Origin of the sequence: Acinetobacter portensis, from assembly GCF_009372215.1 — a bacterium.
Taxonomy (GTDB): Bacteria; Pseudomonadota; Gammaproteobacteria; order Pseudomonadales; family Moraxellaceae; genus Acinetobacter; species Acinetobacter portensis.
On record NZ_LWRV01000057.1, the window covers coordinates 1 to 57,671 of the forward strand.

Sequence of the window (57,671 nt, forward strand, 5' to 3'; positions counted from 1 at the left end):
AATTGATGACACGCCCTAGATAATGATTATTTATTCATACTTAACAACGAAAGTTGCATCAGCATTTGCTGTACCTGGAGTCGCTGTACCAGTAGATACATAACGTGCAGTAAAGTTAAGATCGTTATTACCTTCTAATAAAGTTTTAGGGTTAGAGAAATCCTTACCACTAAAACCTAAAATTTTAGATTTATCATCAGCAACTTCAATACCAACATTCTGTGCAGCTGTTGCATTAGTACCGCCAGCAGATACAGATAGTAGTTCTGGATTTACATCAGAAGTTTGACCATAAAAAGCAACAGCCGCTGTCGCCTGAACAGTAGGATCACAATCAACTAGTTGAATTTTAAACGGTACAGGTGTTGTTTTTTTACCAGCTTCTGCTAATGAAGCTGTGCGGTATTGACCTAACTCAACAGTTTGATTTGCAGATGCTGTGCTAACAGCACATGCTGCATTTACCAACTCACCCGTAAAATGCACAGTTCCACCATTAACGGTTATAGGATCAGCAGCAAATGCTGTAGCTGAACATAAAACTGTTGATAATAGAGTTAAATTTAATGCATTAATTTTCATAAGAATACCCTGTAATTATTAAAAAAATTGTTTACCAAACGGTCTACGCATAGTACTTACAAGAAGTTACTTACAGGGTAAAGTTGCGTTCAATAATCACACATAAAAAGTAAGGATTTGTTTTTTATGTAAAAATTACTTAATATATAATTTAAATAAACTACACTATATTTATAGGGTAATTATTATTTTAAGCATAAACACCACACATATCTCATAATATCTATATGTTTTTAAACAAGTTAATCAGTATAGATGGTTTTTTAAGCGAGGTTTTAACTCTAAAACCTAATATTTGATTTAGTTCTTTTTTTAAATTTCAATCGCAATATATGTCACATTTATGTAATAAACCCAGATTTACCACATAAATTCATTAAAAAGAGCTACCTATGAGTAATATTTTAGGTATAAAAGAAAATGAGGTTTGCAACTTCTTTTACAACCTATCCATTAACAATCGAGTGTTACATCAACTCAGAATACATCTAATATTTTTATGTTTTTAGTTGATTCTTACTCGAATTTAGATCACCACAACGCCCCTATTATTAGCTCTTCGCATAATGCATATTTAATTGAAAAACATTAGATTTAAAGTAATACAACAAAATCCAAGAAAACATGTATTGCATAGCTATATAGCGCTTTTTCCTAGCTCAATTATTTTCAGCATTAGGATTAAATTAGTGAATAGAGTTTTAAAATTCATACTTATAAAATAAAAACACCGCATAAATTTCTTTATGCGGTGTTTAAAGCTAAAACTAAATGAACACTTAGAAGCTATATGAAACTTGTAAATTCACCTGTTTATTTGTGCCTTTATCTCCACCAGAAGCATAAGCATCATCAAACCCTGATGCTGTACTTAACATCGCATCATTTTTACCTAGAATATATTCAGCATAGAATGTTAAGTCCTTATAACTTGCTGCTGCACCAATAATATTACGTGTAGACGTTGCATAGCCTTTTTCATCTTTATCGTAGCTGCTATACATCGCATAAGTGCTGATCGAGTCAAACTTACCTACATCTTTAAAGGTATAACTCACATCAGCTGTATAAAAAGTTCCTTTATTCGCAACCATGTAGTTATCATCAAATGATCCCATTAAAGATGATTTTGGATTAATCGGATCTTTATTATCTACATCATTTTGACCTACAGTTAAGCTAACTGCTAAATCGTTGTAAGCAAGGTTCCCAAATAGCGCCCAAGCTTTACGATCACCTGTTGCGTTGTACGTTTTATTATCAATATCTGAATACCAATAAGATGCGCCCACATTAGAACTTAAACCTTCGGGTAATCCACCAATATCTTGTTGCACACGAACAACAAACATATTCTTTTCATCTAAATGTGCATTGCCAGATGTATTAGGGTTTACATAATTTGATGAGTATCTGCTTGCATCTTTAGAAGAACCGCCATAGTTACCACCATCACCTACAAAATAAGCAAGTTCAACTTTGGTTCCTGAATCAAATTTACCCTGATATTTCAAACCTAAATTATGAACATCTTCTAGACCAATTTGGGTGATTATACCGCCATAGTTATTACTTTCCCAAAAACGACCTGGACCAAATGGTACAGCTTGTAAACCTGCTTGTACCAAGTGATTATCATTAAAGTTATAACCTGCATACGTATCTACAAGTGTAGAAAAATCACATAACTTATCAAACTGATAACAACGGTATTCAATATGTCCAAATATTTTTGGTGACTTATAGTCCACATTAATTTTAGCAGCATCAAAAGTTAATTTATGGTCGCTATCAGACCAGCTTTTATCTTGGTATTTAGCACGTAAAAAACCTGAAACTGAAAGTTCCCCCAAATCTGTTTCAGGATTACCAATTTTTAAATCTGCTGCTACAGCTGGAGTCCCCAAGCACCCTAAAACTACGAGTGCGATACATTTATTTAACGCATTTTTTTGCATAATGATGTTCTCATTTAAGAGCTGATTAAAAAACGATTAATTCGGTTGAATAAATTATTGAGGCATATACTTTTGCACTTCTTCATCGGATGGTGCTTGTAAGTTATATTTCGCGATGAGCTTGTCGTATTCACCCGATTTCTTCATTGCATCTAAGCCTGACTTCACTTTTTCAAGCATTTCAGCATTTCCTTTTGGTATCGCAATACCACCAAGCACAGGAAAGAACGGTTCTGTAGAACTAATTTGGATACGACCTTTCAGTTTATCTACCGTACTTTTCGCAACACTCGCATCGTCATAATGTGCATCTACCGCTTTTGCTAACAATGCTTGTACAGATTCAGGTGATGTATCAAATTCACGAACGGTAATTGCGCCTTTGCCTTTAGCAACACAACTTTCAGCAGACATTTCATGTAATTGTTTTGGGAACATTGAACCTTTTTGTGCTGAGATGGTTTTTCCGCATAAATCATCACGTGTTTTCGGTTGATAAGGTGAGTCTGAAAGTGCAATTAATGCTTCCGTTGTCATGTAATACGGAACCATGTCTACTTTTTCTAAACGCTCTTTTGTGATGTATAAAGCTGACATTACTAAATCAAATTTCTTCGCCTCTAAACCTGTAATTAAATTAGAAAAACGGCTGTCTACAAACTTGGCAGTTTCACCTGAATTAGCAAATATTCCATTCGCAATATCAATATCAAAACCAACAGGCTGATCATTTTCAATAGACTCAAATGGAGGGAAAGTCATATCACTACCAATTTGATAAACCTTTGCAGTCGTTTCCGTTTTATCTTCTGCTTTTGATTCAGTTTTTTCGCTACATGCAGTTAATCCCCAAACTAAACATACTGCTGCAACAAGCGGTTTCATCTTTAACATTGCATTCATTTTGAAACTCCCATGACACATTTTTAATTGGCTTAAAAATGTTATACGTGAGTTTTTTTCATAAAGTAATTTTGAATTTCCGTGCTAGTAATCTTAAAAAAGCGATGCAAACAAATAGCTAAAACAATTTAGAATTTTTATAAATTCCAATGAGATAACTTAAATGAAAAGTGAATCACAAATACGCATAGATTTAGCTGCAGCGCTTCGTTTAAGTGCAAAATTAGGTATGCATGAAGCCGTTGCAAACCACTTTAGTGCAGCAGTTTCGGAAGATGGGAAATCATTTTTATTGAACCCTAAATGGGTGCATTTTTCGAAGGTGAAAGCCAGTGACTTAATTTTGGTTCATGCCGATGATTCTGCAAGTTTTGAGAAAGGAAAAATTGATTCAACTGCTTGGGCTATTCATGGACAAATCCACAAATTACGTCCAGACATTAAAGTTATTATGCATTTACACCCTATTTATGCCACTGCACTTTCTTGTTTAAAAAATCCAACTTTACTACCTATTGAACAAAACAGCGCACGCTATTTCAATCGTGTTTCTTACGATTCAAACTATAGCGGAATGGCAGATCAGCTTGCAGAAGGTCAGCGTTTAGCAGCTTTATTAAAAGATAATACTCGCCTATTGATGGGCAATCATGGCGTACTGATTGGTTCACATGATATTGGTATTGCTTTTGATGATATGTACACTTTTGAACGTGCTAGCCAAATTTTAATAAATGCCTATTCAACAGGACAAACCTTGAATATTCTAGGTGATGATGTTGCTGAGAAAACCGCTCAAGATTGGGTAAAAATTGAAGATTTCAGCATTGCACATTTTGAAGAAATGAAAGATATTTTAGCCCAAGAAGACCCAAGTTTTATGAATTAATCTATTAATTTTTTTCATTCGATTAACATATAAAAAAGAGCTTCAATTGAAGCTCTTTTTCTTTATTTACTTTTTGTTGATCTACATTGGTTAAGCCATTTCTAAACCCGCTTGTTGCACAAAGAAAGATGCACCTTTTGGTTTTTGTGGAAGTCTTAATTGATTTTCAGACATACGCACTTGACCACTTTCCACACCATACACCAATTGTCCTTGATGTACGCTTGGTAATGGGTTATCTGACAATGCAACGGCATCTTCAGCAGCATAAACCGTAATAAATAAATAACGTGGCAGCTCTGTATTATTCGCACCCGATGCATGAAGTAAGCGTGTATGCATAAAGCAAACGGAACCCTCAGAACCTACACATGATACATATTTTTGGCACTTTTCAGCCTCTACAGTATCTTCTACTTTTCCTGTGAATCGTCCATCTTGCCAATGGTTATACAACTCACCTTTATGACTACCCGGAATCACTTGTAAAGGACCATTTTCAGCAGTCACCTCTCCCACCATGAGCAATGCAGTAATCATGTCGTCATTGGTATGTGGTGTGAATGGAAAGTCTTGATGCCATTTTACAGTTGTTGCCGTATGTGGAAGTTTTGCATTCACTTTACTATGATGAAAACGTGTTCCACTTCCACCAATAAGCTGACCTGCCATTTCCGCCATACTTGAGTGAATCGCTGTTTCAAAATAAGCATCTGAAATTTCTGTTGGAGAACTTACACGTCTTAATGATGGATGATCGGCACTATGGTCTGTTGGATCGACATCAAAGCGTGAACGACCATCAATTGTTTCGCCATATGCTTCTGTATAATCACGGCTTTCATCTACCCAAGATTCAAGTTGAGCTCTTAAGCCTAATAGTTCATCTTGGCTTAAAACATTTTCAACAACTAAAAAACCATCTTTATGAAATTGATCTATTTGTGTTTGGTTTAACATTTTAGTTTCCTTATCACTTCATCATTATTTATTCATCACAGCTTTAATGTCTTCATCTGTTGGTGCTTTTAAACCATAAGAAGCCAAGATTTTTTCGAAATCACCCGATGCTTTAATTTTGTTAATGCCATCTTCAATTAATTTATACGTCGCAGTATCACCTTTACGAATACCAATTCCCCCTACAGTTGGGAAAAATTCTTCAGTAGATGTGATTTTGACTTTTCCAGCTAAATGACTTTCTGCGGCTTTAAGCACAGCCGCATCGTCATATTGAATTTCTACAGCATGAGCAAGCAATGCTTGTGTTGTTTGTGGTGATGTTTCAAATTCACGAATGGTCATTGCAGGTTTCCCTTGAGCGACACAACGTTCTTTTGAAATTTCTTGTACTTGTGCAGAAAATGCCGTGCCTTTCATTGCACCAACTGTGCGACCACATAAATCGTTTGGTCCTTTTGGATCTAGCTTAGAATCGCTCAATACCAACAATGAAATATCCGTTTTGTAGTATGGGATCATGTCAATTTGTTCAAGACGTTCTTTGGTGATGTACATCGAGGAAAATAAAATATCGAATTTCTCACCTTTCAAACCTGGAATTAAGTTTGCCCAACGGGTGTCAATCCATTCAGGTTTATACGTGCCATCAACTTCCGCAATTTTTTCCATAATTTCAACGCTGACACCACTAGGTACACCATCTTTTAAAAACTCATACGGTGGAAATGTTAAGTCTGAACCTACAGTTACAGATTTTTTAGCAGTTGATTCGGTTGAAGCTGTTTCATCTTTTTTTGCACAAGCTGTTAAGAATAAGCTACCAACAAGAGCACCGACTAAAATTGATTTATTTTTCATTACATTTCCCCAAAGTTAAGTATTCATTTATTCTGTAATTAAAATATAGATGATTATTTTTAATAATCCGATTAGGATTTTTTAATGCAAAGCTTTATAAAAATAAAAATTATCCAAAGTACATCTTTATGAATATAAAAAAGCAGCCAAAATAGCTGCTTTTATTAAATATAGTTTTCATTACTCTTTCGAAATAAATCTTTGGAAACGTTCATTTTCTGATTTTTCCAATATTTCTGGAGCATCATTTAAAATAACATGACCACCTTCCATAAATACCACACGATCTGAAACTTTAAATGCAAAACGCATTTCATGTGTCACAATAATCATTGTTAAACCTTCACTTGCTAGCTCTTCAATAACTTTAAGTACTTCATTTACAAGCTCAGGATCGAGTGCCGAAGTTGGCTCATCAAATAAAATAATGGATGGTTGCATTGCCAAAGCACGGGCAATTGCAACACGTTGTTGTTGACCACCCGAAAGTTGATGCGGATATTTATTCGCATGTTGCTTCATGCCTACTTTTTCAAGCATCGCAAGTGCTGTAATTTTGCTGTCTAATACTGTTCCTAAGTTGTGGTACAAAGGCGCAAGCATCACGTTTTCTAAAATTGTTTTATGCGGAAATAAATTAAAGCTTTGGAAAACCATTCCCACGTGAATAATCTGCTTTTTGTATTCAGGTGAATGTTCTGTAATTTCCTGATCTTTTAAAAAGGGTTGCCCCAATAAGTTCACAGTTCCTTTATTTAAAGTTTCTAAACCATTTAAAGTACGAATAAGTGTTGTTTTTCCTGAACCTGATGGCCCAATAATTGAAATGACTTCGCCCCATTTTACTTTTAAATCTATGCCTTTAAGAACGTCTTGATTACCGTAAGATTTATGAATATCAATTGCTTCTAGCGCATACTTTCCAGCTTGATCTGTTGAAATTTCTTTACGTGCGCGTACCGATGCAATAGGAAGTTGATTCAATGGATCATTGTCTTCTAACAACCCGGGCTTACGGTTGGTAATATCAATCTTTCTTTCAAACCAACCCAGTAACCAACCAAATAAAGTCACAATTAAAACATAGTAAAACGCAACTGCAAGCATCGTTTCCATAACCAAAAAGTTTTGCGTATATAGGCGTTGTCCTACTAATAAAATTTCAGTTAAAGAAATAACAGAGACTAAAGATGTTAATTTCACAATTGAAACATATTCGTTTCCAAGTGCAGGTAATGCCACCCGAAATGCTTGTGGAATAACAATTAAACGCTGAATACCTGAGTATTTAATGCCTAATGCTTTACCTGCTTCAATTTGACCTTTATGAATTGCAGTTAAACCACCACGGTGAATTTCTGCAATATAAGCTGCCTCACTTAAAGTCATGGCAAGTAAACCCGCAATAAAAGGTGATGCTAAAACAATGCTCGATGCAGGGAAAATTTGTGGCAAATTATAGGTAAATACAAGTAAAACCAATAAAGGTAAGCTTCTAAAAAACCAAATATATAAATCACTTGCCCATGCTACAGCTTTGAATTTGGATTGTTTTGCAAATGCCAAGATAAACCCCAACACAATGCCAATCACCCAGACCAAAACACTAAGTTCAATTACTGTCCATGTTGCAAGCCAAAAACTTTTATGTGAAAACAAACTGAATGTGTATGCCCAATTAAAATCCATTCAAAACCTCACTTACATGATTCTTATCTCTTTCCTTTGTTATATCGGAATTTATATAAATAAGTAATTTTGAAAAATTGAGTCATTAATGTTGTTTTTTTTAAGCAATAAAAAAGACCAATATAATAATTGATCTTTAATTTAGTAAATAAAAATGCATTAAAATAATGCATAAATTAATTTATTTAAAAAAATATTTTTAAATATTTATACACACAAATTAATTAACATACAAATATTATTTTAAAATAATCATACTTGCAAACTAATTAATATCTTTTCTAAGAAAATATCACATTGATTCAGCTGATCTACCGCAACATACTCATTGGGTTTATGCGCTACAGCAATATCACCTGGCCCACAAACCACCACAGGACAATTCAGCGCACCTTGCAACAAACCACCTTCCGTACCAAAAGAAATATTTCCAATAGATGTACTTTCAGGCAATAGTTTCTGAATAAATTGAACAGCCTCAATGGTTGAAGATGTTTTTAATCCCGGATACTGATTAACCTCCTCCACATCAATATGAATTTGAAAATCTTGTTTAATATTTTCAATAATTTTCTGCTGAATATCTAAGCTATTATCTTGTGCTAAATGTCGAATTTCATAATCTACAACACATGAATTAGGCACAATATTTAATGCCGTTCCACCTGCAATTTTTCCTACATGTACAGTGGTGTAAGGAATGTCATAGCCTGAATCTTGTTGACCTTGTTCCCTTAAATATTGCTGAACATTTTGTAAAGATTCCACCAATTTACTTGCTACATGAATCGCATTAACGTAATTCGGTGCTAAAGCAGAATGCCCTTCTTCCCCACAACATTGTGCTCGAAATACAGTTTTTCCTTTATGTGCCAATGCAAGTTGCATCATGGTTGGTTCACCAATGACACACATAATTGGAGAAATAAGCGTTGATGCGAGTTGATCTAGAATTCTACGTACACCAATGCAACCAATCTCTTCATCATAAGAAATACATAAATGCAGTGGTCTTTTTAATTCAAGTTTAGAAGCTTTTAGCATTGTGATCACTGCACAGGCTAAAAAGCCTTTCATATCTGCTGTGCCACGTCCATAAATATTGCCATTTTTGTGAGTTGCTTCAAAAGCAGGTGTATCCCACTGTTGCCCTTCAATAGGGACAACATCTGAATGCCCCGATAAAATAATTCCCGCCTGATCTAATGGTCCAATACTTGCCAATAAATTTGCTTTGTTTTTTTCAGCATTAAAATTCAATTCGACTTGAATGCTATTTTGCTCAAATAATTCTTTAATAAATAAAATGAAATCTAAATTGCTCTTATATGATGTGGTATCGAATGCTATAAGTTTAGACAAGAGAGCAATACTATTAAAATCGTTCATAAATTTAAGCCTCCTCCACAACACGCTTCATACGAACATGCGGATCAAAGAAATGCGCATCTCCCATTCCAGGGATATATTGATTAGATAAAAATGCACGACAACGACTAATAAATGCTTGAGAAACCGTATTTAATGTTGCATTTTTAGCCGTCGCTAAACCTATTTTCATAGGACGATGCTCACCTGCAAGACGCAAACGCACAAGGCGCTTTCCATCTAAAGAATAATTGTTTTTCGGACGTACATTTAAAATGGTATATCCCAAATTATTAGCAACCATTGAACGTACAACATCAACATGACGAGATGAATGTGCCACTTTTGGGCTTAATTTATGATTTCGGAATAAAGAAATAAAATAATCATTACTAAATGGCATATCGAGTAATACCATTGGATGTTCTGCTAGCTCTTCTAAAGTCACCGCAACATTTTTCGCTAAGGGATGTGCTTCACTTACAAGAACATGCGCAGGCAAAACAGCTAAAGATTCAAAATTGATAAGATCGTGGTCAATATTTAAATCGTAAGTTAAAACAACATCTAACTCATTTCGAACCAAGCTATTGAGTAAAACTTGCTGATCATCTTCGCATAATTCTAAATTGACACTTTTATATAAATTCGTAAAACCATGAATAATTTCTGCATAAATCATCGGTGAAAATGCAGTAAAACATCCAAGCTTTAATGGACCACGAATTGATCCTGAAAAATCTGCTGCTAAAGAATATAAATTCCCAGCCTGACTTAAAATATATTTACATTCTTGCATCACTTTTTCGCCAATTGCCGTAACGCTTAACCCCTTAGCATGTTGGCGAATAAATAACTGAACCTGCAATTCAGATTCTATATGTGCAATTGCTGCTGAAATAGATGGCGAAGAAACGTGAATTTTCTCCGAAGCAATAATGATGCTACCGCTTTCTGCAGTAGCAACGAAATATTGCATTTGACGTAATGATATTCTGTTTAGCACTGTTGCATCCTTGATAAGCGCTTGATGAAGAATTATTCACTACCTGGTACACCATAGCTTGGAGAGCCTGATGGATTGAGCGCACGAACAACATAATCTTCAACTTGCGGTTCATAAACTTTCCAAAGTTGATATAAATCTTCAATTGGAGTTTCAGACCAATCAACTCGTAAATTAATGACAGGCCATTCCAGTTTATCGACAACTAAAAGACCTGCAGAATGAACTGGACCCGCTTCCCCACCTACGGCTAAACCTGCTTGTAGCGCAATCATCAAACGTTCAGCCAAACTTCCAGTTGCTTGATGAAAAGCATCTACCATTGCTTTTGGAACATCTTCATTTTCAAGAAGATTTCCTGCACCAACAGCATGCTCTCCTACGCACTGAGAATGAACACCTAATGTATACTCGCCACTAAATGCAGCAGGTTTTTCATCAGAATTAATCACAGATAGCTGACGATACTCAATAAAGTCAGTATTTTTGACCAATTCTGCAATAGATTCTTCTGGAGCCAGATCATACTTGGTCATATCTAGCAAAATGTTTGCCAAGTATGGATCTGTAATGTTCTGAGATGTAGCAACTCCCACTCCAGCTTTGGCTTGAATGCACCGTGCTGCAACAGCTGGAGAGGAAGAACTAATAGCTCCTCCAAATTGCCCCGTTTTATTGCAACGAGCAATAATTGAAAATGTCATAGGCAGTTTCCTTTTTTATTTAGTTAGTCTGGGATGACTGCTGTTGCATCAATTTCGACCAACCACTCAGGTCGAGCAAGTGCAGATACGACAATTCCTGTTGAAACTGGGAATACACCTTTAAGCCATTTACCTACAACACGGTAAACATCTTCACGGTAGCGAGGATCAATAATATAAATGGTGATTTTGCAAATATCTTCTAACTCGCCACCCGCTTCTTCGAGTAACATTTTGATGTTGTACATCGCTTGTTCGGCTTGACCTGCAACATCGCCAATGCACACGCTTTCTGAAGTATCTAGGTTTTGACCAATTTGACCACGTAAAAATACCGTACTACCACGAGCAACAACGGCTTGGCATAAATCGTTATCTAAGTTTTGTTCTGGATAAGTTACTTTTGTATTGAATGTTCTAATGCGTGTATGTTTCATTTGAGATGTTCCTCTGTTCGGTACAATCTCAGTATGAATTAAAGATGAATTAAGGCAATTTCCCTTTTCCGTGTCATTAATTCATCTTTTCCTTATTAGTTTTTTCTTGGTAATTCTATTTGTAATATTTCATTAAATCGCTTTTTACATCTGAATATTTGGATACGAAAAGTTTACTCTACTGAAGCAACCAATCTAAGAAACTGATCAATATAAATTTATTAAACTATAGTCAAATACATTTTTTATTCAAAATGCATAATTTAAAAAGCCACTTCAAAGCGTGGCTTTTTAAAAATAGTTTTCACTTATAAATATAACTAAATCAATTAATTGACAATTACTCATCCAATACTACAAATCATGCGAAATGAAGTTATAAACTATATATGCTGCTAGTTTTGCTGTTCGTTGATCTTGGTCAAAATTAGGATTGCACTCGGCAATATCTAATAACCTCACTTTTCCACTGTTTTGAATATGAGCAATAAGCAAATCAAATATTCTTAGCTCAATGCCTTTAACAGCAGGAGCACTTACACCCGGCGCAATTGAAGCAGAAAAAACATCTAAATCGACAGTAACGTAAAGTACATCAACCGGTTTCATAAAAGAATCAATCTTTAATAATAAAGATTCTAAATTTTGACGTTCAACTTCATCATCAAAAATATATTGGCAATTCAAATCATTGGCCGTATTAAATAGCTTTTTAGTATTGGAATGTCTAGCAACGCCAATGCACAAATAATGAAATTCTTGATGATGCTGTTGAGATAGTTGAGCTGCCTGTAAAAATGGCGTACCCGATGTTGCTTGGTTTTCTTCTCGCAAATCTAAATGGGCATCAAAATTAATAATCCCTATTTTTTGTGCAGCATTGGATTTTTGAACATGTTGAAATAACCCACTAAAACTACCAAATGCAACTTCATGTCCACCGCCCAAAACAATGGGTTTCATCCCTTGTTGCAAGGCTAAATCAACTTGATCTGCTAACTCTGACTGTGCTTGTTCTAAATTATTATCAATACAAGCTATTGTTCCCATATCGGTTATAGAAACAGGTGTATGAACGGGTAAATTCGCCAATTGTTTTCGTATTAAATCGGGTGCTTGTGCGGCACCCATACGCCCCTGATTACGTCGTACACCTTCATCAGAACTAAAACCAATCAGCGCGAATTTAGCATGTTGTGATTGATTCATCACATGATACATTCTTAAATGTTCATCACCATTACCATCATGGCGACCATTCCATTGATATACATTATTCACGGTCATTCCCTTTCATCTTGGTTTTCACTTATTGATTAAATATTGATTTAAAATTTTATGATTTGACCTTTTTGAATCACTTTTTTATTTAAATCTCCACCCAACCAATATGTAATTTCAGATGGATGTTCTATATCCCAGGCAACAAAATCTGCAATTTTGCCAACTTCTAAGCTTCCATGACTTTGTTGCAAACCAAGTGCATAAGCCGCATGGATTGTGACACTCGCTAAAGTTTGTTCGGGTGTTAAACCAAATAATGTACTTCCCATATTCATCATTAAGCGAAGTGAAAGTACGGGTGATGTTCCGGGGTTTAAATCACTTGATAAGGCAATTTTCACACCATGATTGAGTAAGCTTTGAATAGGTGGATATTGTTTTTCACGCAACATATAAAAAGCACCGGGTAAAAGCACAGCAACCGTTCCTGACTTTGCCATGGCTACAACATCATCTTCAGTCATATATTCCAGATGATCTGCCGATAGTGCATGGTACTTTGCCGCTAAGCTCGATCCACCTAAAGAGGAAAGCTGTTCCGCATGTAGCTTTATTGGTAAGTTTAAGGCTTGCGCCACTTTAAAAACTCGCTCAACCTGTGCCGGTGAAAATGCCAAATGCTCACAAAATGCATCTACAGCATCTACTAGTTTTTCTTCATTGAGTTTTGGAAGCATTTCCTCGCAAATATAATCAATATATTCATCTGCTCGTCCCTGAAATTCTGGAGGCAGAGCGTGTGCAGCCAAACATGTGCTTTTTACTGTGAGTGGTAAAGTTTCCGCTAATCGTTTGATGACCTTGAGCATTTTACGTTCATTTTCAAAATCTAGACCGTATCCAGATTTAATTTCAATGGTCGTAACACCTTCTCGGCTAAAATTCTGCACACGTTTTAATGCTGAATTATATAATTCTTCTTCTGTTGCTTTACGTGTCGCATTTACAGTACTTGCAATTCCACCACCATTTTTAGCAATTTCTGCATAACTTAGACCTTGTAAACGCTGTTCAAATTCAACGCTTCGGTTGCCACCAAATACACTATGTGTATGACAATCAATTAAACCGGGTGTCACCCATGCACCATTTAAATCAATAGTTTCATCACATTGAATATTCGGAAGATTTTTTTCTTCGCCAATCCAATAAATGGCTTCATCTTCAGTAATGATTGCAGCACTTTCAATGCATGAATATTGTGCATTTTCCATGGTTGCAATATGGCAGTTTATCCAAAGTTTTTTCATTCTTTCGCCTCCATTCACTCAAAACCTATGTTTTGAGCGAAGCTTAATTTAGTGATTGTCTTCGGATTTAGATTCGGCTGAATGGAGATTTTTTAACCTTTTTTCTTGAGGTTTAATCTTAATATAATAAGCAACACATAAGATTGCCAACCAAACACCACCTACGTAAATTGCGGGACGTGAGTCAGGGAAATATCCAATCATTGCCAAAATGAACAGCATAAAAACTATTGCAAATGCAGGTGCAAATGGCCAGCCTATGACAGGAAAATCAAGCTGCTTAATTTCTTCTTTCGATAATTTCCGTCGCATTCCTACTTGAGCAAGCAAAATCATGAGCCAGACCCAAACTGTAGCAAAGGTCGCAATTGATGCAATAATCAGGAATATATTTTTTGGAATGAAATAATTCAGTACAACACCAATTAAAAGCACTGCCGCCATAACAACAACCGTCATCCATGGCACACCATTTTTAGAAACTTTAGTGAATACCTTTGGTGCTTGACCTTCTTTAGCCATACCATAGAGCATACGACCTGCTCCAAAAACATCACTATTAATTGCAGAAATTGCCGCAGAAATGACCACAATATTTAAAATGGTTGCTGCCGAACTTATCCCTAAACTCTCAAAAATTTGTACAAATGGACTTCCTTGTGTACCAATTTGATTCCAAGGGAAAATTGCCATTAACACAAATATAGTCAGTACATAAAATAATAAAATACGAACTGGCACTGCATTAATTGCTTTAGGAATTGAAGTCTTTGGATCTTTAGATTCACCTGCAGTAATACCAATAATTTCAATACCACCAAAAGCAAATACAACTACAGATAAACAAGCAACTAAACCCGCAATACCATTTGGCATGAAACCATCATAAATCCATAAGTTTTGTATGCCTGAAACAATTGTGCCGTGGTCTGAATTAAATCCAAAAATCATTAAGCCAAAGCCACCTAAAATCATGGCAACAATTGCGCTCACTTTTAATATAGATAACCAAAACTCTAATTCACCAAAGACTTTTACGTGTATTAAGTTAATTGCGCCTAGAAATAAAATGAGGGATAAAATCCAAATCCATCTTGGGACATCTGGATACCAAAATCCCATGTAAATCCCGAAGGCTGTCACATCTGCCAATGCAACAATGACCATTTCAAAAACATAAGTCCATCCCGTTGTGAAACCAGCAAGAGGACTTATATATTTACTTGCATAATGACTAAATGACCCTGATACAGGGTTGTGTACTGACATTTCGCCTAATGCACGCATCACAATATATATGGCAATACCCGCGACTACATAAGCAATAAGTACAGATGGTCCTGCCATTTGTATTGCTGTCGCCGAACCATAAAATAAACCTGTGCCAATTGCAGAACCTAGAGCAAGAAAGCGAATATGACGGGTATTTAAGCCACGTTGTAATGTGGAATCCTGTGACATTTTCATCTCCAATCCATGAGGTAGATTTTTATTTACTTAGGCCACATCATGTGGCCCTGTGTTGTATCATCATTGATTCAACTTTTTGTATGTAACCTTGTATTAAATTTGCTGTGTTATTTGTTCCATACAGGTTCTAGCTCTACATAAAATTATGTTGAGCTTGTTAAACTTGGAAGCAATGGATGAATCACCAAACTATTTAAACGACCACTTGCTAATAATTCACTCGCTCGCTCAATATCAGGTGAGAAGAAACGATCTTCACTATAAAAAGTCACTTCATCTCTTAGGATTTTTCTTGCCGTTTCTAGCTTAGGCGAAGTTTTTAGACCTTTGCGGAAATCTAAACCCTGACATGCACTTAGCCATTCGATAGCAAGTACACCACGCACGTTTTCTGCCATCGCCCACAGTCGTTTCCCAGCATTTGGTGCCATAGATACATGATCTTCTTGGTTTGCTGAAGTTGGTAGACTATCCACACTTGCAGGATGAGCGAGTGCTTTGTTATCACTTGCAAGCGCTGCCGCAGTTACCTGAGCAATCATAAAGCCTGAGTTAATTCCACCATTATCAACAAGAAATGCAGGAAGCTGTGACATATGTCTGTCCATCATCATAGAAATACGACGTTCAGAGAGTGATCCAATTTCTGCAATTGCCAAGGCTAAGTTATCTGCTGCCATTGCAACGGGTTCTGCATGGAAGTTACCACCTGAGATAACATCACCTTCTTTAGCAAATACCAAAGGATTATCCGAAACTGCATTTGATTCGATTCTCAAAACTTCAGCAGCTTGGCGAATTTGTGTTAAACATGCCCCCATAACTTGAGGCTGACAACGAAGTGAGTAAGGGTCTTGAACTTTGCTACAATTTTCATGTGATAAGCTAATTTCGCTACGTTCGCCTAATAAATCACGATATGCCGCAGCAACATCAATTTGACCAATTTGACCTCGCACAGCATGTACACGTGCATCAAATGGTGAACGAGAACCCAACATCGCCTCTACGCTCAAACCACCACAAACTGTTGCACCTGCAAATAAATCTTCTGCTTCGAATAAGCCTCGTAATGCATAAGCTGTCGAAACTTGAGTACCATTTAAAAGTGCTAAACCCTCTTTCGCAGCTAAAGAGATAGGTTCTAAACCTGCAATTTTTAAAGCGTCTTTCGCAGCTAACCATTGACCTTTATAACGTGCTTTGCTTTCACCAAGTAATACAAGCGACATATGTGCTAATGGCGCTAAATCTCCCGATGCACCAACAGATCCTTTTAATGGGATATGCGGATATACTTCTGCATTAATTAAAGCAAGTATTGCTTCAATTACCTTTAAACGAATGCCTGAAAAACCACGTGCCAAGCTATTTGCTTTTAACAACATAATTAATCGAACCATGCTGTCATCTAATGCTTCACCCACTCCTGCTGCATGAGAAAGTACAAGCGAACGTTGTAATTGTTCTAAATCTTCAGGTGCAATTTTTGTTGATGCAAGTAAACCAAAACCTGTGTTAATACCATAAGCTGTGCGCCCTTCGTTCACAATTTTTTCCACACAGGCTACGCTCTCTTGAATTGCAGGAATTGCTTGCGCATCAAGTTTGACTTTAATTGGGTTAAAAAATGCATGACGAAGTTCAGTTAATTGAAGCTGACCTGGTTGTAGAAGAAGTTCCATTTATCTATTCCTATTACTTATTATTTACTGCACCATCGTGCTAGCTATTAAAAAAACATAGCTTGAGCAAGATAGAATTCCAATTTCTATTCGCCAGTAATCATTGGCAAATTTAACCCTTGCTCTTTTGCACATTCAATTGCGATGTCGTAACCTGCATCGGCATGACGCATAACACCTGTCGCAGGATCATTGGTTAACACTCTGGCAATACGAGCTGCTGCTTCATCTGTGCCATCACAAACAATGACTACACCTGAATGTTGTGAGAAGCCCATTCCAACACCACCACCATGATGCAAAGAAACCCAAGTTGCACCGCCCGCAGTATTCAATAGCGCATTAAGCAATGGCCAATCCGATACTGCATCTGAACCATCTTGCATGGCTTCTGTTTCTCTATTTGGACTAGACACTGAGCCTGAATCTAGATGATCACGTCCAATGACAACAGGTGCAGACAATTCGCCTGAACGTACCATTTCATTGAATGCCAAACCTAATTTTGCGCGATACCCTAAACCCACCCAACAAATACGTGCAGGTAAACCTTGGAAACTAATACGCTCACGAGCCATATCTAACCAACGATGTAAATGTTCATCATCAGGGATAAGTTCTTTCACTTTTGCATCAGTTTTATAAATATCTTCAGGATCACCTGACAGTGCTACCCAACGGAATGGTCCAATACCACGACAGAATAATGGACGGATATAAGCAGGAACGAAGCCTGGGAAATCAAAGGCTTTTTCAATACCTTCTTCCAATGCCATTTGACGGATATTATTTCCATAATCAAATGTAGGCACGCCCATTTTTTGGAAATCAAGCATTGCTTGAACATGTAAAGCCATCGATTTTTTTGCAGCGCTTACCACAACATCAGGCTCTTTTTCTGCACGTTCTCTATACTCTTCCCAAGTCCATCCTACGGGTAAATAACCATTGAGCGGATCGTGTGCGCTTGTCTGATCTGTGACCATATCTGGACGAATACCACGACGAACCAATTCAGCTAATATTTCAGCCGCATTTCCATGAAGTGCAATAGAAATTGCTTTACCTGCTTTTGTATAACGATCAATTCGAGCCAATGCATCATCTAAATCCGTTGCTTGCTCATCGACATAACGTGTACGTAAACGGAAATCGATACTGGTTTGTTGACATTCAATATTAAGTGAACATGCACCTGCAAGCGTTGCAGCAAGAGGTTGTGCGCCTCCCATTCCACCTAAACCAGCAGTTAAGATCCATCGACCTGTTAAATTACCGTTGTAATGTTGACGTCCTGCTTCAACAAAAGTTTCGTAAGTGCCCTGCACAATGCCTTGGCTACCAATATAAATCCAAGATCCTGCTGTCATTTGACCGTACATTGCCAAACCTTTAGCATCGAGCTCATTGAAATGTTTCCAATTTGCCCAATGTGGTACTAAATTCGAGTTTGCAATAAGTACACGTGGTGAATCTTTGTGAGTTTTAAAAACACCAACAGGCTTGCCAGATTGCACTAGAAGCGTTTCGTCATCTTCTAATTTTTTTAAGCTTTCAACAATTTTGTCATAGCATTCCCAGTTACGCGCTGCACGACCAATACCACCATAAACCACTAATTCTTTTGGATTTTCAGCGACATCAGGATCTAAATTATTCATTAACATCCGTAGTGGAGCTTCAGTTAACCAACTTTTTGCATTTAGAGATTTTCCACGTGGTGCTCGAATTTCCACATCACGAAATTTTGTTGTTATCACTGCTGGACTCCTTCCATTGAACATTCTTTTATTGTGATTGTATTTTGCCAAAGTTGCATGCACACGCATCAACTTGTATATACATGTACACATAATAAGCAGTAATTTATGCGTTTGAAAAGCACTTTATTTAAAAAAACTTAAAATTATTTTTAGTGTTATGAATTAAAAAGAAATATATTTATAAAAGCAGATGATTTAGAGTACAAAAAATGTGATTTCAAGGTAAATATGCGGGGAGATGACCTCAAATTTTTAGATTTTTACAGCAGTCAGATAGATTAATTTTTAGCAAATAATGAAGATGATTGAGCTTATTTTTAGGTGATTATGATTCATTATTTTTAATCATAAGAAACAATGTACGAATACGACTCCCCCATTTTCTACAATTTACAGGCATAAAAATGCCCTGAAGCATCACCCTCAAAGAGATAATATCTACATGAATTAGGGCTTAAACTTGCCTTCTAAATAATAACGACTTCCAGGATAAATCAACCGTGCCGTGGATATTAAATGCTTATTTGACCATGTACGACGGCGTATGGATAAACATGGTTCTCCTTTATTAATTTTCAACCACTTACATTCTTGGGCACTTGCTAATATTGCTTCTACAATATGCTCTCCCTCTGTCACTGGGGCTTTTGCCATTAAGTATGCATTGGGAGTCATCTGCGTAAAATCTTGTTCTAAATAATTTGGAATTAGAAGCGCATTAACTAATCTATCTTCAATTTGTACAGGCACATCATTTTCAAAATGTATAATAATTGAATGAAATAATGAAACCCCTTCTTGGCTTTGCATCAGAATTGCTTGTTGAGTATCTGCAGATATTTTTTCTAATTTTAAAACTTCCGCACGATGGACATGATTCCTTGCAATAATTTCATCTGCAATATTATTGATTTGAAATAATGCTGAATGACCTTGCTCATTCGCAACAAAAGATCCAACGCCTTGAACGCGTACCAATACTTTATCTGCTGTTAGTTCTCTTAATGCACGATTTACCGTCATTCGACTACAACCCGTGATTTTAACTAACTCGCTTTCTGATAAAATTTTGTCATTAACTTTCCATACACCCGTGTATATTTTATTTTTAATGTATTTTTTTACTTGTTCATACAGAGGAATTGGGCTCTCTACATTGAAAGAATTGTTTAAATTTTCAGACATGTTTAGTCTCTAATAACATAATAAAGGTTCTGTATAGGGAAAAACTAGGAATTTTCTCAATATATTTATTCATAAACTAAATTTAGTATAAACAATATTTGACCTTGTATATACAAGAAAGTTTACTGCAAGAATCTTATTTATAGCTTTATTTCAAATTAAATTATTGTTTTATATTCATGAGATAGTAAATAAATTAGGACCTGTTGACTTTTTCTGTTCAAAAAATAGCTAGAAAGTAAAATTTAATCGCCAAACCAAGTTTACTTCTCGCTATGCCTAGAATAATACTGACTGATCAACACTGGTATAAGCTAAAATCTATTCTCTTCAATTTTTTTATTTATTTTAGTCTCTTGGCGTTTGTATTCCTGTTTAGTAATGATTGGGTTATCGCCGTATAAGATATCTTAAATAATCTCTGATGCTTTTTTTCTTGCGCCCTTACCCGATAATTCAGGATAAATAGCAACACCCAACCATGACCATTTACCATCAGCCTTTTTATATCTGAATAGCCGCGCTTTTTTACCATTAGGCTTTACACGAAAATAAAGCCATTGCCGCACCGTCTAACACTCGATACTCTTTTAATTCAGGTTCTAGATTAGCAAGTACGGTATCAGATAGAGGACGACGTTTTACATCTGTTCTTTTCATGGCTTTTACACCACCGAGTTCAATAAATATTGCAATGTACACGGTGCATGTACACCATAGCGATTCATATTTTCATACAGCCAATAAAAAAGCCTTAAATCACTAAGATTTAAGGCTTTTTTGAATTTTGGTGGAGATGGCGGGAGTTGAACCCGCGTCCGCCAGCATTACGCTCGAGAATACTACATGCTTAGATATCGTCTATTGATTTAACCCTTTGCGGCCCGACGAACAGGGTACTAAGGCGATCCTCTAAATTTAGTACAAAGCCCCGAGGCGTGACTTTAATACGGACTTGTGTGCGTGCGCTTCAGTCGGACTCTCTAACCACAAGTATTCGGAGAGGCGGACAAGCTGCCCTTAGGCAGCTAGAGCGTATGATTCGTCGTTTGCGACTAAAAAATGCAAATTTGATTTACGAGAGAAAATGCGCTCTCGGCATGCATCTATGAGTTTCATCACCAGCGTCGAAGCCAGAAACATCCCCAAAGTACTGAATCATCATAGCATAAAACTCCAAATTCAATGCCTGTTTTTTAAGCACTTACACATCTACGTGCGTTTATTTACAAAATTGCGTTAATATTCAAAGCTTCAAATCTTAAAAATGCATTTCTATGAGCTATTTACTTGCACTCGATCAGGGAACGACATCTAGTCGTGCAATTATTTTTAATGAACTTGGCATAGTTCAAGCAACAGCTCAACGTGAAACACATATTAAAACGCCCCATTCAGGATGGGTTGAGCAAGATGCTCAAGAAATCTGGTCATCACAAATTGCTGTGGTACAACAAGCTTTAGCCAATGCGCGAATACTTGCAAAAGACATTAAAGCTATAGGCTTAACCAACCAGCGTGAAACAACGGTAGTGTGGGATAAACGCACAGGTAAGCCACTCGCTCCCGCAATCATCTGGCAAGACCGTAGAGCTACAGATTGGTGTAATGAGCTGACTCAACAAAACCTCAATCACCTGATTCAACAAAAAACAGGCTTACGCATTGATCCTTATTTCAGTGCAGGAAAACTGGTTTGGTTATTACAAAATGTAGATGGTTTAAAGGACTTAGCAGAACAAGGTCATGTTGCTTTTGGCACAATTGATAGTTGGTTAGTTTGGAACTTAACGCAAGGTGCAGAGCATGTTATTGAAGCCAGTAATGCTTCTCGAACTATGCTGATGAATTTGCAAAACCAAACTTGGGATGAAGAACTACTCGAATTATTTGATATTCCAAAATCAGTTTTGCCTAAAATTATTCAGTCAGATTCCTATGTTGCCAATACAGCACAGGGTTTACTTGGTGCAACCATCCCGATTACAGGTATTTTGGGCGATCAACAATCTGCCCTCTTTGGTCAATCTTGCTTTGAAGCAGGTACAGCAAAAAACACCTATGGGACAGGTTGTTTCATGCTGTTTAACACAGGACATGACGTTCAATACAGTCAAAATAAATTACTGTCTACATTGGCTTGGCAAGCTCAAGGACAAACCACTTATGCACTTGAAGGCAGTGTATTTATGGCAGGTGCAATTGTTCAATGGCTCAGAGATAGTTTAGGGATTATTCAAAAAAGCTGTGATATCGAAAAATTGGCATCTACTGTAGAACATACAGATGGTGTGGTACTTGTTCCTGCATTTACAGGCTTAGGTGCGCCACATTGGGATAGCGATGCCCGCGCCCTTTTATGTGGTATGTCACGTGGTACAACCAAAGCACATATTGCACGTGCAGCGTTAGAAGCCATTGCATTTCAAGTTTCAGATGTATTAAGTGCAATGCAATCTGACATTACTCAACCACTCAAAGAGCTTCGTGTAGATGGTGGTGCAAGCCAAAATGATATGCTCATGCAGTTCCAAGCAGATATCTTAAATGTGCCTGTTTTACGCCCAAAAATGTTGGAATCTACCGCATGGGGTGCAGCAGCGATGGCAGGTTTAAAAGCAGGTGTATTTACAGATTTATCTGATATTTCTGCATCGTGGAAACTCGATCGTTGTTTTGAGCCACACATGAATAATGATAAACGTGAAAGTCATTTAGAGCAGTGGAAAACGGCTTTAAAGCGCGCCAAATCTGATATCTAACTTTTAAATGTTTGTCAAAATTTAGATCTCTGTCTATCTTTTAATATTGAGATGACAGAGATCTATCAAAGTTTAGTTAGTGCGCATGTCCACCGCCCGATACCCCTATTTTAGGTTTCGGACAAAGCCAAATAATTAATCCGGCAAAAATAAACACCATCGCTAAAACTAAAAATACATGATTGGCAGATAAGGTATTGGCTTCTTTATCGACAAGACTTGAAATATAGCCCAAAGCACCTTGAGCGCTAAATCCTGTTTGGACTAAAGTATTTTGCACTTCATCTACATGCAAATTGCCGACCAATTCACTTCGGGCAAGTTTGGAGTGATCATCCCAAATAGTCACTGCAAGCGATGCTCCAATTGCCCCCGCCATTGTTCTTAAGAAGTTCATCAAACCTGCAGCAGATGCCATTTCTTGTGGCAAAACTGAAGCAAGTGCCATATTTGACAACGGAATAAAGAAAAATGGGACAGCAAAACCTTGAATAATTTGCGGTAAAGCCAATGCCATAAAATCTGCATCGGTTGTCCAAAAGGCTCGCATTAAGGTTACCGCACCAAGTAGCATTAAACCGAAACATGCTAAAGCACGTTGGTCATATTTGGTCGCAAGTTTGGCGGCAATGGGCGACATTAATAAACTACCAAAGCCCATGGTTGCCGTTAAATATCCTGCCCATGTTGCGGTGTAGCCTAAATTAATTTGAAGCCACTGTGGAATAAGCACAATACTGCCAAAAAAAGCGCCAAAACCAAATGCTAAAGCTAGAACAGGAATGGTAAAACTTCGATATTTAAAAATCCCAATATTCACAATAGGTTGCCGTTCTGTTAGCTCCCAAATTGTAAAAACAATTAATCCTACAAATGAAACAACGGCTAATGTTGTAATAAAGGGATGATTAAACCAGTCATATTCATGCCCTAAATCGAGCATGAGCTGTAAAGCACCAATCCATAAAACAAGCAGAAATAATCCGCCAATATCAATTTTTAATTTATTGATTGGTGTTTCTACAGATTTCAATAAACGCATTGCGGCAAATGCACAGAAAATACCGACTGGAATATTGATAAAGAAAATCCAATGCCAAGAGAAATTATCACTGATCGTACCACCTAAAATTGGTCCTAAAATAGGTCCAACGACAGTGGTCATTGCCCACATCCCCATTGCCTGAGATTGCTTTTCAGGTGGGAAAATACGCATAAGTAACATTTGGCTGAGTGGCATAATTGGACCGCCAAAAAGACCTTGTCCAATTCGGCAAAATACCAACATTTCTAAACTTGTAGATAAGCCACATAAAATAGAAAAAATGGTAAAGCCCAATAAGCCCACACTAAATGTACGAACTGCACCAAAACGTCCTGCAAGCCATCCTGTTAATGGAACAACGATGGCTTCAGCAACTGCATATGAGGTGATAATCCATGTACCTTGTGATGCAGATACAGCTAGACTACCTGTAATATGCGGTACAGATACATTGGCAATGGTCATGTCTAACACAACCATAAAATTTGCCAATGCCAAAACAAATGCAGCGAGTATTAAGCGACCACCTTTAAGCTCGCTTATTGCAGTATCGTATTTCATAAGCGATTACTTCGACTTCAAATCGACTTTAACTTCCATCGACAAGCCAACACGAAGTGGATGTTCTGCCAATTCTTTTGAATCTAACTGAATACGAACAGGTAAACGCTGAACCACTTTAATCCAGTTTCCTGTCGCATTTTGTGCAGGAATTAAAGCAAATGCTGCGCCTGTACCACCAGAAAAACCAACAACTGTGCCTGTGTATTCAACAGAGTCGCCATACAAGTCTGAAGTTAAAGTTACTTTTTGACCCGGACGTACTTTTTCTAATTGGCTTTCTTTAAAGTTCGCATCTACATATAACTGATTTTCAGGAACAATCATCATTAACGATGTTCCTTGTGAAACACGTTGTCCCACTTGAATATTTCGACGTGTCACCACACCATCTAAAGGTGCTTTAATTTGTGTACGTTCTAAATCAAGTAAAGCTTGTTTCAATTTGGCTTGTGCCACCAAAACATCAGGCGTACTTTCTTCATTTGCACCACGAATGAGTGCTTCGTTTGCATCTAAATTACTTTGCGCTGCTTTTTGGCTTGATTTTGCTTGAGCCAACCCTGCTTGAGCAACATCAAATGCCGCCTTGGCAGTATTTACAGCTGCTTGAGATGTACTTAACTCTTCTTTAGAAATTGCACCCGAAGTACTTAATTGCACACGGCGATTATAATCGTCTTGTGCTTTTACTAAATCTGCTTTGGCTTTTGCAACTTGTGCAACTGCGCTTTGAATTGCATCACCACTTACATAAATTTGTGAACTTAAAGAGCTACTATTTGCTTGCGTTTGTTTATATTGACGCTGTGCTTTAATAAGTTCAGCTTTAGCTTGAGCAACTGCAATTTCTGCATCACGCGGATCAATTTGTACTAATAAATCGCCTTTCTTAACTTGCTTAGTATCACTGGTAAAAACTTCTGAAACTTGCCCAGTCACCATAGAGGTAATAGATGCTGTTTCTGCACCTACGTAAGCATTGTCTGTACTGACAGTGTTATTCAGCAAAAATTTCCAAATTAAAAATAAAACCAAAGCAATCACTAAAAGTATCGCAACAATACCCAGTGATTTTTTACGTTTTGCTTTTAGCTGTTGCTCTGTTACTTGATTTGAAGATGGTGTTTCTGGCAGCGTATCTTGAACATCTGTCATCGATTTTTCCTAAATTCGATAAACTTGGTCATCAGGCATCCCCTTGTTAAACAAGGAATGGACTTCAATGTCCTCGCTGAGGTGTCGATGAGAAAGTCTTGCTTTTTTTAATTATCGTATTTTATATATAAAAAATCATATTTTGAGAATAAAAATATAACTCATCAGTATTATTTTAAAAATTTCGGCATAGTTTTCAAAACCATACCGATTGTATGAATATTATATTTCACCATTCTATCGTTCAATTAGTATGCATAAGATGCAATAGCTGTGGCAATGGCTCTATTTTCATCATTCATTAAAGTCATACGCATGGTGCAACCTTTACGACCTAAACGTAGTGTTTCTGCTCTTGCTGTAAAATATTGACCACGTCCCGGTGCTAAATAATCGACACGCATATCTACAGTCGCCAAGCGCGATACTTTTTTTCCTGTTTCCACAAGTTCGTCAGGCTGTGCTTTTTTATAAAGTTCGCCCATTGCTGTAATACCACCAATACTATCTAAAATAGTGGCAGCAACACCGCCATGTAAAATTTGAAAAGCAACATTACCAATTAAATCTTTTTGCATTTCGACATGTGCTTCAATCACACCATCCACCACACGCATGGTCATGCCACAAAATTTATAAAATGGTGAACCATTGAAAGCCTGACATAACTGATCTAAAACCACATCGATTTCAAGATTCGAGCCTGCTTCAATATTTCCTGTCCAACTTTTTTCTGTTTCTGTCATCGCTAACTCGAATTACCAAAATTAAATAAAAAAATAAGATGTATCGCGCACAACCCAAGATAAGCGACTACAATAGACGAAGTTTAATACTGATCAATGAGATTGTTATGACTTATACGTTCAATCGTCCTGCATTTCCTGCCACTCGTATGCGTCGCATTCGTAAAAATGACCAATTGCGCGCAATGGTTCGAGAGACACAGTTGACGGCTGATCACCTCATTTATCCTGTATTTGTTTTGCCAGGTCAAAACCAAACACAAGATATTCCAAGTATGCCAAATGTTCAGCGTTTATCTGCTGATTTACTGCTTAAAAAATCTGAAAAATTATTAGAACTTGGTGTGTCTAAACTTGCACTATTTCCTGTGACCCCACAAGAAGACAAAAGTTTAACGGCAGAAGCCGCTTGGCGTGAAGATGGTTTAGTTCAAGAAACTGTACGTTTATTGAAAAAAGAATTACCTGAAATGGTGCTCATTACCGATGGTGCACTTGATCCTTATACAACGCATGGTCAAGATGGCATTATTGATGACACAGGTTATGTGTTAAATGATGAAACGGTTGAATGCTTAATTAAACAAGCGTTAAGTCATGCAGAAGCAGGCGCAGATGTTGTTGCACCAAGTGACATGATGGATGGTCGTATTGGCGCAATTCGTCACGCTTTAGAAGCCAATGGTCATATCTATACCAATATCATGGCTTACTCTGCAAAATATGCATCTAGCTTCTACGGTCCATTCCGTGATGCAGTAGGTTCATCGAGCAATTTAAAAGGTGGTAACAAATACAATTACCAAATGGACATTGGCAACCGTGCTGAAGCACTTCATGAAATTGCACTCGACATTCAAGAAGGTGCAGACATGGTCATTGTCAAACCGGGTATGCCTTACTTAGATATCGTTCGTGAAGTGAAAGATACTTTTGGCGTACCAACTTTTGTTTACCAAGTAAGTGGCGAATACTCCATGCTTGCAGGTGCAATTCAAAACGGTTGGTTATCTGATAGCGTGATTATCGAATCACTTATGTCTTGCCGTCGTGCAGGTGCAGATGGTATTTGGACATACTTTGCAGAAGAAGCAGCACTTAAATTAAAAGAAATGAAATAATCATTTCAACCAAGCCTTTCTGAAATTCAGGAAGGCTTTTTTATTGTCTATAGATAAGCTTTTCAAATTATTACGTTATTTAAAAGGATTGAACTCTGATGCATATCGCCATTATAGGCGCAGGAATTAGTGGATTAATGACTGCATTAGAACTGGTTGAGCAAGGATGTTCTGTCACTATTTTTGATCAGCAACACGCAGGAAGAGAGGCCTCTTGGGCAGGTGGCGGTATTTTATCTCCAATGTATCCGTGGCGATACGAACAAGCCGTGAATGACCTAGCAAAGCATGCAAAAGTTTTGTACCAAGAATGGAATGAGAAACTTAAACCTGTAAGTGGAATTGACTTTCAAATTCATGAAACAGGCATGCTTATTTTAGATGAAGATGATTTTGAAATAGGTTTAAATTACGCACAACAACATAATGAACCCATGCAACAAGCGAAATATTTACAACACGAACAGCTTGAGCAAGTCAATCCACACATTCATAAAAAGTATCAACATGCGATGTATTTTCCGCAAATTGCTAATGTACGAAATCCACGTGTTTTACAGTCCATTACTGCATATTTAAAACAGCATCCGAAAGTTCAGTTTAAAGAACACTGCCCTATTCAAAATCTTAATATCCAAAATAATAAAATCTATTCTATTGTAGATTCATCTGGTCAAAATTATGTTGCAGATGAATATGTTCTTGCCACAGGCGCATGGTCAAAACATTGGGAAACTCAGCTTGGTTTAAGCATTCCTGTTGAACCTATTCAAGGACAAATGCTGTTGTTTAAAACCCCTGAAAATTGGCTACCAACCATGTGTATGAATAAAGTTATGTATCTCATTCCACGTATGGATGGACATGTGGTGTGTGGCTCGAGCATGCGAAACATTGGATTTGATACAACCATCAATGAAGCGGTTAAAGAAAACATTTTAGATGCATGTTTCGATATGGTACCTGAGCTTGCTCAGTTCCCCATTGTGAATGAATGGGCAGGTTTAAGACCAAGTTCACCCAATGGCATTCCATATATTGGTGCCATGCCAAATATTAAAAACTTATGGGCAAATTTCGGTCATTTCAGAAATGGTTTATGTATGGGTGCTGCATCTGCACGTTTGCTTAGACAACTGATATTAAAACAACCAAAGATTGAAAATGCAGTCGCATATAATCCAAAGCATTTAGTCAAAATGGATTTGGTATAGCAACAATAAAAAACTAAGTTAAAAATAGATAAATGATTTATCCATTATCTTGGGCAAAATAATATCTGTTTTTGCCCATTTTTTTCGCTTGATACATCGCCTGATCTGCAACACGTAATAAATGCTCAGGCTCTTCTCCATCTTTTTTATAAATAGCAGCACCTAAACTAACGGATATATCAACAAATTTACCACCAATAGAAATCGGTTCATTGACTATTTTTACTATTCTTTTAAGAATATTTTCTGCTTGCTCAATAGAATCTAATTGATTTAAAACAATGACAAATTCATCTCCGCCAATTCTAGAAATAAAGTCATTTTCTTTAATTGTATTAACCAATCTTTTTGAAACGATCGTAAGCAATTGATCTCCTGCATCGTGACCACATGCATCATTAATTGCTTTAAACCCATCTAAATCTAAATAACACACCACAATTTGATGATCTTCATCATTATGCATTTTAATAAAATTATCGAGCTGAATATTTAATAATCTTCTATTGGGTAAATCGGTTAATGGATCATACATTGCAATTTTTTTAAGCTGCTCACGCTGTTCAGACATGGTTAAAATTGAATATGTTAACCACACAACAAGCCCTGCCAGAGTCAGCACAGATAAAAACTCAAAAATGAGCATCGACAAGCTTACGGAAGTATTTAGGGATGAAACCTTAAGTGTCCAATCTGCGCCATATAGTTTAACTGGAGCAGATATTGCTGTATCTAAAACTGGTGCTTTTGATGCATCAATAATTTCTTTTTGTTGAGTAAATGGATTAATTCCAGACAATTCATAAGCATAACCATCTTTAACCAATCTATTTAATTTTACATCTGCAAAGGCATTTGGTAGTTGCAATGAAACTAAAGTATATCCCCAAAAATATTGAGTCCCATCTTCTTTTTTAAAAAATACAGGGAGCATTCCAACTGCACCTTGAGGACCTTGTATTAACTTAAAAGGTCCTAAAAATAGCAGTTCGCCTTCTTTAATATTTTGAATTTCTTTTGCTTTGTCCTTTCCTTCAAATAAGTCATGATTTTTCACTTTCTTATTTTGTAGCTCAGGTTCAATTTGTCGCATAACACCATCTGGAGCAATAGATAATGCATACGCACCTTCATACATTGGCAACATATATTTTGCGAGTTCGCTATAATTTGAAATAGAGCCATTACTCTGATGAACCATAACCGCAAGCGTATTCACCGAAGATAAAGAATGACGAATTGTTTTTTCTATTGAACTTGCATAGTTATTCGTAATTTGTGTGGTATGTGCTGTTTTTGCTTCAACTTCAGCACGATTTAATTTTAAACAAAAGAATGCACCAAGCGCACAGCATAAAAAAAACACCAAAAATGATATATTTTTTTTATTTAAAAATGTGCTTTCTTTAAGCATCCACATCATACAAATTTACCTAGTTATTTTAAAATCCCATACATTCAAATTGAAATTTTTTCTTATCAACAATAGCTATTCATGAACAACTGTATTTTAACACACTCTTATTTCAACACATCCTTGTTTTAACATGTAAAATTTAGACTGACTATTACAACCTATTTTAAAAAAATATGATTAAAATACAATATACTACTCCCTTTATTAAGAATAAATAACCTTATAGTAAGTCTTTTAAAGCTTGTTTTAATGTTGGATATTGAAACTCAAAACCTACATCTTGTAATGCTTTGGGTTTTACATATTGCCCGTTTAATATCAGCTGAGATTGCTCTGCTAAAAGCCATTTAAAAACAAAATTGGGTAAATTGAATAAAGGCTTTTTCTTTAAAATAATTGAAGCAACATCTGCAAATGTTTTTTGGTTCACTTTCTCGGGTGCAACTACATTAAAAACTTTTGCTTCAGTTTCATTAAACATGAGAAATTCAATTGCTTTAATCACATCTTCAATATGTACCCAAACACAAGGCTGACGCCCGTGACCAATGTTTCTCACCAAATTCATTTTTATAGGTAAAAGCATTTGTGATAGCGCACCACCACCCTTTCCAAACACCACACCTAAACGAATTATTTTAGTATTTTGATTTGGATATTCAGTCGTAACGGCTTCCCACTTTTGACAAAGTTCCGACATAAAAATAGCTTGTGATGATGAATCTTCGGTACAAATTTCTGTCCATTGTTCAGAAAAATCTATGCCATAAAACCCTACAGCCGAACCCGAAATGATTCGTTTAGGTTGTATTTTTCGTTTATTTAAATATTGATAAAGCTGTTCGGTCGTTTTCACTCGGCTTTGAATTAATTGTTCTTTTCGTGAATCTGTCCATCGACCCCTACCTATGTTTTCCCCTGCTAAATTAACTACATAATCAATTTGATCTGTTTTTAATTCATTAAAATCGGAAATCCATTGCAAACATGGGTGATTCGGTGCTTTATTTTTTTGACGACTTAAGCCAACCACTTGATAATCTTGTTTTAATAAATATGCGACTAATTTAGACCCAATAAAACCTGACGCACCCGTAATTAAAACCAAAGGCTTTTTCATACAGCAATCTCATTATTATGATGATGGATACTTCCATTCTATATAAAAAGATTGCTGAATAATCAAGCAATATTAAGCATCAAACATTTTTTCTGCCATGCGTTGTGCTTGCTTTCCATAAAACCAATATGTCAGTAAATACAATGGAATTGCGATTAATAAGAACATAATCAGCATAATCATTAAGAACTGAGTATTTTGTAAATATAACGTTAAATCTTGCCATGCATTTGGATTAGATCGAGAAGCAATCACAATTCCTAAAAGCAAGAAACACAAGTTATATAACCAATAAATAACGCTAAAACCCAATGTAATTTTCTGGCGTTCTGCCTGTGTGGGCGCACGATGCTGTTGTTTGAGAAACTTAAAAAGCACCCAAATCATGGCAATTAAATAAGGAACAATAGTTAAAATAGCCCCCATTCCCGTCGGCATAAGTGCCGCCAATACGCCACAGATACATGTAAAAATCAAACAAACAACAAAAAACCAAATAAAATAACGAGTTAAAGCGACCATTAAGATGACCAATACAACTTCAAAACACTAGTATAAAAAAATTTGAGTTTTTTTTCATGTTTGTGTCAACCATTCATGTATATATGTCGTTATATAGGGTGCAAGGTCAGCAACAACCGTAAATTTGTACCGGCATCCACAATACTTCGGTGACCTTAAAACCTAAAGCAATAAGCTTGCTTGAACATAAATTTTGTTTAGTAGCCAAAATTTTCGTTCTAAGCAGATTTTCTTGGACCGACGATTCTTCCATCACTCGAATCGTCGGTCTTTATTTTTTTATAATGCTCAATTTTAATAAAAAACATTTAACGCCTTTCACTCAAAATTCATCACAAAATCTTCACGACTTGATCTGTCGTTTTATCAATAAGTTCACTCAATTTATATTCAAGCTATGTTAATTTACAACTACACCAAGTTAATGATTTAGGGATTTCATGACTGTTCGCTTTTTTCATACTTCAGATTGGCATTTAGGACAATTTTTCTATAACCATTCACGTCAATTTGAACATGAACAGTTTCTATCTTGGCTTATTCAACAAATTAAAGAAAAACAACCACATGCTCTTCTTATAGCAGGTGATATTTTTGATGTAATTAACCCTGCATCAGCAGCTCAAAAACAGCTTTATCAATTTCTAGCAGATGCACATGATGTTGCGCCACACATGCAAACCCTCATGATTGCAGGTAACCACGATTCTGGTTATCGCATTGAACAAGTCGAACCCTTATTAGAAAAATACAATGCAAAAGCTGTGGGTGTCATTGCGTGGAATGAGGATAAAAGCCTTAACTTAGATCGACTTTTACAGCCCATTTATGATGAGCATAAAAAAATTGTGGCATGGTGCCTAACCCTACCATTTCTACGCCCTGCGGAAATTACAGGTTTTAATGATCAAACCACCAATAGTCAAAGTGCCATCGCATATTTACATCAACAACTTATTTCAGCAGCAAAACAACGTAAATCGGATGATCAAGCACTTATTTTAATGTCACATGCACATATGCAAGGTGGCGAAACGTCTGACTCTGAACGTCCCATTATTATTGGTAATGAAGAAGCGCTTTCAACGTCGTTATTTGATGATGTGATTGATTACGTTGCACTTGGACATTTACATAAACCTCAGAAAGTTGGACAAGCACATATTCGCTATAGTGGCTCACCTATTCCATTATCTTTTAGTGAAATTAACTACAAACACCAAGTGGTAGATATAGAAATTGACCCAACAAAACACAATGAAGAACGCTTTAAGTTTGATGTTTTAGAAATTCCAAGAGCAGTTCAACTTCACAAAATTAGTGATGAACTCAATATTGTTTTTGAAAAATTAGCAGTATTGTCATCAGGTGAAATTGAATCGATTGATCAACGTGAATATGTTGATATTGAATACCACACAGATACACCGCCTCAGCCCAATTTACGTCAACAATTTGAAGATGCTTTACCGCCAAATCGTTATAGATTAGTTCGCATTTCACGCCAATATAAGAACAAAAACAATGATGCAGATAACAATCAAGTTGTAAATTTAGAACCGCCCACACCAGAAAAACTCTTCCAACAAATTTGGGAAAAGCAAGGTTATAGCGCAGATGAGTCAGTCTTAAAAGACTTTTTAAGCTTGGTTGATGAAGCACAAAAATCACTTGAAGATGAACACAAGGTTTAAGGATTTGCCATGAAAATTTTATCTATTCGTATTAAAAATTTGGCATCTTTAGCGGGTGAACATTTTATTGATTTTGAAAGCGAACCTTTAGCAAGCGCAGGTTTAATTGCTATTGTCGGAAAAACAGGTGCTGGCAAATCGACCATTTTAGATGCCATGTGTTTAGCACTGTTTAATCAAATTCCTCGATTAAAAGGCAGTGATGGGAAACTGATTGATGTAGATGGTTCAGAGCTTTTAACCAATTCGCCATTAACGGTTTTACGTCGTGGTACAGGACATGGGTTTGCTGAACTTACGTTTGTCGCACAAGATCAAAAAGTTTATTTGGCAAGATGGGAAATTAAACGTGCTCGTGAAAATCCAAATGGAAAATTACAAAGTGTACAGCGCTCACTCAAATGCTTAACCGATGGTAATGTTGTTGCAGATAAAGCCAAGGCTGTTGAATCTCAAATTCATAGAGTTACCCAACTCTCTTTTGAACAATTTACTCGTGCCGTTTTATTGGCTCAATCTGAAGTAACAGCTTTCTTAAAATCACGTGATAATGAACGTGGTGAATTACTTGAATATCTTACAAATTCGAATATTTTTGGAAAAATTGGACAATTGGCTTTTGAAAAAACCAAGCAAATTGCCAACCAACGAAAAGAACTTGAAAATGTTTTAGGACATATTGAAATCTTATCTGATGAAGATTTCACAATCACGAATGCTCAATTCGAAAGTGTAAATACAGCGCATCAAAAATTAGAAGCAGAAAAACTGCATCTTCAAAAGCAGCAACAATGGTTTGAACAAAAACAAAAATACGAAACCGATGCTCAAACACATCAGCAACAACTCAACATTCAGCAACAACAACTCGATGCACTTGCACCTGAAAAAGAGCAACTACAACAACTTGAACGCTTTGCCTCTATTCGCCCCTATGTCATTCAAAATAAGAATTTCAGTGCCGATCTTGAAAAGTTACAACCTCAGTTAGAAAAGGCTCAACAAGAATTCAATACCATTGAACAGCAATACACAGCTGAAAAATTAAGCTTTGAAAAAGTTGAAGCAGAGCAAAAACAACAGCATCAATTTGAGATTCAACATCAAGAAACTATTCAATTGGTACGTGATCGCATCGCTGAGCGTCTTGTATTGGTTGAGCAACTTCGAAAAGCACAAAGCCATTTTAAAGAACTTGAAAACCAACTAATTCCACATGTGAATCATGAAAAACAAATTAAAGAACAACTAGAGCAACTCAACAACAATATTGCCCAACACACGTCAAAATTAGAAAATTCAAATCATTTTGCCTCGCTAGATGATGCCCTTTCAGCACATACCCACCAAGTTCAACGCTTCATACAAAGCTATGAACAATTTGAAAATAATTATGGTGATGTGCAACAAGCCAATCAGCAACTTTCGCTAAAACAAAAACAACTTGAAGAGTTAATACAGCAATTCGGTCAAAATGATGCACTGAATCAAAAAATTAGCGCTTTGCGTAGCGAACGCGATCAACTTGTACAACAGTTAAATCAATTCAATGTGGTTCAACATCAATGGCAAAATTTCCAACAGCTAGATGCTGAATATCACAAACTCACGAGCTGGGAAAATACGCTTAATCAGCAGATCAATCAGCTTCAAACTGAATTAAAATCTGCCGAATCAAGTTACCAAGAACAAAAATTGGCACGTGAACAACTACAAAAAATCTTGCAACAACAGCGTTTACTCAATACTGAAAATATTGAAAAACTCAGAGCAGAATTGGTCGATGATGAACCATGTTTAGTTTGTGGTAGTACTCATCACCCTTATGCTGATAAAGAAGATTTTTCTGATGAGTTATTGAAACTACAAGAACAACAAGAGCAACACGCTATTGAAGCTGAAAAACAGGCATTTGAAGCATGGCAAAAATTACACACAACATTCACTCAGCAAAATACATCATTGGATGCGAATACCAAACAACTTGCGACTCTTGCAACGCAACGACAACAGCTTCAATCTGAACTTGAAAAACAACTCAGCGTGCTTGGTATCAGCTTTGACTTTTCACAAAATCATGAGGTATTCACTCAAACCCTTCAAACACAAAAAATGCACGTTGAAAATGGACAACAACAACTTGAAAATAGTTTAACGGCACATGAAAATGCACAAAAACTTCGTCATGAACTGATACCGTCAATTCAACACACCACACAGCATTTATCGAATGTGCAACAAGCTGAATCCAATATTCAGCATATCCTCAGTTTGTTAAATGACGTAGAAAAACAAGCTTGGGAAGCCAATACATTAAAAGCATCAAAACAACTTTATACGAACTTACAACAACGTCGAACCATTCTAATTGAACGCCATGATTGTGAAATGCTATGTGGTCAGAAATCACAACAACTTGAGCAATGTCAGCAACAAATCAAATTCAGTCAGGAAAAAATTGGAACTGCCGAGAAAACCATTGAAACATTAACGCTCGATGGCAAAAAAAATAGTGATCTTGCCATTCAAGCTATTTTTGAAATGACGGAAATTACTGTTGAAAAACCACATGAATGGTTAATGCAGTTCGATCAAAATCGTCAAAATTTACAGCTTAAACTTAACAATGCTCGCCAAAGCTTCGACCAACTTCGTCAATCCTTTGAAACTACTCAAAGTCGCTTAAAAGAATGCCTGACTCAACAAGCGCAATTAAATGCTCATATAAAACATGTTCAAGATACGATTCAAGATTGGCTCAGTGACCGCACTGATTTCAATATTGCCTTGCTTGAGCAACTCAGCTCGATGAGTTTTGAACAAGAACAACAGCTTAAACAACGTGTTTCTGAAATTGAACGAGCTTATGCCGATTTACAAGCAGGCATTAAAACCATTCAAAGCCAACTTAAACAACACTTAGAACATCAGCCCGAGTTAGATTTCGATGCATTAAACAATCAGTTCTCAAGCCTTGTTAACAATATGCAAACTTTGGCTGAACAGCGAGATGAAGTGAAATTAAAACTTGAAATGCATCATCGAAACGTCGCTCAACAACAAGCTTTTGCCGATCAAATTAAGCAGATTCAAACAGAAGAACATCGATGGAATAAAATTTCGAGTTTAATGGGTGACTCAACAGGTAAAAAATTCCGTGATTATGCGCAGCAGTATAATTTAGACATCTTATTGGAATATGCAAATCAACAACTTGCAATGCTTTCTCAGCGTTATACATTAAAGCGCTTAGATAACTCACTTAGCCTTGCAATTGTCGATCATGACATGGATGGTGAAACACGTTCAGTATCATCACTTTCAGGCGGTGAGTCTTTCTTAACTGCCCTTGCCTTGTCACTTGCCATTGCAAGTATGGCTTCAGGTTCAATGAAAATTGAATCACTCTTTATTGATGAGGGTTTCGGAACACTCGATGCATCATCTTTACATATGGTAATGAATGCGCTTGATCAATTACAAAGCCAAGGACGTAAAGTGGTGCTCATTTCACATATTCAAGATATGCATGAACGAATTCCTGTACAAATTCAGGTTCAGCCTGTAGGTGCAGGTGCAAGCCGAATAGAGGTTGTGGGGTAAAAAGGATGTCAAATTTACCTTTAACCTCATATAAATTTACTATTTATCAGCCGGAAATGCATTCGGAGCTTGGGCATATTCAGATTTAGAAACATTATTTTTATAATCATTAGCCAAAGACAATTCAAAAATTGAAACACCAATAATGCCTGTGTTACTTTCTGAACCTTGTTCTGAATTAGCAGCATATGAATTTTCTGTTTTACCAAAAGTAAAAGAAGCAACTGATTCATCACTCTTTCTAAAACCATCAATAATTAGCGTTTTATGAGGAGAAAGGACATAGCCTGTTTTAAATTTTGAAGCCTTTTCACCATCTAACACATCGATACCATCAACGCTTGCAATAATTTCATATGTTCGATCTGTATGATTTTCATATTTTAACTGGTAACTTTGACCATCTTGAGCACTCATAAAATAGTCCGATCCACTACGGAACACAGGCAACTTTTCATCATTATCACCAATGATGGAGAAACTGATTTTTCCTGAATAAAGTGAAATGCTATTAACAGATTTACCAGTATATTTTTTAGCAGAATATCGTAATGTGCTTTCTACTATTGGCTTATTTGTTAATCGAGTAGCTTCTACTTTTTTCACATATGAACTAACATCATCTCCCCAAGTTGTTCCTAATCGATCATTATTTGAAACGTGTTCATTATTAGCTCCATCATTACTAGAAGCATATTCACTAGGAGCTTTACTACAAGCAATTAGTACTAAACTTAATAATAAATAAAAAAGAATATGTACTCTTTTCTTTATATCTTTAGGGAGGTTCATTTTTTATTTATAAATTTTAATAGCCATTCATAACAACTATTTTAACGTCAAAAGTTACGAATAATTAAAAACTATACTTTTCAACGTAACTTCAAATACAGATTCTACTATTTAGAATAATCTCTTGCCCCAAACAAAGCTGTTCCAACACGAACCATTGTTGAGCCTGCGTCAATTGCATCAACCATATCGCCAGACATCCCCATGCTTAAAGTATCCCAGTCTTCAGGATGTGCATGTTCAGTTTTTACTTTTTCAAACAAAAATTTAGCATCAGCAAAAGCTTGTGTATTATTAGGTACGGGAATGACCATCAATCCACGCAATTTCAAATGTGGTAATTGGCTAATGGTTTTTACTAAATCAGCAACATCTTCAGGCGAACACCCATCTTTCGTATCTTGAGCATCAATATTCACTTGCAAACAAATATTCAAAGGCGCTTGTGAGGCTTCGCGTTGGCTCGATAATCGCTCGGCAATAATCAAACGATCTACTCCATGCACCCAAGCAAAGTTTGAAGCCAAATGCTTGGTTTTATTACGTTGAACATGTCCAATAAAATGCCATTCTATTTCTAAATTTTTGAGTTTTTCAATTTTATCCAATGCTTCTTGAAGATAGTTTTCACCAAATGCACGTTGCCCTGTTTCATACATTTCTTGCAAAATTTCACTTGGATGCGTTTTTGAAACAGCCAATAATTGAACATCATTTTCTGAACGATTCGCTAATTTACACGCATTTTTAATTTGCTCTAAAACTAAATTTCGCGATGTTTGCAGACTATTCATTGACGTATTTCTCATTTCAAGATGATTATTTACATTCGACTTGAACAAAATGTTGGTTAAGCCGATGGAAAGCCTTATTATTCTAACAAAATAATTAAGATTTATTCGTTATCGGGGATTTAAATGGACATTACAGAACTACTCGCGTTTTCTGCAAAAAACAATGCGTCAGATTTACACCTTTCTGCAGGTATGCCACCTATGATTCGTGTAGATGGTGAAGTTCGAAAAATTAATTTACCAGCCTTAGAACACAAAGAAGTTCATAAGCTTGTTTATGACATTATGAACGATAAACAACGTCGTGATTATGAAGAAAAATTAGAAACTGACTTTTCATTTGAAGTTCCAGGCGTGGCTCGTTTCCGTGTGAACGCATTCAACCAAAACCGTGGTGCAGGCGCTGTATTCCGTACAATTCCATCAAAAGTTTTAACAATGGAAGATTTGGGTATGACTCAAATCTTTAAAGAAATTTGTGAATATCCACGCGGTATTGTTTTAGTTACAGGCCCAACAGGTTCGGGTAAATCAACCACACTTGCAGCCATGGTCGACTACATCAATGATAACCGTTATGACCATATTTTAACGGTCGAAGACCCAATCGAATTTGTACACCAATCTAAAAAATGTTTGGTCAACCAACGTGAAGTTCATCGTGATACGCACGGCTTTAATGAAGCACTTCGCTCTGCGCTCCGTGAAGATCCAGATATTATCTTGGTTGGTGAGATGCGTGACCTTGAAACCATTCGTCTTGCATTAACTGCGGCAGAAACAGGTCATTTAGTTTTTGGTACGCTACATACTACATCTGCCGCTAAAACCATTGACCGTGTGATTGACGTATTCCCTGCCGAAGAAAAAGACATGGTTCGTGCCATGTTGTCTGAATCACTCCAAGCTGTAATTTCACAAACACTTTTGAAGAAAAATGGTGGCGGTCGTGTTGCTGCTCACGAAATTATGATTGGTATTCCTGCTATTCGTAACTTAATTCGTGAAAACAAAGTTGCGCAAATGTACTCTGCAATTCAAACAGGTGCGAACTATGGCATGACGACCCTAGATCAAAGCCTAAAAACTTTAGTCAATAAAGGTGTCATTAGCCCACAAACTGCGCGTACTGCTGCAAAACAACCTGAATCATTCCTATAAGACATTGAAGCAGAGATATCCTTATGGACTTTAATGACTTATTAAACTTAATGATTCAGCAAAAAGCATCTGACCTTTTTATTACGGCAGATGTCGAACCATCAATAAAAATTAATGGTCAAATTGTACCAGTTGTTAAAACTAAATTATCGGGTGATGTAGTTGGTCAGCTCGTTCACTCGATTATGACAGACAAGCAAAAGCGGGAATTTTTAGAAACACGCGAATGTAATTTTGCAATTTCTAACAAAGAGAAGTCAGCACGTTTTCGTGTAAGTGCTTTTCAACAACGTGATCAACCTGGTATGGTATTACGTCGTATTGAAACCAAAATCCCTGAAATTGAAGAGCTCAATCTTCCACCTATTTTAAAAGATTTCGCTTTAGCAAAACGAGGAATCGTTATTTTTGTGGGTGCAACCGGTACGGGGAAATCGACATCACTTGCATCTGTAATTGGCTTTCGCAATCAAAACTCAAAAGGTCATATCATTACTATTGAAGACCCGATTGAGTTTGTACATGAACATGCAGGTTGTATTATTACACAGCGTGAAGTAGGTATAGATACAGACTCTTTTGAGGTTGCATTAAAAAATACTTTACGTCAGGCACCCGATGTCATCATGATTGGTGAAATTCGCTCTCGTGAAACCATGAACTATGCCATTGCCTTTGCCGAAACAGGTCATTTAGTTTTTGCCACATTACATGCAAATAATGCAAACCAAGCGCTAGATCGTATCATTCACTTCTTTGAAGCAGATCGTCATAGCCAATTGTTTATGGATTTATCTTTAAATCTGCAAGCCATTATTGCACAGCAACTCATTCCAACTATCGATGGTAATTCAAGACGAGCTGCAATCGAAATTCTCATTAACTCACCACTTATTTCCGATTTAATTCGTAAAGGTGAAATCAATGAAATTAAAGAGTTGATGAAACGCTCACGTGAATTAGGAATGCAGACCTTTGACCAAGCTTTATTCGATTTGTATAAAGCACAACAAATTAGCTATAAAGAAGCTTTGAAACATGCTGACTCACCAAATGATTTAAGACTTCAAATTAAATTGTCTGAAGAAGGTGGAGCAAGCCGTTTGTCGGAATCTACAAGTCGTATTACATTCGATGGACAATAGTATTTAAATCTTTTAAACATAAAAAAGGCTTCTTCAAGAAGCCTTTTTTATTTCAGATCTATTACTTTTTACGGAATGCTTCTTGGCATTCTTGAGCATCACAGTAACCATAAAGGTTCAGTGAGTGACCCGTAAGTTCAAAACCGAACTTCTTCGCCACTTCATGTTGTTCATTTTCAATAACATCATTATGAAATTCCATAACTTTGTTACAGTTTTGACAAACAATATGGTCGTGATGGTCATCTTGCATAATTTCAAAAACAGAATGATTGTTTTCAAAATGATGGCGCTGAATAATGCCGGCAGCTTCGAACTGTGTTAATACACGATATACAGTTGCTAAACCGACATCTTCCCCTTGATCGAGTAAAGTTTTATAAATGTCTTCTGCGCTTAAATGATGTTGTTTTGAATTTTCTAATAATTCCAATATTTTAATTCGCGGAAGTGTAACTTTTAGTCCAGCTTTACGTAAATCTTGATTTGAAATAGGCATGTAATTAAGTCTCTCAACAAAATGAAAGTTGGAATATGCAACAAAGTTTAGATGCAGTATGATCTATCCTTGGATCAAATGCATCATAATTAATTTGGGATAGTGTAGCAAAATGCAAAAAATCATGTTGACGTTATTCGTCGCTTCACTGCTCACAGGTTGTTCAACCTTGGGCGTTTATAAAGTTGATATTCCTCAAGGTACACCTTTGACTCAAGCTCAAGCATCAAAAGTACAGGTCGGCATGAGTCACCAACAAGTACGCTTTTTGCTCGGAAGCCCAACAATATCAGACCCTTTAAACCCTTTACGCTGGGACTATATCTACAATTACATCCCAGGAACTTATGCTAAAAAAGCAAAAATTTCAGCAGCACATGGTCAGCATTTAAAAATTTTCTTTGATGGTAACGGTATTGTACAAAACATTGAAGGTTTAGAAACTATTCCTGAATCTCAACCAGGTTTACCAGGATCTAAAGAAGCAATTCTAAATGCGCCCCCACTATAATCACTTTGAATTAAAAAAAAACCCCTCAATGAGGGGTTTTTTTTATTACTTCAATTGTTTAAAGCGATTACTTCGACAATAGCGACTTGTCGGATTATTTTCTGCACGTTTTCTTCGAATTTCTTTAGGGTTAATCGTTAAAGCCCTATAAATCTCTACACGATCCCCAATTTCAATTACTTGAGATAAATCTTTTAAACGTACACCAAAAACCCCCAATTGCAAATTTTCAGGTAATTCAACTTGCTCACGAATACCACTTTTATCAATTGCATCGAGTGCTGTCATGCCTTCAACAAAATCGACACGAATATTAAATTGCTGATCTTGGGCTGCATAAGCAACCCAAACGTCTTGACTCATCGACATTATAAAATTTGCCCAAGGTAAGACACAATCGCAAGAATAATTGAAAGTGGTAGAACAATACGAACCGCAATACGCCAGATATTATAAACAGCCTCATTGCTAAAATTTAATGCTTTACGCAAATGACTAATTTTCATTACCCAACCTACAAATATTGCATAAATGAAGCAAATAACTAAGCCCCAAAGAATAAGAACAATATTAAAAATAGGTGCGATAGCTGGAATTGCCCATAATAATGTTGCAGCAATTAAAATTAACCATTGAATAGCAATATTAATATTACGTTGTGCAAGTTGTTCACGTGCAAGTTGTAAAATAAGCCCTGCTGAAGTAATGACTGCAAATATAAGTACAAATGCAGGAATTTGTGCTTGAGTGGCAAAAAAGCCAAATGCAACAACTGCTAATAATTGTGCAAACCAAATAGGTAATGCTGTTTTAGTTGCAGCATCTTCTGTTTTTACAACAGCAAGACTACTTTGCCAATAAATTCCCATGCCTAAACCACTGGCAACCAATGCAAGAATCGTTGCACTACCCCATTCGCTAAACGCTAAAGGTGTAACTTCCCATGTAGGTAAAGTCAGACCTGTCGTATTGGCTAAGATGAGCGATGCAATCACTGCAACTGCTGTTAAAAGCACAATAATTTGGCGTGGAACAAATGAAATCACAAATGCGGCAATGGCAAGTCCAATAAATATAAGATGTGCTTCAATGCCTACAGATGCAAATTGAGTCAATAATTGGCTTGCATTAGAAAGCATTCCACCTGCAAGAAAAGGAATGAAAATGACAGATAACCAACCCACAAGACGCCATCTTTGTGAAGCATCGGCATCTCTCGTTAAATTTGATAATGCTTGTAAAGCTGTTATTTTTGAACGTTTTGCTAATGCAATTTCTAAATAGCATATAGGTAAAGCTAAAATCACCATAGTTCCAAGCCAAAGCAACCAAAAGTCTATTTGGCGTTCAACTAAAATACCTGTGACAGGTGCTAATGTTGCAATAATAATAAATGACAGACAAAACGCCATCAGCGGCGATATCCATCTTGATAGAGCATTATCTTGCATGATGCTTTCCTAATAAAAATCTATGGCTATTTTGCCCTGCTCACCGCGGAAAATCAAAACCCTATAAAAAGAAAAAGCAAACTATCTCGAAAGATAATTTGCTTCGCTGAATATTAAAACCTACTTATAATTCTTATTATGTTATTCATCCTTGATTATGAAAAAAAGCGGGCGAACCAGTTTTTACCTTTTTTCTGCTCTTTTTCTTTAATAATCCCCATCATATTTTCTTTTACAGCACCTACATAATCGGCATCATCGTGTTGAATATGGTTGATTAACCATTTAGACAATACTTCATGAAGCTCAGACTCAATCGACTGCCCCATCTCAAAACGATCACGGTAAGATTCAATTTTTTTAATAAATAAATCATGCACACGCTTATGTGGCACTCGATATTTATAGTCCGCTTCTTCTTGCAGTGATTCCTCAAAAGTAAAATGAGACTGCGTATAATCAATAATATTATCTAAAATTTGTTTCGTACGATTTCTATTTATATCATCCGCGATATCAACAATTTCATTAATATAATCGAGAATTCGTTTGTGCTGATCGTCAACCACATCGATACCAGTATTATATTCTGGAATCCATTTCATCTTCATGCGATCACCTGTTGATCTGTAAGTTACAAAACGCTTACAAAGCATAGTAGCCACATTTAAATGAAATAAAAATCAAGTAAATTACTTGGTATTTGCCAATTTACAGAAAAATAAATATAAAGCATTGTAATATATGATTTATTTACCCAAAAACCGACCAAAAGACTCAATTATTAATTAAACAAAATATTGAATCAAAGTCACTTTAAAAACAAAATAAACCTATAAAAAACATAAAAATAATTTAAAAAAATTAACAACCATATTTATTAAAACTAATATTGATCTGCTTTGGTCACACGCTTTAATTCAGGGTTTAATCGCTCACGTTCAAGGCGATCAATAAATGTAAGCTCACGGCGAATAGGTTGACCATGTTGAAATAAAATCATTTCCCCAGGCTTGTATGCTAACCACTCTTCATTCTGTGTTAATGGCTCAGTTGTAATCACAGCAACGCGATCTTCGGGTGTAGTCACCTGACTAAAATCCACCTCAACATCAATATCAATAAGCTGAGCAGGCTTAAATGGATATTCACGTACTAACCAATGTAACTTCGTTACAGCGTAACTAAAAAGCGCTTGTCCATTTGAAAGACAAAAGTTAAATGTTCCATGTTCTGCAATTTTTGGTGAAACTTCTATTAATAAATCAAAAACTTGATCTAAAGTTGGCTCTTCATATCCAATTTTTTGCACCAATTGATCGAGTAAATAGCAGAAAGAACGCTCGCTGTCGGTATTACCAATTGGGGTAAAACGCCCCGATAAAGTCGGATTAAATCCGTGCAAATCGCCATTATGAGCAAAAATCCACTGGCGTCCCCACAACTCACGTACAAATGGATGGGAGTTTTCTAAGGTAATTTTACCTTGAGTCGCTTTACGAATATGTGCAATCACATTACGTGATTTAATTGGATAGTTTCTTATAAGCTCTGCAATTGGAGATTCCACCGCAGATTGATTATCTACAAATAAACGACATGCTTTATCTTCAAAAAAAGCGATACCAAAACCATCGCAATGATCAGAGGTAATTCCTGCACGTTGCGAGAAACCACGAAATGAAAATGTAATATCCGTAGGTGTTGCGCAGTTCATTCCAAGTAGTTGGCACATAATTTTTCTATCAAGCAAATCTATTTATGTAATACAGATATTCTGCATGACACAGCAACCGATTTGCAAATCACAATGTCAAATAAGTTCTTCTTTTTCGCTTATTTGCTTTGTTTTCAATATTTAATTATTTCCATTTTTGAAAAATATTTTATTCCGCTTACAAATATCATTCATTCGAGAATCTAAGTATTAAAAAAGAGCCTAAATCAGGCTCTTTTTTAATCATGCTAGCTGTATTTTCACTTGCTTCGGTTGGTAATTAAAGTACCGACACCATGATCTGTGAAAATTTCTAACAATGTTGCATGAGGAACACGTCCATCTACAATATGCGCGCTAACAACACCGCCTTTTACAGCATCTAATGCACAACCTACTTTAGGAATCATGCCGCCGTAAATCACGCCTGTTTCAATTAAACGATCAACTTCTTGAGTTGTTAAACCTGTAAGCAAGTTTTTGTTTTCGTCTAATACGCCTTTAATATTGGTCAACAATACTAATTTTTCAGCGCCTAATGCTTCTGCAACTTTTCCTGCAACCAAGTCTGCATTAATGTTGTAAGTATTGCCTTCATCATCGACACCCAAAGGTGCAATAACAGGAATAAAGTCGCTATCTGTAAACATTTCAAGTACGTCAGTTTTAACACCAACCACTTCGCCCACTAAACCTAAGTCAATTTCTTGAACGGAACCATCTTCCATGGTTTTTTGCATTAACAGTTTTTGAGCGCGAATTAAGTTGCCATCTTTACCTGTTAAACCAATAGCACGACCACCGTGTTGATTAATCAAATTCACAATCGATTTATTCACGCTGCCGCCCAATACCATTTCAACAACTTCCATTGTTGCAGGATCGGTTACACGCATACCGTCAATACGGTCAGATTCACGTCCTAATTGCTTAAGGAAAGAATCGACTTGAGGACCTCCACCATGCACAACAATTGGGTTTAAACCCACTGTTTTTAACAAGACGATATCTCGAGCAAACGAACTTTCTAACTCAGGATCGGTCATTGCATTGCCGCCATATTTTACAACGAGGGTTTTACCCGAAAAACGTTGAATATACGGCAAAGCTTCTGTCAAAATTTGTGCTTTGTCGATGCCAGTATGCTGATGTGGCATTCGCCTCTCCTTATTGAGCATCTAAAATGTCTTGTGCGATTTTAGAGTATCGATCACTTAACATGTTAACAAATGTGTTTCGAATTTCATTTAAACGTGCTGAACTATCGGCATCAAAACGTACGGTGAAATACTCGCCCGTATTCGATGCTCGAATAATGCCAAACCCATCTTTAAAATCAAGTCGAATTCCATCAATTTTACTTAATTCTGCATTTAGATTTAGGCTTTGCTTTTCAAAATATTGCAGTACTTGAGATGGTTCTACATCGTGCGTACTAATATAAGTGTCTTCTGTACTAAAACGTGCAGGATATTTTGCAAATAATTCTGAAACTGTTTTAAAGCCAGATTCACTTAAATATTCTAGAACACGTAAAGCAGCATATAAGCCATCGTCATATCCTAGGCCACGTGCATCATTAAAGACATAGTGCCCCGCATATTCACCACCAAATATGGCATGACCATTCGAATTTGCTAAATATGTGCGTAAAAATGTGCTACCTGTTCGAATCATTTTAGCTTGTCCACCTAAATGACGAATAGTATTTCGAACCATAGTCGAACACTTCACATCATAAACAACTTCACTATTCGGATGACTTTTCAAACATATTTCAGAAAAAAGTGATAACAACTGATCCGCAGATAGTGCTTTGGCTTTTTCATCTACAAGAACAAGTCGATCTCCATCGCCATCTAAGGCAATGCCAATATCTGCACCATGTTCTATTACTGCTACTTTTAATTTTTCTAAATGCTGCTCTTTTGATGGATCTGGTGCATGATCTGGAAAATGCCCATCGGCATGACAGCGAAGTGCAACCACATTGCAACCTAAGTTTTCCAAGATATGTGCGGCACATTCACCTGCTGAACCATTCAAACCATCAATAACAACTTTAAACTTATTTTTTAAATGAATATCTGAAATTAAATACTTTTGATATGCCAAGCAAAACTTTGCAATATGTTCAGCTTTCGCTTCATTTCTAATTTTATAGTTTGATGTTTGGAAATGATTCTGAGCTTTTTTTGCAATGTCTTGAATCATTTCAGGTGTAGGCGGTAAACCATTAAGCACCCATTTAATTCCATTGTCAGTTTTAGGATTATGACTTGCTGTCACCATAATACCATTGCCGTCATTTTGACCTGCAATAAAGTACAACATTGGGCTAGAACATTGACCAATTAAGGTGACTTCTAAACCTTTTTGCGTACATACGTGTTGAATGATTTCTGCATATTCAGCACTTGTTAAACGGGCATCATATCCTAAGGCAATTTTCTTTTGACCATGTTCAATGAACTGTTCAGCTAAACCACAAGCAACAGCATAGATACATTCAGGCGTAAGCATACTGACCTTGCCACGAATATCATAGGCACGGAATACCTGAATTGGGAAAATTTGCTGAGCTAGATTCATAGGCAATGTTTTTTAATGTGGGAAATAAATGAAATACAATTCAAAGAATGATTGTAGAGCCCTACAATTTTTATTTTCTCAGGTATCTGTAATTTTTAATACACTTTTTGTTACATTTAAACAAAAAGCGATAAAGCATTCTTACTCTATCGCTTTTTAGGGTCAAATAAAATTAGTTTTTACCTGTATGACCAAAACCACCCGCACCGCGTTCGGTTGCAACAAATTCTTCAACTTGTTCAAATTCTGCTTGAACGACAGGAACTAAAACGTATTGAGCCAAACGTTCGCCTGGTTCTAATGTAAATGCAGTTTGACTACGGTTCCAAACCGATACCATAAGCTCACCTTGGTAATCTGAATCGATTAAACCCACTAAGTTACCTAAAACAATACCGTGCTTATGACCTAAGCCTGAACGTGGCAGAATTAAGCCTGCAAAATTTGTGTCTTGAATATAAATAGAAAGACCTGTTTTTACTAAAACAGTTTGACCTGGTTCAATTACAGTTGCTTCTTCAACACATGCACGTAAGTCTAAACCTGCAGAACCTGCAGTTGCATATGTTGGCATTGGCCACTCGCCACCTAAACGGCTATCAAGCACTTTAACTTGAACTTTCATAGTTTCTTTCCTATTGAGTAAATTTATTAACGCTTAATCAGCGCACGTAAGTTTTCTAAATACTGCTGAGCTTGTAGCTTAGGATCTATATCCCCTGCAAGCTTTTTCTTGCGTCCAAGCCAATCTAAATCATCTTGTGGGAGTTCATCTAAGAACCGACTTGGCGTCATTTGTTTCATTTGACCGCCTGCTTTACGTTGTTCTGCCAAAGTAATGGTTAAACCTTGACGCGCACGGGTAATGCCCACGTACATTAAACGACGCTCTTCTTCCACAGTTTCTGCAGCGATTGAGTTTTTGTGTGGCAGAATTTCTTCTTCCAAACCAATTAAATACACGTATGGAAACTCAAGTCCTTTCGATGCGTGAAGCGTCAACAAATTCACTTTATCTGTATCTTCTTCTTCCTGTTGTTGCTCTAACATATCAAGCAACACCATTTTACGAATTACACTTTCAATATTCTTATCATCAACATCTTCAGCCCGGTTAATTAAGCTTTGAATACTGCTGTATAAAATTTCAATGTTATCGAGTTTAGTTTTTTCTTGTGCAGGTGTTGCAGCCGATTCTTTGATGTAGTCGATATAACCTGCTTCAAACATCATTTGGCGAATAATAGGCACAGGTTCATCATCTTCAATCAAGTTTCGAGTGAAAGTATTAATAAAATCGGCAAACTCTGCCAATTGCGTGGTCGCTTTCTTAGGAATCGCCATCGTTAAACGTTGATCACCTGCTGCACCCAACAATGACAAATTACTTTCTTGTGCAAATAAACCTAACTTTTCAAGCGTTACAGGGCCAATTGCACGTTTTGGTGTATTAATAATTCGCAAGAATGCACTGTCATCTTCAGGGTTAATAATGAGTCGTAAATAACTCATAATATCTTTGATTTCTGCTCGACCAAAGAACGACTGACCACCCGAAAGCTTATAAGGAATTTGCATCTGACGTAATTGAGTTTCTAAAATACGCGCTTGGAAATTTCCTCGATACAAAATCGCATAATCTTTCCAGTTTTTGCCATTCATCAATTTATGTGTGATGAGATCTTTGACTACGCGTTCTGCTTCATCATCATCATTACGGCAAGTAATCACACGAATAACATCGCCATGACCTTTATCTGACCATAATTTTTTATCAAATAAATGCGGATTATTTCCAATAACAGTGTTGGCTGCTTTTAAAATACGACTGGTTGAACGATAGTTTTGTTCTAATTTAATGACTTTTAAATTACGAAAATCTTCATTCAGTAATGCCATATTTTCAGGCTTTGCACCACGCCAAGCATAAATAGATTGGTCATCATCACCAACGGCAGTGAATTGTCCCATTACGCCAACAAGAAGTTTCACCAAAATATACTGTGCAGTGTTGGTATCTTGATACTCATCGACCAAAAGATAGCGGACACGGTTTTGCCATTTATCACGAACTTCTGCATTTTCTTGTAACAGACGCGTTGGCATCACAATCAAATCATCAAAATCTACGGCGTTATAGGCACGTAAATTACGTTCATAAAGTTGATAAAGATGCGCAAATTGAACATCTTCCGCAGTTTCACATGTTGTATGTGCTTGTTCTGGCGGAATTAAATCGTTTTTCCAATCTGAAATCATTTTCATTGCTTTAGCAATGAGTTCTTTACTTTCTGCACCCGACAAATTATCTCGATGCATTAAGTCCATCAAAATACGTTTGCAGTCATCCGCATCTAAAATAGAAAAGTTATTTTTTAATGGCGTATGTTTAAGTTCTAATCGAAGTAAATTTAAACCAAAGTTATGGAATGTCGAAACAGATAAACCTTTTGCTTCTTCACGTGTCATCAACTTTGTTACACGTTCTTTCATTTCACGTGCAGCTTTGTTGGTAAACGTCATTGCTGTAATACGATGTGCAGGAATACCGCAATGCTTAACTAAATATGCAATTTTACGTGTAATTACTGAGGTTTTGCCCGAACCTGCCCCTGCAAGTACTAACAAGGGTCCTTGAGTATATTTCATGGCTTCAAGTTGCTTGTCGTTCAACTGACTTGCGAGTGACATAATTTTTCCTCTTCCTGATTCGAGGTTGATTATAGACATCTCACTTCAACTTGCATAATGAAAAAATTCAGTCAGCTTTTTTTGTTTAATTTTCGGTATAAAAAAACCACCCGAAGGTGGTTCTTTATTTATGCTCAATATAGATTATTGAGTTGCATAAACACTAATTTCTACACGACGGTTTTGTTCACGACCAGCTGCAGTTGAGTTGTCAGCGATTGGGTTAGCCGCGCCTTGACCTTGTGCATTAATACGAGTAGTCGACACGCCTTGTGAAGCGATGTAGCTAGCAACAGATTGCGCACGAGCTTGAGACAAAGGAATGTTGATTGAATCATTACCAGTGTTATCTGTATAACCCGTTACAAGAATCGCGCTCTTGTTATCTTCAGCTAAAACTTGCGCAACTTTGTTTAAAGTTGTGTAGAAGTTTGGCTTAATCGCAGATTTGTTTGTATCAAATGTAATGTTACCTGGCATAATTAGACCAACAGAACCATCTGGATTACGGCTTACATCAATACCTGTACCTGCAGTCGCTGCGCGTAATTTTTTCTCTTTATTGTCAAGGTAAGCACCACCAACACCACCTAATACTGCACCAATTGCTGCTGCGCGGTTGTTTTGGCTAGATGTATTTGCATTCCCTTTAGAAACACCATAACCCGCCAAAGCACCAACTACTGCACCGATCGCTGCTTTATCGTATTCAACGCCGCCAATGTTATTACCTGTTGTTTGGCAACCTGAAAGAACCATTGCCCCAACTACTGCTGAAATTGCTAGTGCACGCATCTGCATGACTCCTATATATGTTAATGTTTTGTTGTCGTGAAAAATAATGGAATAAAATTTGTAGTTAGACCATTGATTTTTTGTTAATAATAAGTTGTTTGATTACAATTTGTAATATTTATTTAAATTATTTGATCAAGTTCATCATATTTTTCACATAGTTGAACATTAACACTTTTTTATATCATAAAGTCGTTTTATATTTAGCATAAACTCTAATCAAAATCATTTTATCCTAAGGATGAGATATGTCTGCACCATCAAAAAAACAACCTTTGTTGAAAAAAATTACAAATGGTCTTACTGTGGGCTCAATTGTCGCAGGAAGTACATTCTTTCATGGTCCGCCTGTTCTTGCTTTAGGTTTAACAAAACTATTTAAAAAATCACGTAAAGTTGATGAAACAAATATTCAAATTACCAACAGTTGGTTAAGTGTAAACAATTGGTTAATTGATCATGTATTACCCAACACACAATGGAATATTTCTGTCGACGAAAATTTAGATCTGAATCTGCAAGGTCGTTACTTAATGACCTGTAATCATCAAAGTTGGGTCGATACAACAGTGAACCAATATTTTGGTTTAACGCGTATGCCTTTGACACGTTTCTTTACAAAATGGGAACTTATTTTTATTCCATTTGTTGGGCAAGCCTTCAAAATTTTAGGCTTCCCAATGATGAAACGTCATTCAAAAGAACAAATTGCAAAAAATCCTGCGTTGAAATATCGCGATATTGAAGAAGCCCGTAAGTCGTGTGAACAGTTACTTAGCCAACCATTTACCTTGCTAAATTACTTGGAAGGTACACGTTTTACGCCAGAAAAACATGCTCAGCAAAAGTCTCCGTATAAGCATTTGCTTAAACCTAAGGCAGGCGGTTTAGCATTAGCACTAAATATTTTGGGTGAAAAAATTGATGCACTTGTTGATATGACTATCATTTACCCTAATGGTGCACCTGGTTATGGTGAATTTTGGTTAGGTGATGTACCTAAAATTGCGGTAAATTTACGTAAAATAGAAATTCCTGAATGGGTTCACGGAGGCAATTATGAAGATGATGCCGAATATCGTGCGCGCTTCCAAGAATGGGTTGATGATTTATGGACTGAAAAAGACCAACTTATTGAAAAAATGAAACAAAAAATTGCATCAACGGAGTCGTTTTAAACAAAATGAGTGAAAATGCGAGCAAGAAAAAAATCACACCTACTTTTAATTTTGTACAGCAAGGTTCGTGGGGATGGAAAGTCGCGTTAGCTTATGACGTATTTATGATGTTTTTAATCATCATAAATTTATTTTGTTTATGCTCAAATGCAATTTTAATGAGCGATTTTGGTGAATGGTTATTTAATTTTATTCATTTGCCAGATGTTTTACAGTTTTATCGAACTGCGCTTAGACCTTGGGTCATCATTACCGAAGGTTGGTTTATTAGCTTTTTAATTATTGAGCTTTTTATTCGCTGGATGATTGCTATTGTTTTAAAGCAACATCAACGCTGGTTCTTCTTCCCTTTTATACATTGGTATGAAGTACTCGCAATTCTGCCACAATTACGTTTTTTACGTTTATTACGCGCAGGTGTAATCGCCTACCAATTACATGATCATGGTTATAAAATTTTCCCTGAAAGTTGGTACAAACAAGTTTATTTTTATTACAACTTGGTGATGGAAGAACTCTCTAGCCGAATTGTTTTAACGGTCTTAAATGGTATAAAAACAGAACTCAGTACAAGTACTACACATAAAAAGCTCATTGAAGATTTGGTCAATCATCATCGTGAATTATTTGCTGTTGCTTTGGCAGATATTTTACAAGATTCTTTAGGCAAAGAATTACAACAACATCGCCAACTTATTGCCAAAGATGTTGGACAAATTGTCAATAAAGCCATTGAAGATACACCTGAACTCACTCAATTACTTCGCCTTATTCCAATTGTTGGTGGTCGTATTGAACAACAAATTCAAAGTATTGGTCAGCGTTTAGGGGAAAATATTACACAAGGTTTAATTGAACCTTTTGCAACCAACCGTGTAGAACCTAAATTAAGCAGTTATAAATATATCTCTGAACGTATTAGTAAGATACCATTTGAAAATAATGAGCATATCGTCAAACTGGTAGAGTCTGCTGTATTTGAAAGTTTAGAAGCCATTCAACAACAGGTAAAAGTCAAACAATGGCAACAAATACTCGAAGAAAGTAAAAATGAGCATGGAAAAATATAACCAGATTCGATGTAAAATAAATTGAAAACCATGCTAGAGAAATCATTAAAATTGTTCTAGCATTTGCTCCACATACAATAGCGCTTCGACCACAAATATAGGTTAGAAGAATTAAGGAAAAAATATGGCTGAAATACGGATAAAAGGCAGAATGGTCAATGCAATTCGCATTAGCCTAGATACCAATGATCATGATGCTATCCGCAAGCAATTATCACCTATGCTTGAAAAAACAGCGCCACAAGGTACGCTGGCTGTCATTGAAAGTTCAGTAGACCAAGAACTCATTGCACTTATTCAGTTGTTAATAGATCTCGACTTACAGCCAATGGCTGTTACTGAAGGTCCTTTATCTGAACAAGCACGTGCAATTCAGTTCCCTGTTATTCCTCCCGATCGTCAAATGCAACAAGTTAAAGCGACGAAAGAACAAGTTGTAGAAGTCAAAGTAGATGCATCAACCGATGTTCAACCTGAAAAAATCATAGCGCCTATCATCACACACGTGACGTCATATCATGATGAAATGCTACGAACAGGTCAAAGCCTTGTGCAAGATCATGGTGATATCATCTTGAATAATGGCATTAACAGCGGTTCTGAAGTAATTGCTTCAGGAAATGTACATATTTATGGTAGCGTCCGTGGTAGAGTTATTGCAGGGGCAGGTGGAAACCATTTAGCGCGAATTTTTTGTCACTCATTAGAAGCGGAACTCGTTTCTATTGCAGGAACATATTGTGTTGCAGATGACATTCCACAGCACGTACTTAAAAAAGCTGTACATATATACTTAAATGATAACCAAGAGCTAGTATTTGACGCTCTGCAATTTTAATGTATAAATAAACACCAAAAAGCCCCAAACAATAGGGGAATTTGAAACCATTACAGGAGTGGATTCGGTGGCGAAAATTGTTGTCGTAACATCAGGCAAAGGTGGCGTAGGTAAAACTACGACAAGCGCATCTTTTGCAACAGGTTTAGCCCAACGCGGTCATAAAACAGTTGTTATCGATTTTGACGTAGGTCTACGTAACCTAGATTTAATCATGGGGTGTGAGCGTCGCGTTGTTTACGATTTTGTAAACGTATTAAATAACGAAGCTCGATTACAACAAGCACTTATTAAAGATAAAGATTTAGAAAATCTTTTCATTTTACCTGCTTCTCAAACACGTGATAAAGATGCCTTAACAGATGAAGGCGTTGCTCGCGTGATGGATGAACTTTCACAAGAGTTTGATTACATTATTTGTGACTCTCCTGCTGGGATTGAACGTGGTGCAATTTTAGCCATGTATCATGCAGATGAAGCCATTATTGTAACCAACCCAGAAATTTCTTCTGTTCGTGACTCAGATCGTATTATTGGTATGCTTGATAGCAAAACCAAGAAAGTAGAACAGAATGAAGGTCGTATTCGTAAACATTTATGTATCACACGTTTCAACCCTGAACGTGCTGACAAACAAGAAATGTTAACAATCGACGATATTTCTAAAGATATTTTGCGTATCCCAACACTGGGTGTAATTCCTGAATGTAAAAGTGTCTTACAAGCATCTAACGAAGGTAAGCCTGTAATTTTATTTACAGAAGAGGCTGCAGGACAAGCTTACGATGACTTAGTTGCTCGCTTCCTTGGTGAAGATCGCCCTTACCGTCACATCACGGTTAAGCCTAAAGGTTGGTTAGCACGTTTATTTGGAGGATAAGATGGCTGGATTCTGGAGTAAATTATTTAGCAGCGAAGAAAAACCATCTAGTGCTCAAATGGCGAAAGATCGTTTGAAAGTAATTGTTGCGTCTGAACAAGGTCTTGGTAAACGTTTAAGCCAAGATAAAATCGACCAAATGAAAAAAGAAATCATGCAGGTTGTAAACCGCTATGTTCGTGGTGTAGATGAAGAACACATTCAAATGTCTGTTCGTTCTGAAGCAAATATCGAAATGCTTGAAATGAATATCAATTTGCCTGAAGAGCGTTAATTTGATTTTTGATTAGTCAAGCAAATTGAATCAGGGCAAAATATGAGACAGGATCAGCGAAGCACTGCTTCGCCCTGTCGCAAGACGAGAAGCTATGCTTCGAATAGGCTAATTGCAATTTTTGCACCGACTACTCGGCAAGTATTGGCTTCAAGACAAAGTAAATAAAGTACTTTGTCTCTTGCTTAATCATATTTTGCCCTTTTTTATTATTTAAAAAACACCAAGGAGCTAGTAATGGCATTGTCTCAACCAGCAACGTTTAATGAAGAATGGTCAGATGAGCGTGTATTTGCCTATTTAACTCAGCTTCCTCCTGAAGGTGTGAATGCTGATTTTCATGTGCTTTATCATGCATTCAAACACATGCGCCCATTTGACTACACGCGCTTATTAACTCAATTTGTTGCAGATGGTCGTGATGTCAATGCTACGAATCCTGAAGGTCAGCGTATTCATGACATTATTGCCGAATACCCTCGCCAAAGTGCTGAATTTTTAGATGTTCTAGCAAAGTTTGCTTAAATATTCTTAAATAAAAAAAGACCGCAATAAGTGGTCTTTTTTTATCTTCTAAACTTTTGTATTTATTTGCTAAAAATTAAATAACCACCAAACGTAGTAAATAAGCCACCTACTACTCCATCAATCCATTTTGTAGACTTCTGATATGCATGCTTAAAACTTGGCAATGAGAAAATAAACACCACAAATAAGAACCATACAAGGCTTTCAAATGTCACTACAAGCAATAGTAATGTATGTGAGTCATTCAAGATGGGATTGGCAAGAAACATCGAAAATACACTGCCAAAATAAATGACAGCTTTTGGATTTGATAAATTGGTAAATAATCCTTGTAAGAAAAAACGCATATTACTTTGAGGCAATATAATTTCTTTTATTTCAGCAGTTTCAGTTTTCTTAGCAAATGCAGATTTAAGCATTTGAAAACCTAACCAACATAAATAAATTCCACCTAAAACCAATAAGACTTTACGCAACCACACAAATTTCTCAAAAATATAATTTAAACCAAGAAGTGCAAACAAGGCCCATAAAAAAATGGCGCATGTAATACCTAACACAACAAAAATAGCCTGCTTACGTGAACGACTAATTGCTGTTTGAGACACCATAAAAAAATCTGGCCCAGGTGTAACCAATGCACATAAATGGATAAATGACAGCGTTAATAAAGCCCACAACATCTTACATTCTCACAATAAAAAAGCAGTTTGGAGTGACAAACTGCTTTTAGTTCATATTGGATTTAAAATTAAACGATTTAACCCAATCATGGAATTAAACCAAAATATCTCGCTTACCATTTGGCCCCATTGCACTTACGATACCGCTTTCTTCCATTTGGTCGATAATACGAGCTGCACGATTATAACCAAGGCTAAATTTACGCTGTAACGATGATGTAGATGCTTTACGAGTTTCTAGTACAAATGAAACACACTGATCATACAACGCATCTCGATCAGAACCACCCTCACCATCTTCATAACCACGAGATGATGTGTCTTCATCATAAGGTGTCAGAATTTCGTCGACATAATTTGGATCACCACGCTCACGCCATGCATCACAAATACGGTTAACTTCATCATCTGAAATAAATGCGCCATGAACACGCTCAGGTTCAATTTTACCCGGCCCAAGGAACAACATATCACCATGACCCAGTAAATCTTCTGCACCACCAGCATCTAAAATGGTACGCGAATCGAGCTTACTATTTACACGTAAAGCTGCGCGAGTTGGAATATTCGCTTTAATAAGACCTGTTACAACATCTACTGTTGGACGTTGAGTTGCAAGCAATAAGTGAATACCTGCAGCACGTGATTTTTGCGCTAAGCGTGTAATCATTTCTTCTGCTTTTTTACCGACTTGCATGATCATATCTGCAAATTCGTCGGCAACAATGACAATTAATGGCATAGGTTGTAAACGTGGTGCACGATTTATCGTTGCCGTATCGTCAGGTTTCCATGTTGGATCAATTAAGTCTTCACCATTAGCAATGGCTTCTTCAACCTTACGGTTATAGTCCGTTAATTTACGAACTTTAAGCAAAGACATTAATTTGTAACGACGTTCCATTTCATTCACACACCAGTTCAATGCATTTACAGCATCTTTCATGTCTGTAACAACAGGTGTTAATAAGTGTGGAATATCATTGTAGTTTGCAAGTTCCAATTGCTTTGGATCGATCATGATTAAACGCAATTGTTCAGGCGTGTATTTGAGTAGCATCGACAATAACATCGCATTTACAGCAACCGATTTACCCGAACCCGTCGTACCAGCA

General features: G+C 36.6%; 51 protein-coding genes, 1 other RNA gene and 2 pseudogenes (1 of these 54 running past the window's edge). 15 read left to right on the forward strand and 39 right to left on the reverse strand.

Annotated features, from left to right (window positions below; genetic code table 11):
* Window positions 1-30: 30 nt before the first annotated feature.
* The 3 genes from fimA to A6M14_RS05940 form a co-directional block, all read right to left on the reverse strand.
* Window positions 31-582, reverse strand: a complete 552-nt coding sequence (fimA, locus tag A6M14_RS05930; protein WP_152874077.1) for a type 1 fimbrial major subunit FimA — start codon at window positions 580-582, stop codon at window positions 31-33.
* 779 nt (window positions 583-1,361) lie between these two features.
* A complete protein-coding gene (locus A6M14_RS05935; protein WP_228720279.1) occupies window positions 1,362-2,540 on the reverse strand; it encodes a hypothetical protein in 1,179 nt (392 codons plus the stop codon).
* A gap of 54 nt (window positions 2,541-2,594) precedes the next feature.
* Window positions 2,595-3,443, reverse strand: a complete 849-nt coding sequence (locus A6M14_RS05940) for an ABC transporter substrate-binding protein (RefSeq protein ID WP_152874078.1) — start codon at window positions 3,441-3,443, stop codon at window positions 2,595-2,597.
* 163 nt (window positions 3,444-3,606) lie between these two features.
* Here A6M14_RS05940 and A6M14_RS05945 point away from each other — a divergent pair, with 163 nt between their 5' ends.
* On the forward strand, window positions 3,607-4,332 hold the full coding sequence (locus A6M14_RS05945; protein ID WP_152874079.1) for a class II aldolase and adducin N-terminal domain-containing protein: 726 nt from the start codon (window positions 3,607-3,609) through the stop codon (window positions 4,330-4,332).
* Between the two features lie 90 nt (window positions 4,333-4,422).
* Here A6M14_RS05945 and A6M14_RS05950 read toward each other — a convergent pair whose 3' ends face one another.
* The 16 genes and pseudogenes from A6M14_RS05950 to ssrA all read right to left on the reverse strand — a co-directional run bounded on the left by A6M14_RS05950 (window position 4,423) and on the right by ssrA (window position 21,141).
* Window positions 4,423-5,292 (reverse strand): phytanoyl-CoA dioxygenase family protein, encoded by an 870-nt coding sequence (locus tag A6M14_RS05950; protein WP_152874080.1) that lies wholly within the window; start codon window positions 5,290-5,292, stop codon window positions 4,423-4,425.
* 24 nt (window positions 5,293-5,316) lie between these two features.
* A complete protein-coding gene (locus A6M14_RS05955) occupies window positions 5,317-6,153 on the reverse strand; it encodes an ABC transporter substrate-binding protein (RefSeq protein ID WP_152874081.1) in 837 nt (278 codons plus the stop codon).
* Window positions 6,154-6,333: 180 nt separating this feature from the next.
* Window positions 6,334-7,095 carry an amino acid ABC transporter ATP-binding protein gene (locus A6M14_RS14385; protein ID WP_378226774.1) on the reverse strand — a complete coding sequence of 254 codons (762 nt, stop codon included), beginning with the start codon at window positions 7,093-7,095 and terminating at the stop codon, window positions 6,334-6,336.
* Between the two features lie 96 nt (window positions 7,096-7,191).
* Window positions 7,192-7,842: pseudogene (locus A6M14_RS14390) on the reverse strand (amino acid ABC transporter permease); the annotation flags it as partial.
* A 252-nt stretch (window positions 7,843-8,094) separates the two neighbouring features.
* Window positions 8,095-9,231 carry an acetylornithine deacetylase gene (gene argE, locus A6M14_RS05965; RefSeq protein ID WP_152874083.1) on the reverse strand — a complete coding sequence of 379 codons (1,137 nt, stop codon included), beginning with the start codon at window positions 9,229-9,231 and terminating at the stop codon, window positions 8,095-8,097.
* A gap of 4 nt (window positions 9,232-9,235) precedes the next feature.
* On the reverse strand, window positions 9,236-10,216 hold the full coding sequence (locus A6M14_RS05970) for a LysR substrate-binding domain-containing protein (protein WP_188110864.1): 981 nt from the start codon (window positions 10,214-10,216) through the stop codon (window positions 9,236-9,238).
* 32 nt (window positions 10,217-10,248) lie between these two features.
* Window positions 10,249-10,920, reverse strand: a complete 672-nt coding sequence (locus A6M14_RS05975) for a DUF1028 domain-containing protein (protein WP_152874084.1) — start codon at window positions 10,918-10,920, stop codon at window positions 10,249-10,251.
* 23 nt (window positions 10,921-10,943) lie between these two features.
* Complete coding sequence (locus A6M14_RS05980; RefSeq protein WP_152874085.1) at window positions 10,944-11,357, reverse strand: RidA family protein; 414 nt, start codon at window positions 11,355-11,357, stop codon at window positions 10,944-10,946.
* Window positions 11,358-11,711: 354 nt separating this feature from the next.
* Window positions 11,712-12,638 (reverse strand): formimidoylglutamase, encoded by a 927-nt coding sequence (hutG, locus tag A6M14_RS05985; RefSeq protein ID WP_188110865.1) that lies wholly within the window; start codon window positions 12,636-12,638, stop codon window positions 11,712-11,714.
* Window positions 12,639-12,685: 47 nt separating this feature from the next.
* Complete coding sequence (hutI, locus tag A6M14_RS05990) at window positions 12,686-13,891, reverse strand: imidazolonepropionase (protein WP_152874087.1); 1,206 nt, start codon at window positions 13,889-13,891, stop codon at window positions 12,686-12,688.
* Window positions 13,892-13,939: 48 nt separating this feature from the next.
* Window positions 13,940-15,352, reverse strand: a complete 1,413-nt coding sequence (locus A6M14_RS05995) for an amino acid permease (protein ID WP_152874088.1) — start codon at window positions 15,350-15,352, stop codon at window positions 13,940-13,942.
* A 152-nt stretch (window positions 15,353-15,504) separates the two neighbouring features.
* Window positions 15,505-17,046, reverse strand: coding sequence for a histidine ammonia-lyase (gene hutH / locus A6M14_RS06000; protein ID WP_152874089.1), 1,542 nt, complete (start codon window positions 17,044-17,046; stop codon window positions 15,505-15,507).
* A gap of 86 nt (window positions 17,047-17,132) precedes the next feature.
* Complete coding sequence (hutU, locus tag A6M14_RS06005; protein ID WP_188110866.1) at window positions 17,133-18,803, reverse strand: urocanate hydratase; 1,671 nt, start codon at window positions 18,801-18,803, stop codon at window positions 17,133-17,135.
* A 453-nt stretch (window positions 18,804-19,256) separates the two neighbouring features.
* On the reverse strand, window positions 19,257-19,994 hold the full coding sequence (hutC, locus tag A6M14_RS06010) for a histidine utilization repressor (protein WP_152874090.1): 738 nt from the start codon (window positions 19,992-19,994) through the stop codon (window positions 19,257-19,259).
* A gap of 341 nt (window positions 19,995-20,335) precedes the next feature.
* Window positions 20,336-20,654 (reverse strand): annotated as a pseudogene (locus A6M14_RS06015) (Arm DNA-binding domain-containing protein); the annotation flags it as partial.
* A 128-nt stretch (window positions 20,655-20,782) separates the two neighbouring features.
* Window positions 20,783-21,141: a transfer-messenger RNA gene (ssrA, locus tag A6M14_RS06020) on the reverse strand.
* Between the two features lie 130 nt (window positions 21,142-21,271).
* On the opposite strand from ssrA, the gene glpK reads away from it, so the two are divergent.
* Complete coding sequence (glpK, locus tag A6M14_RS06025) at window positions 21,272-22,756, forward strand: glycerol kinase GlpK (protein ID WP_152874091.1); 1,485 nt, start codon at window positions 21,272-21,274, stop codon at window positions 22,754-22,756.
* 76 nt (window positions 22,757-22,832) lie between these two features.
* Here glpK and A6M14_RS06030 read toward each other — a convergent pair whose 3' ends face one another.
* The 3 genes from A6M14_RS06030 to A6M14_RS06040 form a co-directional block, all read right to left on the reverse strand.
* Window positions 22,833-24,362, reverse strand: coding sequence for a DHA2 family efflux MFS transporter permease subunit (locus A6M14_RS06030; RefSeq protein WP_152874092.1), 1,530 nt, complete (start codon window positions 24,360-24,362; stop codon window positions 22,833-22,835).
* Window positions 24,363-24,368: 6 nt separating this feature from the next.
* Complete coding sequence (locus tag A6M14_RS06035) at window positions 24,369-25,520, reverse strand: HlyD/EmrA/EmrK family protein (RefSeq protein ID WP_152874093.1); 1,152 nt, start codon at window positions 25,518-25,520, stop codon at window positions 24,369-24,371.
* Between the two features lie 248 nt (window positions 25,521-25,768).
* Window positions 25,769-26,266 carry a thioesterase family protein gene (locus A6M14_RS06040; RefSeq protein ID WP_152874094.1) on the reverse strand — a complete coding sequence of 166 codons (498 nt, stop codon included), beginning with the start codon at window positions 26,264-26,266 and terminating at the stop codon, window positions 25,769-25,771.
* A 107-nt stretch (window positions 26,267-26,373) separates the two neighbouring features.
* Between A6M14_RS06040 and hemB the strand changes: the two genes are divergently transcribed.
* On the forward strand, window positions 26,374-27,387 hold the full coding sequence (gene hemB, locus A6M14_RS06045; protein ID WP_152874095.1) for a porphobilinogen synthase: 1,014 nt from the start codon (window positions 26,374-26,376) through the stop codon (window positions 27,385-27,387).
* A 98-nt stretch (window positions 27,388-27,485) separates the two neighbouring features.
* Window positions 27,486-28,601 carry a glycine oxidase ThiO gene (gene thiO, locus A6M14_RS06050; RefSeq protein WP_152874096.1) on the forward strand — a complete coding sequence of 372 codons (1,116 nt, stop codon included), beginning with the start codon at window positions 27,486-27,488 and terminating at the stop codon, window positions 28,599-28,601.
* 37 nt (window positions 28,602-28,638) lie between these two features.
* On the opposite strand, the gene A6M14_RS06055 is transcribed toward thiO, so the two are convergent.
* The 3 genes from A6M14_RS06055 to A6M14_RS06065 form a co-directional block, all read right to left on the reverse strand.
* Window positions 28,639-30,024 (reverse strand): sensor domain-containing diguanylate cyclase, encoded by a 1,386-nt coding sequence (locus A6M14_RS06055; protein ID WP_152874097.1) that lies wholly within the window; start codon window positions 30,022-30,024, stop codon window positions 28,639-28,641.
* 214 nt (window positions 30,025-30,238) lie between these two features.
* Entirely contained in the window at window positions 30,239-31,138 is a 900-nt protein-coding gene (locus A6M14_RS06060; protein WP_152874098.1) for a TIGR01777 family oxidoreductase, read from the reverse strand.
* A 72-nt stretch (window positions 31,139-31,210) separates the two neighbouring features.
* The gene (locus A6M14_RS06065) at window positions 31,211-31,660 is read right to left on the reverse strand and encodes an ABZJ_00895 family protein (RefSeq protein ID WP_152874099.1); all 450 of its coding nucleotides are present in this window, start codon (window positions 31,658-31,660) and stop codon (window positions 31,211-31,213) included.
* Window positions 31,661-32,100: 440 nt separating this feature from the next.
* On the opposite strand from A6M14_RS06065, the gene A6M14_RS06070 reads away from it, so the two are divergent.
* Both A6M14_RS06070 and A6M14_RS06075 read left to right on the forward strand, forming a co-directional pair.
* A complete protein-coding gene (locus A6M14_RS06070) occupies window positions 32,101-33,354 on the forward strand; it encodes an exonuclease SbcCD subunit D (RefSeq protein WP_152874100.1) in 1,254 nt (417 codons plus the stop codon).
* A 9-nt stretch (window positions 33,355-33,363) separates the two neighbouring features.
* The gene (locus A6M14_RS06075) at window positions 33,364-36,957 is read left to right on the forward strand and encodes an AAA family ATPase (protein ID WP_152874101.1); all 3,594 of its coding nucleotides are present in this window, start codon (window positions 33,364-33,366) and stop codon (window positions 36,955-36,957) included.
* Window positions 36,958-36,996: 39 nt separating this feature from the next.
* On the opposite strand, the gene A6M14_RS06080 is transcribed toward A6M14_RS06075, so the two are convergent.
* On the reverse strand, window positions 36,997-37,749 hold the full coding sequence (locus A6M14_RS06080) for a hypothetical protein (protein ID WP_152874102.1): 753 nt from the start codon (window positions 37,747-37,749) through the stop codon (window positions 36,997-36,999).
* Window positions 37,750-37,856: 107 nt separating this feature from the next.
* Complete coding sequence (locus A6M14_RS06085; RefSeq protein WP_152874103.1) at window positions 37,857-38,543, reverse strand: YggS family pyridoxal phosphate-dependent enzyme; 687 nt, start codon at window positions 38,541-38,543, stop codon at window positions 37,857-37,859.
* 123 nt (window positions 38,544-38,666) lie between these two features.
* On the opposite strand from A6M14_RS06085, the gene A6M14_RS06090 reads away from it, so the two are divergent.
* Window positions 38,667-39,704: a type IV pilus twitching motility protein PilT gene (locus tag A6M14_RS06090; protein ID WP_152874104.1), complete on the forward strand. Its 1,038-nt coding sequence runs from the start codon at window positions 38,667-38,669 to the stop codon at window positions 39,702-39,704.
* 23 nt (window positions 39,705-39,727) lie between these two features.
* Window positions 39,728-40,849, forward strand: a complete 1,122-nt coding sequence (locus A6M14_RS06095; protein WP_152874105.1) for a PilT/PilU family type 4a pilus ATPase — start codon at window positions 39,728-39,730, stop codon at window positions 40,847-40,849.
* A gap of 61 nt (window positions 40,850-40,910) precedes the next feature.
* Here A6M14_RS06095 and fur read toward each other — a convergent pair whose 3' ends face one another.
* Window positions 40,911-41,348, reverse strand: a complete 438-nt coding sequence (gene fur, locus A6M14_RS06100) for a ferric iron uptake transcriptional regulator (RefSeq protein ID WP_152874106.1) — start codon at window positions 41,346-41,348, stop codon at window positions 40,911-40,913.
* Between the two features lie 112 nt (window positions 41,349-41,460).
* Here fur and A6M14_RS06105 point away from each other — a divergent pair, with 112 nt between their 5' ends.
* On the forward strand, window positions 41,461-41,859 hold the full coding sequence (locus A6M14_RS06105) for an outer membrane protein assembly factor BamE (protein ID WP_152874107.1): 399 nt from the start codon (window positions 41,461-41,463) through the stop codon (window positions 41,857-41,859).
* 45 nt (window positions 41,860-41,904) lie between these two features.
* Here A6M14_RS06105 and A6M14_RS06110 read toward each other — a convergent pair whose 3' ends face one another.
* The 9 genes from A6M14_RS06110 to A6M14_RS06150 form a co-directional block, all read right to left on the reverse strand.
* A complete protein-coding gene (locus tag A6M14_RS06110; RefSeq protein WP_378226764.1) occupies window positions 41,905-42,228 on the reverse strand; it encodes an RnfH family protein in 324 nt (107 codons plus the stop codon).
* A complete protein-coding gene (locus A6M14_RS06115) occupies window positions 42,228-43,310 on the reverse strand; it encodes an SLC5/6 family protein (RefSeq protein WP_152874108.1) in 1,083 nt (360 codons plus the stop codon). The genes A6M14_RS06110 and A6M14_RS06115 overlap by 1 nt, the downstream gene beginning before the upstream one ends.
* A 155-nt stretch (window positions 43,311-43,465) precedes the next feature.
* Complete coding sequence (locus A6M14_RS06120; protein WP_152874109.1) at window positions 43,466-43,921, reverse strand: bacteriohemerythrin; 456 nt, start codon at window positions 43,919-43,921, stop codon at window positions 43,466-43,468.
* 275 nt (window positions 43,922-44,196) lie between these two features.
* Window positions 44,197-45,045, reverse strand: coding sequence for a class II glutamine amidotransferase (locus tag A6M14_RS06125; protein WP_152874110.1), 849 nt, complete (start codon window positions 45,043-45,045; stop codon window positions 44,197-44,199).
* Window positions 45,046-45,287: 242 nt separating this feature from the next.
* Window positions 45,288-46,184: an acetylglutamate kinase gene (argB, locus tag A6M14_RS06130; RefSeq protein ID WP_152874111.1), complete on the reverse strand. Its 897-nt coding sequence runs from the start codon at window positions 46,182-46,184 to the stop codon at window positions 45,288-45,290.
* Window positions 46,185-46,194: 10 nt separating this feature from the next.
* Entirely contained in the window at window positions 46,195-47,619 is a 1,425-nt protein-coding gene (locus tag A6M14_RS06135) for a phosphomannomutase/phosphoglucomutase (protein ID WP_152874112.1), read from the reverse strand.
* 172 nt (window positions 47,620-47,791) lie between these two features.
* Window positions 47,792-48,244: a dUTP diphosphatase gene (gene dut / locus A6M14_RS06140; protein ID WP_152874113.1), complete on the reverse strand. Its 453-nt coding sequence runs from the start codon at window positions 48,242-48,244 to the stop codon at window positions 47,792-47,794.
* 26 nt (window positions 48,245-48,270) lie between these two features.
* Window positions 48,271-50,310, reverse strand: coding sequence for a UvrD-helicase domain-containing protein (locus A6M14_RS06145; protein ID WP_152874114.1), 2,040 nt, complete (start codon window positions 50,308-50,310; stop codon window positions 48,271-48,273).
* A 144-nt stretch (window positions 50,311-50,454) separates the two neighbouring features.
* On the reverse strand, window positions 50,455-51,105 hold the full coding sequence (locus A6M14_RS06150; protein ID WP_152874115.1) for a YiaD family glycine zipper/OmpA-like lipoprotein: 651 nt from the start codon (window positions 51,103-51,105) through the stop codon (window positions 50,455-50,457).
* 248 nt (window positions 51,106-51,353) lie between these two features.
* Here A6M14_RS06150 and A6M14_RS06155 point away from each other — a divergent pair, with 248 nt between their 5' ends.
* The 6 genes from A6M14_RS06155 (at window position 51,354) to A6M14_RS06180 (ending at window position 55,870) form a co-directional block, all read left to right on the forward strand.
* Window positions 51,354-52,283, forward strand: a complete 930-nt coding sequence (locus A6M14_RS06155; protein WP_152874116.1) for an acyltransferase — start codon at window positions 51,354-51,356, stop codon at window positions 52,281-52,283.
* Window positions 52,284-52,288: 5 nt separating this feature from the next.
* Window positions 52,289-53,353 carry a preprotein translocase subunit SecA gene (locus A6M14_RS06160; protein WP_152874117.1) on the forward strand — a complete coding sequence of 355 codons (1,065 nt, stop codon included), beginning with the start codon at window positions 52,289-52,291 and terminating at the stop codon, window positions 53,351-53,353.
* Between the two features lie 124 nt (window positions 53,354-53,477).
* On the forward strand, window positions 53,478-54,191 hold the full coding sequence (gene minC / locus A6M14_RS06165; RefSeq protein WP_152874118.1) for a septum site-determining protein MinC: 714 nt from the start codon (window positions 53,478-53,480) through the stop codon (window positions 54,189-54,191).
* 67 nt (window positions 54,192-54,258) lie between these two features.
* Window positions 54,259-55,071, forward strand: coding sequence for a septum site-determining protein MinD (gene minD, locus A6M14_RS06170; RefSeq protein WP_163121217.1), 813 nt, complete (start codon window positions 54,259-54,261; stop codon window positions 55,069-55,071).
* Window position 55,072: 1 nt separating this feature from the next.
* The gene (minE, locus tag A6M14_RS06175) at window positions 55,073-55,345 is read left to right on the forward strand and encodes a cell division topological specificity factor MinE (protein WP_152874119.1); all 273 of its coding nucleotides are present in this window, start codon (window positions 55,073-55,075) and stop codon (window positions 55,343-55,345) included.
* A gap of 237 nt (window positions 55,346-55,582) precedes the next feature.
* Entirely contained in the window at window positions 55,583-55,870 is a 288-nt protein-coding gene (locus tag A6M14_RS06180; protein ID WP_152874120.1) for a PA4642 family protein, read from the forward strand.
* A gap of 62 nt (window positions 55,871-55,932) precedes the next feature.
* Here A6M14_RS06180 and A6M14_RS06185 read toward each other — a convergent pair whose 3' ends face one another.
* Window positions 55,933-56,556 (reverse strand): LysE family transporter, encoded by a 624-nt coding sequence (locus A6M14_RS06185; protein ID WP_152874121.1) that lies wholly within the window; start codon window positions 56,554-56,556, stop codon window positions 55,933-55,935.
* Window positions 56,557-56,650: 94 nt separating this feature from the next.
* Window positions 56,651-57,671 carry the end of a DNA translocase FtsK gene (locus tag A6M14_RS06190; protein WP_152874122.1) on the reverse strand. It continues 2,075 nt past the right edge of the window, so the window shows 1,021 of its 3,096 coding nt (coding positions 2,076-3,096); its start codon lies off the right edge, out of view; its stop codon occupies window positions 56,651-56,653.

Excerpts from the sequence above, each read along its gene's own strand:
- fimA (WP_152874077.1), bottom strand. The coding sequence starts at position 582 with ATGAAAATTAATGCATTAAATTTAACTCTATTATCAACAGTTTTATGT.
- A6M14_RS05935 (WP_228720279.1), bottom strand. The coding sequence starts at position 2,540 with ATGCAAAAAAATGCGTTAAATAAATGTATCGCACTCGTAGTTTTAGGG.
- A6M14_RS05940 (WP_152874078.1), bottom strand. The coding sequence starts at position 3,443 with ATGAATGCAATGTTAAAGATGAAACCGCTTGTTGCAGCAGTATGTTTA.
- A6M14_RS05945 (WP_152874079.1), top strand. The coding sequence starts at position 3,607 with ATGAAAAGTGAATCACAAATACGCATAGATTTAGCTGCAGCGCTTCGT.
- A6M14_RS05950 (WP_152874080.1), bottom strand. The coding sequence starts at position 5,292 with ATGTTAAACCAAACACAAATAGATCAATTTCATAAAGATGGTTTTTTA.
- A6M14_RS05955 (WP_152874081.1), bottom strand. The coding sequence starts at position 6,153 with ATGAAAAATAAATCAATTTTAGTCGGTGCTCTTGTTGGTAGCTTATTC.
- argE (WP_152874083.1), bottom strand. The coding sequence starts at position 9,231 with ATGAACGATTTTAATAGTATTGCTCTCTTGTCTAAACTTATAGCATTC.
- A6M14_RS05975 (WP_152874084.1), bottom strand. The coding sequence starts at position 10,920 with ATGACATTTTCAATTATTGCTCGTTGCAATAAAACGGGGCAATTTGGA.
- A6M14_RS05980 (WP_152874085.1), bottom strand. The coding sequence starts at position 11,357 with ATGAAACATACACGCATTAGAACATTCAATACAAAAGTAACTTATCCA.
- hutI (WP_152874087.1), bottom strand. The coding sequence starts at position 13,891 with ATGAAAAAACTTTGGATAAACTGCCATATTGCAACCATGGAAAATGCA.
- A6M14_RS05995 (WP_152874088.1), bottom strand. The coding sequence starts at position 15,352 with ATGTCACAGGATTCCACATTACAACGTGGCTTAAATACCCGTCATATT.
- hutH (WP_152874089.1), bottom strand. The coding sequence starts at position 17,046 with ATGGAACTTCTTCTACAACCAGGTCAGCTTCAATTAACTGAACTTCGT.
- hutC (WP_152874090.1), bottom strand. The coding sequence starts at position 19,994 with ATGTCTGAAAATTTAAACAATTCTTTCAATGTAGAGAGCCCAATTCCT.
- glpK (WP_152874091.1), top strand. The coding sequence starts at position 21,272 with ATGAGCTATTTACTTGCACTCGATCAGGGAACGACATCTAGTCGTGCA.
- A6M14_RS06030 (WP_152874092.1), bottom strand. The coding sequence starts at position 24,362 with ATGAAATACGATACTGCAATAAGCGAGCTTAAAGGTGGTCGCTTAATA.
- A6M14_RS06035 (WP_152874093.1), bottom strand. The coding sequence starts at position 25,520 with ATGACAGATGTTCAAGATACGCTGCCAGAAACACCATCTTCAAATCAA.
- A6M14_RS06040 (WP_152874094.1), bottom strand. The coding sequence starts at position 26,266 with ATGACAGAAACAGAAAAAAGTTGGACAGGAAATATTGAAGCAGGCTCG.
- hemB (WP_152874095.1), top strand. The coding sequence starts at position 26,374 with ATGACTTATACGTTCAATCGTCCTGCATTTCCTGCCACTCGTATGCGT.
- thiO (WP_152874096.1), top strand. The coding sequence starts at position 27,486 with ATGCATATCGCCATTATAGGCGCAGGAATTAGTGGATTAATGACTGCA.
- A6M14_RS06055 (WP_152874097.1), bottom strand. The coding sequence starts at position 30,024 with ATGATGTGGATGCTTAAAGAAAGCACATTTTTAAATAAAAAAAATATA.
- A6M14_RS06060 (WP_152874098.1), bottom strand. The coding sequence starts at position 31,138 with ATGAAAAAGCCTTTGGTTTTAATTACGGGTGCGTCAGGTTTTATTGGG.
- A6M14_RS06065 (WP_152874099.1), bottom strand. The coding sequence starts at position 31,660 with ATGGTCGCTTTAACTCGTTATTTTATTTGGTTTTTTGTTGTTTGTTTG.
- A6M14_RS06070 (WP_152874100.1), top strand. The coding sequence starts at position 32,101 with ATGACTGTTCGCTTTTTTCATACTTCAGATTGGCATTTAGGACAATTT.
- A6M14_RS06075 (WP_152874101.1), top strand. The coding sequence starts at position 33,364 with ATGAAAATTTTATCTATTCGTATTAAAAATTTGGCATCTTTAGCGGGT.
- A6M14_RS06080 (WP_152874102.1), bottom strand. The coding sequence starts at position 37,749 with ATGAACCTCCCTAAAGATATAAAGAAAAGAGTACATATTCTTTTTTAT.
- A6M14_RS06085 (WP_152874103.1), bottom strand. The coding sequence starts at position 38,543 with ATGAATAGTCTGCAAACATCGCGAAATTTAGTTTTAGAGCAAATTAAA.
- A6M14_RS06090 (WP_152874104.1), top strand. The coding sequence starts at position 38,667 with ATGGACATTACAGAACTACTCGCGTTTTCTGCAAAAAACAATGCGTCA.
- A6M14_RS06095 (WP_152874105.1), top strand. The coding sequence starts at position 39,728 with ATGGACTTTAATGACTTATTAAACTTAATGATTCAGCAAAAAGCATCT.
- fur (WP_152874106.1), bottom strand. The coding sequence starts at position 41,348 with ATGCCTATTTCAAATCAAGATTTACGTAAAGCTGGACTAAAAGTTACA.
- A6M14_RS06105 (WP_152874107.1), top strand. The coding sequence starts at position 41,461 with ATGCAAAAAATCATGTTGACGTTATTCGTCGCTTCACTGCTCACAGGT.
- A6M14_RS06110 (WP_378226764.1), bottom strand. The coding sequence starts at position 42,228 with ATGTCGATGAGTCAAGACGTTTGGGTTGCTTATGCAGCCCAAGATCAG.
- A6M14_RS06115 (WP_152874108.1), bottom strand. The coding sequence starts at position 43,310 with ATGCAAGATAATGCTCTATCAAGATGGATATCGCCGCTGATGGCGTTT.
- A6M14_RS06120 (WP_152874109.1), bottom strand. The coding sequence starts at position 43,921 with ATGAAGATGAAATGGATTCCAGAATATAATACTGGTATCGATGTGGTT.
- A6M14_RS06125 (WP_152874110.1), bottom strand. The coding sequence starts at position 45,045 with ATGTGCCAACTACTTGGAATGAACTGCGCAACACCTACGGATATTACA.
- argB (WP_152874111.1), bottom strand. The coding sequence starts at position 46,184 with ATGCCACATCAGCATACTGGCATCGACAAAGCACAAATTTTGACAGAA.
- A6M14_RS06135 (WP_152874112.1), bottom strand. The coding sequence starts at position 47,619 with ATGAATCTAGCTCAGCAAATTTTCCCAATTCAGGTATTCCGTGCCTAT.
- dut (WP_152874113.1), bottom strand. The coding sequence starts at position 48,244 with ATGAAAGTTCAAGTTAAAGTGCTTGATAGCCGTTTAGGTGGCGAGTGG.
- A6M14_RS06145 (WP_152874114.1), bottom strand. The coding sequence starts at position 50,310 with ATGTCACTCGCAAGTCAGTTGAACGACAAGCAACTTGAAGCCATGAAA.
- A6M14_RS06150 (WP_152874115.1), bottom strand. The coding sequence starts at position 51,105 with ATGCGTGCACTAGCAATTTCAGCAGTAGTTGGGGCAATGGTTCTTTCA.
- A6M14_RS06155 (WP_152874116.1), top strand. The coding sequence starts at position 51,354 with ATGTCTGCACCATCAAAAAAACAACCTTTGTTGAAAAAAATTACAAAT.
- A6M14_RS06160 (WP_152874117.1), top strand. The coding sequence starts at position 52,289 with ATGAGTGAAAATGCGAGCAAGAAAAAAATCACACCTACTTTTAATTTT.
- minC (WP_152874118.1), top strand. The coding sequence starts at position 53,478 with ATGGCTGAAATACGGATAAAAGGCAGAATGGTCAATGCAATTCGCATT.
- minE (WP_152874119.1), top strand. The coding sequence starts at position 55,073 with ATGGCTGGATTCTGGAGTAAATTATTTAGCAGCGAAGAAAAACCATCT.
- A6M14_RS06180 (WP_152874120.1), top strand. The coding sequence starts at position 55,583 with ATGGCATTGTCTCAACCAGCAACGTTTAATGAAGAATGGTCAGATGAG.
- A6M14_RS06185 (WP_152874121.1), bottom strand. The coding sequence starts at position 56,556 with ATGTTGTGGGCTTTATTAACGCTGTCATTTATCCATTTATGTGCATTG.